Here is a 54,953-nt window from a genome sequence, read left to right on the forward strand (position 1 = left end):
GAACGATTCGTTGGAGATCCACTTGATCTCTACGTTATCGCGGATCCCCGCCTTGCGCGCTTCGTGTTCGATGTTAAAGATATACTCAAACGCCGCGCCCTGGCAGGTACACATACCATGCCCTGTCCCGACGAGGATCTTCTGCTTTTCGCCCGCTTTCGCTTTTTCAAAGATCTTGTTCAGCTCTTCGCTCGCATGCACGGCGTGATCAGCGGTACAAACGGAAACGGTGTTCTCACCGATCTCGCTGCCCTCACCCAGGCCCGGGGTCGCACCGAAGTTCAGTTTCGGCCCCGTGGCGTTTACCAGATAGTCAAAAGTGACATCTTCATTCTCGCCGGCTTTATCCTGGCCGGTATACTCAATCGTCACAAAAGGCTTGTCCGAATTCGCATCCCCCTCGGGATTGATTGAGACCGCTTTCGCTTGTTTATAGGTGATACCTGCTTTCGCATATACCGGTGCCAGATCGAAAGTGACATCATCTTTTGTCATCTCTCCTACGCCAACCCAGATGTTCGACGGAATCCAGTTCCATTTGGAATTCGGTGTCACAACGACGACTTCATGCTCTTTACCCAACCACTTTGCGGCGAATGTTGCCGCCGTATGGCCGGCAACACCGCCGCCGAGTACGACTAATCTTGCCATGCTTACTCCTTCTCATCTCATCGTAAAAACTAACGAAGATTTTAGTGCAAAAAAATACATTCATGACAATTCTACGACCCTGGAGTCACAAAATTATCACTTTGATAAGTTCTGCTTAACTTATTCTCCAACATGTTTCATAAATTTACATTTAATCTTTAAGGAAAATGACGAAGAAATGAATAAAATAATCATTAATTATAATTATTCTAATTTTATCTTATTTTAATTTTGACGATAGTACTATTCATTTTCATCAATTTCATCGTCAAAGGAAAAAAATGACAACTTTTGGAAAACTCACAACCTCCGCACTGCTGGGCCTCGGCCTCCTCACAACCTCCCTTTCAGCGGATGCGGGTAAAGGCCAGCGCCTCTACCAGAAGAAGCTCAAAGAGAGCTGCGGGATGACCGGGGCCGTCTTCGCGGCGAAACATACGCAGATGGAGTGGGAAGAGGCCAAAGAGAACGGCAACCTCGCCGAAATGATGACCGAAGCCTGCCCCGAAGGCAAAAACTTTTTTGAAAGCGACAAGTTCGAAAGCAAATTCAAAGAGCACCTCTACGACTTCGTCCACGACTTTGCAAGCGACAGCGGCAACATCCCTTCTTGCTGATCGCCTGACTCTTTTCCCCGGAGGGTAACGCCCTCCGGGTCCCTCGCGACAACCCGTTTAACACCAAAAGGAAAACCATGCGAAAAACCCTCCTCTCGACTGCGGCACTGACGCTGTTCTCCAGCGCGCTTCTTGCCGATGATGCATCGATGCAGGCAGAGATCGACGCCCTGATGCAAAAAGTGCAAAAACTCGAGAAACAGCAAAAGCGCACCAACAAGAAGCTGAGCCAGGTTAATGCGCAGAGCGCCAACGACAACATCAAGTTCGGCATCGACTTCAGGAACGCCGTTGACGTCATCGACTACCGCAACAACGACGCCGACACCTATGCCACCAACCCCTCCTTGCTCTCCAGCCGTCTCTACCTCACCATGGGCGCGGCGCCGATGAAGGGACTGACCTTCCAGGGCAAACTCGCCGTCTATGCGACCTGGGGCAGCCATCTTTACGTGACCGACCCGGCACTGAAAGACTGGGCGGCCAGTTCGAAAGCCTCCGATACGGTCATGCGCGTCAAGGAAGCCTATTTTGTCTACTCCGACGAGCTGGGCGGACAGCCGATCAGCGTCTCAATCGGCCGGCGCCCCTCCACCAACGGCTTCCTCGCCAACGTCCGGGAAAACGAAACCGACCCCGGTTCTCCGCTCGCGCACATCACCAATATGGAAGTCAACGGCGCCATGGTCCGTCTCGACTGGGGCCGCTTCATTGACGGCGCCTATACCAAATTCGTCTTCGGCCGCGCGCACAGCGGTGAGATGCAGGACGTCTACGGCGACGTATCGGGTGCGCGCACGCCCTATGCCTTGAGCGGCGGCGACGTCAATACGACGCTCGAAGACACCAGCGTCGACTTCCTCGTCATACCGGGGAATGCCTATGATGACGGGCAGTACCAGGTGATGTACCAGTGGGCGCACATCTTCAATACCAAAGGCAGGAAGCTCGACGGGAACATCCCCAAAGCGGCATCCGGGACAGCGGACCTCTTCTCCGTCGGTCTGAAAATCACCGGCATCGGCGAGGAGATCAGCGACTTCCTGGACGAGACGACCCTCTTCGTCTCCGGTGCCTACACGAACTACAACGCCAAGAACGGCTACACGCTTATCGGTTCCGCCGACGGAGGCAGTCGCAGCGGCAGCTCCGTCTGGGCCGGGGTCATCATTCCGGACATGCTTACCGAGCGCGGCAGACTCGGCTTTGAATACAACCGGGGTTCAAAGTACTGGACGCCGATGACCTGGGCGGAAGATACGGCAATAGGCTCGAAAATCGCCGTGCGCGGCAGTGCTTATGAGGCGTACTGGAACTTCGACCTCTTCGGCGTCAAGTACCTGCCGTCGCAGATCCGCTACACCTATGTGCAGCACGACTATACGCCCAATATCAACTGCGCCGGATGGGTGGCGCCCGTCGAAACGGACATTACGGCGACCGACCTGCGTTTTGCCGTCAGCTACCGATACTGACAATACCGTCTAAACGACACCCCTGCCGTTTTTACGGCAGGAGCATAAGGAGTGGAATAAATGAATATGAAAAAACGGTTTAACAACCCGGAGCCGAAAACGCCTTCGGTCAACCTGTCGCGCCGCGAGGCGCTCAAACTGATGGGGATCTCCCCCATCGCCGCCGGGGTCATTGCCTCCGCCGGAAGCAGCAGCCTCACTGAAGCCCGTGCCTCCGGCGCGAAGGGCAAAATCGTCATCGTCGGCGGGGGTGCGGGCGGCATCATGGCGATGGCGCGCCTGCACCGCGCCCTCTCCGACCCCGACATCACCCTGATCGCGCCGAACGAAAAACACCTCTACCAGCCGGGGCAGGTCTTCATGGCCGCGGGCGAATACACCTATGACGACATTGTCAAAGAGAACCGGGAGTTCATCCCCGACGACGTCAACTGGATCAAAGACGAAGTCAAGACCTTCGACCCGGACAACAACAGGGTCATTACCCGCGCGGGCGAGGAGGTCTTCTACGACTACCTCGTCGTCGCGACGGGCCTGCAGTACCATTATGAATGGATCGAGGGTCTGAGCGCGGAGATGATCGGCCAAAACGGCATCTCCAGCGTCTATCTGAACGACCCGGAAAAGGGAACGGCCGACGGCGGTTCGATCACCTGGGAGTGGTTCAACGCCCTCAAAGCCGCGGCGAAAACCGGGAACCCGAAGGTCATCTGTACCCAGCCGGGCACGCCGATCAAGTGCGGCGGCGCGCCGCAGAAGATCCTCTACCTCAGCGACGATTTCCTCAAACGCGACAAGCTCAGCGCGGCGTTCACCTTTGCGACAACGAGCGGCAGCCTCTTCGGCGTGCCGGAAGTAAACAAGACCCTGGTCGAAGAGGTGCAGCCGCGCTACGGCAACATCACGAACAAGTTCGGCCACAACCTCGTCGCCATCGATGCCGCCGGCAAAGTCGCGACCTTCGAACACAAGTACGAGGTCCAAGGCGAGTATGACGAGGACCTCGAAGAGTACGATATGATCACCAAGGTCGACCGCGTGGAGATGCCCTATGACTTCATCCACATCGTCCCGCCGATGAGCGCGCCGGATGCCGTCGCCTCCTCGCCGCTGGGGTGGCAGAAAGGCTCCGCCAAAGGGTGGCTCGAAGTCGACCGCTACACCCTGCAGCACCTGCGCTACCCCAATGTCTTCGGTATCGGGGACGTCTGCGGCATCCCGCTGGGCAAAACGGGCGGGAGTGCCCGCCACCACGGGCCGATCATGGTCGCCAACCTCCTGGCGCAGATGGAAGGCAAGGAACCCAAAGAGAAGTTTGACGGCTATACCGTCTGTCCCCTCAAAACCCAGTATGGTAAAATCATCCTGGCCGAGTTCGACTACGACGGTGCCGCGCCCTCCTTCCCGCTCGCCGTCGGCGAGCAGCGCTGGGCGTGGTGGGCCTTTGACCTGTACATGCTCAAACCGATGTACTGGTACCTGATGATGCGGGGGCTGATGTAGCAGATGCGTAAACTGATGATAAGAGAGGGCGCGATCTTCGCGCTGCTGCTTGTCACATTGTCACTGCTGCTGCACCCGGACCTGCTCAGCGATCCGGGCGTGCGTCTTTCGCAGATGACCGGGAGGGGGAACTACCTCCATCCCCTGGTCTATACCCTGCTTGTCTATTTTGTCGTGCTCCTGCTGCGGGGGGTGATCCGCCTCTTCGCGCGCCTCTTCCACCGCAACGGCAGCGCAGACTAAACGCTTTATCCCGCCAGAATCTTTCCAACGATCTCGTAAACGTTTTTCGAAATGCCCCGGTGCGCCTGCACTCTCTCCAGCGCATCGCGCATCTGGGCACGGCTGTGCGCGTTCAGACGGTTATAGGTCTTGAAGGCACCCGCCAGCCCCGCCGCGATCATCGGGTTGATCGCGTCAAGGGCGATGATCTGCTCCGCGACGAAGGCGTAGCCGCTGCCGTCATAGGCGTGGAAGTGGTAGGGGTTGCGGGCGAAGCTTCCGATCAGGGAGCGCACGAGGTTCGGGACTTTGATGTTGAAGACCTCATCCTCCATCGCCGCGCGCACGTTTGAAAGCGTATCGGGCTGAGGAGAGGAGGCGATAACGCTGAAGTACTTCGTCATCACCAGCATGTCAGCGCTGTAGCGCTCGTAGAAGTCGCGCATCGGCGCCTCCGCCGCCTCCGGAGCCCCGTGGTGCAGCAGCTGCAGCGCAGCCAGGCGATCCGTCATCGTATGGCTCTCTTCGTACTGTGCCATTGCGCTGTCGATGCTCTCGGCGTCCTGCTGCGCCATCAGATACCCGAGAAGCCGGTTTTTCAGCGCGCGCGCCCCGATGCTCTCCGCTTCAAGCCCCATATGTGCCGGACGGTGCAGGAGGGCGTAGAGCCGGCGCATCGTCGCTTCGCAGGCAACGGCGATCTCGCGCTTCAGAGCGTCGGAGGCTTCGAGGATGGCGTGCACGTCGACGGTCTCCTGGCTCTGCATCAGCATCGTCACCGTCGGCAGGGAGAGCAGCTGCGCCTTGAACTGCAGATCGAGGGATTCATCCTCGAGAATATGCCGGAAGCTCTCGAGGAACTGCGGGCTGACCGCCTCCCCGCGCATCATCGCCTCCAGGGTCGATCGCGCGAAGGACTGGGCCGCTTCGTAGCGAACGAACCCGTCGCTATCATAGCGCATCAGGTTCATCACGTCCTCCTGGGGATACTCCATGACCACCGGGGCGCCAAAGTGGCGGTTGAGCGACAGCGCGGGCTCCAAGGCCAGCCCGCCGAAGGTGAAGCTCTCCTCGTCGTGGGTAATGAGCAGTATCCCCCGCGCCAGCAGCGGCTGTGCCCCGGTATCGCCCTCGAGCTGCAGCGGGAGCTCCTCGCCCGCATGCCCAAGCAGCGCGAGACGCAGCGGCATACAGTAAGGCTGCTGCTTCCGGCCGTCCACCGCGTCGGGGACGATCTGCTCGAGCTTCAGTGTCAGCCGGCCCGACGCCGCATCGTAGGAGTGCTCCGCGCAGAGCGAGGGGGTCCGCTCCTGGGAGTACCACCGCGCGAACTGCGCGAGGTCGATAGGGCTGTGCTGCTGCATCGCCCAGAGGAAATCTTCCGTGCGCACGGCCTGGCCGTCGAAGGTCTCGAAGTAGAGATCCATGGCCGCGCGCCACTTCACCTCCCCGAGGATCGTGTGAAGCATGCGGATCACTTCCGAACCTTTTTCGTACACCGTCGCCGTGTAGAAGTTGTTGATCTCGATGTACTGTTCCGGTTTGATGGGGTGTGCGGTCGGACCGGCATCTTCCGGGAACTGCCGCTCGCGCAGCATGTCGACGTCACGGATGCGCTGCACCACTTCCGACTGCATGTCGGCGCTGAAACTCTGGTCCCGGAAGACGGTGAGCCCCTCTTTGAGGGTCAGCTGGAACCAGTCGCGGCAGGTGATGCGGTTCCCCGTCCAGTTGTGGAAATACTCGTGGGCGATGACGCTCTCGATGCCCAGGAAGTCGGCATCCGTCGCCGTCTCCTCGTCGGCAAGGACGTAGTGGGAGTTGAAGATGTTGAGTCCCTTGTTCTCCATCGCCCCCATGTTGAAGCTGTCCACGGCGACGATATTGTAGACGGAGAGGTCGTAGCTGCGGCCGTAGGTCTCCTCGTCCCAGCGCATCGACGCCTTAAGCGAACGCATCGCATGGTCGGCGCGCGGCTCGTTACCCTTGTCGACATAGATGTGCAAAGCGACCTCGTTGCCCTCCGCCGTCGTAAAGCTGTCGCTGATGCGGCCCAGGTCGCCCGCCACCAGGGCAAAGAGGTACGAGGGCTTCGGAAAGGGGTCTTTCCAGAGGGCGTAGTGGCGCCCGTCGGGGAAACTCCCCTCCTCTTCCAGGTTCCCGTTGCTGAGCAGCACCGGGTAGGCGGACTGCTCCGCGATCACCTTGACGGTGAAGACGCTCATATTGTCGGGGCGGTCGATAAAGTAGGTGATGCGGCGGAAGCCGTGGGGTTCGCACTGGGTGCAGTAGATGCCCCCCGAACGGTAAAGCCCCTCCAGGGCCGTATTCTTGTCCGGATAGATCTTCGTGACCACCTGCACCGTCGCCTCGGCACCCGGGTCGAAGATCGTCAGCGTCTCTTCGTTCCGTTCGTAGGCGTCCGTGGGGATCTTGACGTCGTCGACCTTGACGCAGAGCAGCTCCAGGTCATCGCCGTCCAGGAGCAGCGGCGCAGGAGTGTCTCCGCGGCGCTTGATCGCCATGCGGTTAATCACCAGGGTATGCTCTTCGAAAATCTCGAACGTCAATTCCGTACTCAGGATCTGGTATACCGGGGCTTCATACTCTTTCAAATAAATCGTTTTGGGTTGGGACATGCTTTTTCCGTTTCTCGTAAATAGGCTGTGCAATCTTAACGTAGGCAGACCTGAACCCTATTTAAGAACATTACGTTCCATTTTGGGGTAAGATTGAGGATACCAACAGAAACAAATAGCGAAGGGGAGTTCTTGAGAATGAATACGACACACACTTTTGCGCGGCAGCCTATTTTGGATACCGATAAGAACATCTACGGCTATGAGTTTTATTACCGCAACAATGTCGGCGAAAGCGGCTTCGAGAACGCCCGGGCCGCAACCGCCTCCCTGCTCGTGGCGCTGCTCAACCAGATCGGGTTGCAAAAAGCCTCCGAGAACCGCCCGCTCTTTATCAACATCGATTCGTCGGTCCTGCTGACGGACCTCCTGCTGGCGGTCCCGCCGAAGCTGTTTGTTTTCGCCCTCCCCGCCGACGCGCAGCTGGGAACCCGGGAGGCGGAGGTCCTCAGAAAACTGCATCACAGCGGCTACCGCTTCGCCCTTGAGAACATTGACACGCAGCAGGGGCTCACCGGCGTTTACGACGTTCTGCTTCCCTTTATCGACTTCATCAAGATCGACGCCAGCGCCACCGACAACGATCTGCTGCCGAAGATCGTCGATCGCTTCAAAGGGAAACAGCTGGTTGCCGAACGCGTCGAAATCGACGACGTCTTCGATGCCTACAGAGAAAAGGGCTTCCGTTATTTCCAGGGATTCTCCTGCGGCGCCCCCGTCTTGATGGAGTACAACCGTGTCGACCCCAAACACATGGGTGTTGTCAAAATCTACAACATGCTGCTTGACGGCACCCCCATGGCCCAGATCGCCAAAGAGATGCGCAACCACAACGAGCTCTCCATGCAGCTACTGCAGTACCTGCACTCCTACTCCCTCAATAATCCCTTTCCCAACCGCTCCATCGAGGAGATCATTGTCAAAATGGGCACCGAACAGCTCAAACACTGGCTCTCGCTGATCATCTTCGCCAAAAGCGGCCAGACGATCCAGGAGGGCAAAAGCCCCCTTTCGAAACTGATGGAGCAGCGCATCGACGTCATGCACTGTACCATCAGCTGCATGCAGAGCGAGGATGAACAGCTCTTTGACAGCGCACGCCTCATGGCCCTGATCTCCCTGATGGAGCCGGTCCTCGGCCTCCCGCTCAAAGCGGCGCTCTCCGGACTGCCGGTCGACAACCATATCGAAGACGCCCTGCTGCTGCATTCGGGCCGTCTCGGGAAGATCTTCGGCCTGGCCCTGGCCCTGGAAAAAGATGACGCCGCCTCGGTACGCCTGCTGATGGACGAGCTGGGGCTGGAGCCGGAGATTCTCCCGACACTGAAAAACATGATCAAGATGTAAATGCGCCTCTTTCTCGCCCAGGCGGCGACGCTCTACGACTACCCCGGTATCCAAGCGGTTTTCACCCCCTGCATGCGGGGCCGGTGGCGCCCGGAATCCTCCCTGCACGCGACGCTGCTCTTCCTGGGGGACCGCTTCCCCCCCGAACAGGTCATCGAGATTGTCCGCCGCTGCGATCTCCCCATGGCCGATGCCTATGTCAAAGGAATTGAGCGCTTCTCGCACAACCGCATCCTTTATGCCGCGAGCGAGCACCCGACGCTGGTGGAGGGGCACCGGATGCTCAGCAGCGCTTTTGAAATGCAGCCCCACCGGCACTACGTCCCCCACGTCACCCTGATGCGCTACAAAAAGATCGAGACGGCGTGTTTTGAAAAAGAGAAGACGACTGCCGAGGCGGTCATTGCGGGGAAAATAGAAGGGGGGTTAAAACTGATGCGCAGCACGTTGACGCCCGCCGGCGCCGTCTACGACACTCTTTACGCGTTCTGAGCGCAGCGCGCCTCGATCGCCTCGACCGATTTGGCCACCGCGGCGCTGAGGTTTTCGCAGCCGCTCTCCGTCACGAGGATATCGTCCTCGATCCGGATCCCGATGCCGCGGTACTGCTCCGGCAGTGCCGTGTCCGATGCCGGCAGGTAGATCCCGGGTTCAATGGTGAGCACCATTCCCGGTGCCAGGGCGATCTCGTTGCCCGCTTCGTCATGGTACGGTGCCTGGTCATGGACGTCTATCCCCATCCAGTGCCCGATGCCGTGGGGGAAATATTTTTTGTGCGCTTTCGCCTCGATCAGCGCATCCACCTCCCCCTCCAGGATCCCCAGCGCGACCATCTTCTCGCAGAGCATCCATTCGGCGTTTTTCTGCAGTTCGCTCTTGAGAAGCCCCGGCCCGATCTGGGCGATAACGGCGACCTGCACCTCCAGGACCGCCTCGTAAACCTCTTTCTGGGCCTCGCTGAAACGGCCGTCGACGGGGAAGGTGCGGGTGATGTCCGTGGCGTAGTGGCGGTATTCGCACCCCGCGTCGATGAGAACGAGTTCCCCTGCATTGAGTGGCGCATCGTTTTTGATGTAGTGCAGGGTATTGGCGTGGTCCCCGCCGGCGATGATGGTCGTGTAGGCGTCGCTGTAGGCGCCGTTCTTTGTGAACATGTACTCATACTCCGCCTGGAGCGCATACTCCATCATCCCGGGGGTACAGACCGCCATGGCGTGGTGATGCGCCGCCGCCGTGATCTCCAGTCCCGCGCGGATCGTGGCGATCTCATCTTCGCTCTTGAGCAGCCGCATCTGCCGCACCATCTGCGTAACGTCGATCATCTGCGTCACGGGTCGCTTCGTCTCCCGCTTGTGGCGCAGTTTGTCCGCCGCATTCCGGGCGCTTTCAAAGCGCTCGTCCGCCCCGAAAATATCGCCGTAGAGCCGCGGCAGGTTCTCCAGCAGTTCGGGCAACTTCTCCTCGAACGCCTCGACGGAATAGACCTCGTCGAAGTCAAAACGCTCCTTCGCCGCGTCGACACCCGTGCGCTTGCCCGTCCAGAGCTCCATCTCCTCGACTTTCGGCTGGACAAACAGTACGCTCTTATTGGCATCGCCGCCCCTTATAAGTACGAGGGCGGCATTATCCTCTTCAAAACCCGTCAGGTAGAAAAAATCGCTGTTCTGGCGATAGGGGTATTCCGTGTCGTTGGAGCGGGTCTTCAGCGTCGCGGTACCGAGCACGGCAGCGCCCTCTTCCATCTGTGCTAACAGCCCGTCGCGCCTCTGTTTGTAGGTCAATTCGTTCATGCCGTAATTGTAGCCCGTTTCGCTATAATTGCACAACTTTTTCAGGGTAAAAAGCGGGCAGCAGCCCGCTTCTGCCCGGACAATCCACCTACCAGGGACCCAGATGATCGACCTCAAACTGCTTCAGAAAGATTTCGAAAACGTCAGTGCCGCACTGATGCGCAAAAAGGTCAGCCCGGAGCTGATCGGCGAACTCAAAGCGCGCAACGAAGCTCTCAAAACGGCCAAAGCGGCGTTTGAAGAGGTGCAGGCGGCCCAGAACGAAATGAGCCGTCTTTTTCCGCAGTACAAGAAAGAGGGCAAGGATATCAGCGAACTGAAGGCGAAGCTCGATGCGAACAAAGCCCGTATCGGCGAGCTCCAGGAGGCGCAGCGCGACGCGGAGGCGGCCCTGGACGCGCTCGCAATGGGGATCCCGAACATGCCCGATGCCGACGTGCCCGACGGTGCGGATGAAGACGACAACGTCGAGATCGCCAGAGTCCTTGAACCGCGCGACTTCGCCTTCACGCCGAAAGAGCACTGGGAGCTGGCGGAAAGCAACGGCTGGATCGATTTCGAACGCGGCGTCAAGGTCGCCCACAGCCGTTTTGCCGTGATGAATGATATGGGCGCCCGCCTGGAACGCGCCCTCATCAACTTCATGCTCGACTTCAACCGCGAACGCGGCTTTACGGAGATGAGCGTGCCTGAACTCGTCAACAGCCGCGCGCTCGAAGGTACCGGCCAGCTGCCGAAGTTCGAAGAGGACCTTTATAAGACCGAGGAGGAGGATCTCTACCTCGTCCCGACGGCCGAGGTGCCGCTGACGAACCTCTACCAGGACGAGATCATCCCCGAAGAGGCGCTGCCGATCAAAATGACGGGGCACACCGCCTGTTTCCGCAAAGAGGCGGGCTCCGCCGGGCGCGACACCCGCGGCATCATCCGTCAGCACCAGTTTAGAAAGGTCGAACTCGTCTGTATCACCAAGGCCGACGACAGCGACCGTGTCTTCGACGAGATGGTGGCCTGCGCCTCCGACCTGCTCAAAGCCCTCGAACTCCCCCACCGCCTCGTCACCCTCTGCACCGGCGACCTCGGCTTCGGCGCGGCAAAGACGATCGACCTCGAGGTGTGGCTGCCGGGGCAGAGCACCTACCGCGAGATCAGTTCCGTCTCCAACACCCGCGACTTCCAGGCCCGCCGGGCAAAGATCCGCTACAAAGAGGGCAAGAAAAACCTCCTCGCCCACACGCTAAACGGCTCCTCCCTCGCCGTCGGCCGCACGATGGTCGCCATTATGGAGAACTTCCAAAACGAAGACGGCTCCATCGAGATCCCCCAGGTCCTGCACAAGTACCTCTGATCCTAGACGGTTTCCACAACGGGGACCGCTATACCAACTCCTCTCTTCTGCGTAAAAACATCCAGCTCTGAACCACACCCCGGAACAGGAAGAAAAGCATGAAATTGATCCAGAGCGCATAGGTGAAATCAGTCCCCTCCGTCAGGTAAAAAAGCCCGAGGAAAAGCGCCGTGGAGTAGAGGATGGCGTTGCGCAGCGCCCTTGATGCCGTCATCCCGATAAAGACCCCGTCCCAGATAAAGGCGGCGAAGCTCAGCAGTGGCACGGCGGCAACGTAGGGTATAAAGGGCAGCGTGGCCTCAATAATGGCACGCTGGTCCGTATATAGCTGCAGCAGCGCCTCGCCGAAAAGCCCGTAAAAGAGCATATAGAGCAGGCTGAAGCCGATCCCCCAGGCGAAAAGATATCGGATGACGCGGTGGAAATCTTCCCACTCCTTTGCCCCGTAATATCTGCCCACCAGGGACTCTGCCGCGTTGGCAAAGCCGTCCAGGCTGTAGGCGAACCAGACGACGAACTGCAGCAGAAGGATCATTACCGTCAGGGTCTGCTCGCTCTCTTTGGCCGCCTGGGAGTAAAAAAAGGCAAAGACGAAGGTCAGCGCCGTCGTTCGGATGAAGATATCCTTGTTGACATGCAGGAAACGCCCCAGTTCGCTGCGTTTGAGCAGTGCCGCCATGCCGTAGGGGTGCAGCCGTTCTCTGTATTTGAACAGAAATGCCACCGCGAGGAGCAGCCCGGCGTACTGGGCGATGAGCGTGCCGTACGCCGCCCCCTCTATCCCCCAGCCCAGTTCCATGACAAAGTAGTAGCTGAGCACGATATTGACAAGGTTGATACAGAGGGTGATCGCGAGCGGGATTACAGCATTCTGCATCCCGAAGTACCACCCCGTCAGCGCATAGAGCATCAACACCGCCGGCGCCGTCCAGATGCGCAGCTCGAAATAGCGCCGCGCCTCCTCGCTGTACCCCGCCCCGACGTTCATCAGCTCAAACGCCGTCACGGCCAGCGGCTCCCTAAAGAGCAGCAGCAGTCCCGCAAACAGCAGCGTCACGAGCAGCGCGCGGTAGAGCGTCAGGGAGATGCCCCGCGCATCGTGCGCTCCGAAGGCCTGCGCGGTCATGCCCGTCGTTCCCATGCGCAGGAAGTTGAGCGAACCGTAGAGGAAAACGAAGATCATGCTCACCAGCCCCAGTGCGGCCAGCTCGGCGCTCCCCTGGTGCCCCATCAGCATCGTATCGACCGCCGAGACCAGCGGCACGGAGATATTGCTGATAATGTTCGGGATCGCGAGGGAGAGTATCTTTTTGTTCATGGGCTCCGCAGTGTCGGTGGTATGACGGCACTATTGCAATATGGGTGCCAGGACACCCGGCTACTTTTTATGCCGGTGCCGGTATTTGCGCAGCAGGGTATAGCGCTGGTAGAAGAACCAGGTGGCGCGCAGCGGTCCGTAGAGGATGTAGATCGTAAACATCAGGGCGACGCCCTCGATGGGGAAAAGGAAGATCAGCGAAGCCGCCACCAACAGCGCCACCAGGACCCGCTTGACGTGCATCGCGTGCATATCGATCTTTTTGAAACTGGGGTAACGGATGTTGCTGACCATCAGCAGCGCCGTGACAAGGGCACCGGCCAGGATGATCCAGCCGTAGGCGGCATGCCCCCCGTATTTCGTGAACAGCAGCACGAGCACGGCCGAAAACGTCGCCGCGGTCGGAATAGGCACCCCGATGAAGACTGAGGGTTCCGTCTGGGCGGTCATCACGTTGAAACGGGCAAGACGTATCGCGCCGAAGATGACGAAAAGCGCGCTCACCAGCACCCCGAAACGCCCGTACTCGTGCCCGGCATAGAGGTAGATGAGCATCGCCGGTGCGGCACCGAAGGCGATGATATCGGCCAGGGAGTCGAACTCGGCGCCGAAGCGGCTGCAGGTGTTGGTCAGGCGGGCGACACGGCCGTCGAGTCCGTCGAAGATGAGCGAAAGGAGTATCATCCACGCGGCAAACCCGAACCGTCCCTGCGTGGCGGCTATCATGCTGTAGACACCGGCGAAGATACTTGCGGCGGTGAAGAGGTTCGGAAGCAGAAAAGCAAGTGAGCGCGACGGTGCGGCCATGAATTACCTCATATACCCCAGCAGGGTCTGGGTGGCGTAGACCTTCTCACCAGGGTTGACGGCGACCCGCGTCGAAGCCGGCAATGTGAGGCGTGTCACCCCATGGGTCAGTACACCGTAGCGTTCGCCCCGCATGCGGCGCTTCCCGGGAAGATTGGTGTCGATCAGGAGCGCAAAGGGGGTGAGCATCAGGATATGCGTCAGGGTGACGCTCCGACCCTCTTCGTCCTCAAACACGATCGCCCCCCGTTCATTGAGCGTTTCAAAAAGGGGAGAGCGGCGTGCCAGCCGGCTCCCCCGGGTCACCGTCTCGAAAGAGGGTACACCTTCCACAAAAGGGACGGTCAGCAGTGCCGCATCGAACCAGCCTGTTTCGATCTCGACCAAAACGCTGCCGTCGGGAAGGGTATCGATTGCCGTCACCCTTCCGTCGCAGGGCGCGGTCACGCTCCCTTTTTCAAAATAGGCCGCCGTCCGGGCGGGTTTGCGGTATTTCCACAGCAGATACCCCGCGGCGGCAATGAAGAACCACGACATGAGTTCCCAATCGAAAAACGCGCAAAGAAGGGCCGCAGCCGCGGCGATGCCTATTGGCTTCCATCCCTCTTTGACGATCAGGTCTCTCAGGGCGTTCATGACCGCTCCGTGCCGTCCTCAGGCATCGCAGAGGCCTGCGACATATCTTCGGAGACTTCACGGTCGGCTTTGGCCGCCGCCGTTTCGTCCAGCAGGGTTTCCATGCCGTTGGCCGTTTCGAACGCCTGGATAATCTCGCGCACCTCGGCCCCGGTAATGTTCTCGCGTTTGTACAGCAGGGAGACCATATCCTCGATCGCGCCGCGGTAGGTCTCCAGGCGCGCTTTGACGTCCGTATAGTGCTCTTCGAGCGTCTGCTTGATAAAGGCGTCCATATCCTGCGCCATTTTCTCGCTGTATTCGCGGGCCTGACTCATCCCGCCGCCGAGGAAGGTGCTGCGCTGGCGCTCGAGGACCATCAAGCCGGCGACGTCGCTCATGCCGTACATTTGGACCATGGCCTTGATGATATCGGTGGCACGTTCGAGGTCGTTGCTCGCCCCCGTCGAGATCTCGCCGATAAAGACCTCTTCGGCTGCACGGCCGCCCAGCAGGACATCAACCTCGGCGAACAGTTCGTGCTTCTGCGCCAGATACTTGTTCTCCTCGGGCGTATTGAGGGTATACCCCAGCGCTGCAAGGCCGCGCGGAACGATAGAGACCTTGGAGACCTTCTTCGCCCCCTTTGTCGTTTCAGCCAGCAGAGCGTGGCCGCTCTCGTGGTAAGCGACAATCCGCTTCTCTTTCTCGTCGATGCGGCGGCTCTTCTTCGCCAGGCCGGCGATGGCGCGCTCGACCGATTCGCGGATATCGCGCTGGTGGACGCTTTTCTGGCTCTTACGGCCCGCGAGCAGCGCCGCCTCGTTGATGATGTTGGCAAGGTCTGCCCCCGCCAGACCGGCGGTCAGGCGCGCGATCTCTTCGAGGTCGACATCCTCGTCGATCTTGATCCCTTTGACATGCACCTTCAGGATCGCGATACGCCCCTCGTAATCGGGTTTGTCGACAAGCACCTGGCGGTCGAAACGGCCCGGGCGCAGGAGCGCAGGGTCGAGAACCTCCGGGCGGTTCGTCGCGGCAAGGATGATAATCGGTGTGTCGGTGCTGAAACCGTCCATCTCGGCGAGCAGCTGGTTAAGGGTCTGCTCACGCTCGTCGTTGCCGCCCATCATACCGCCGGCGGCACGGCTCTTACCGATGGCGTCGATCTCGTCGATAAAGATGATGGAGGGGGCATCTTTCTTCGCCTGTTCGAAGAGGTCGCGGACCCGCGCGGCACCGACCCCGACGAACATCTCGATAAAGCTCGAGCCCGACACGGAGAAGAACGGCACGTCCGCTTCACCCGCAACAGCCTTGGCCAGAAGGGTCTTACCCGTCCCCGGGCTTCCGACCAGCAGGACCCCCTTCGGGATCTTGGCACCCAGTTCGACATAGCGCTCCGGGTAGCGGAGGAAGTCGACGATCTCGTGGACCTCTTCTTTGGCCTCTTCCGCCCCGGCGACGTCCTCAAACTTCGTTTTGGGCTTTTCGGAGTTCACAAGCTTCTTGGCGTTGCCCATGCCGAGAATGCCGCCGCCCATGTTTTTTTGCATGCGGCCCGCCATGAACATCCAGATGGCGATGATGATCAGGAACGGCAGCAGCCATCCGAACATCTCCGTAAACCAGTTGGATTCGGAGAAGCCGCTGTAGTCGATCTTCTCCTGATCCAACAGCGGTACGAGGGTATCGTCATTGGCGACTTTGCGCGCCGTATAGGTGATCTTCTGACCGTTCTGCTCACCCAAGGCGCGGATGTAGGACTGGCCTATCGCCACTTTGGAGATGCTCTTGCTCTTGATAAGATCCTTGAGCTCGGAGTAGCTGACCTCCTGCGTCTTGCTGACGCTCTGACCCATTACGCCGTTGCCGCCCTGCTCACCGATAAGGGCTTTGAAGATCAGAATGACGACGACCGAAAAGATCGCGAAGGTGATCAGGGGGTTCTGGTTAAAAAAGTTCTTGTTATTGTTCTCTTGATTGTTATCTTGTTGCGCCATAAAATAATTATCCTTTTGGTGTCACGACAAGGGTGACCCATTCCTCTTTTGCGATTCGCTCCGCGACATCCATATCCGCGTAAGCCTCCACAATTTTAGCTTCATATTTATCCAATATGCCTGAAAGAATCAGCCTGCCGCCCGGCCGCAACAGCTTTTTCAGCTCGTCGGCGATGAAGACGAGAACGTCCGCGACGATATTGGCGATGACGACGTCGTACGTCGCCGTCGCCTGGGCCGCCGACCCTTCCCAGATGTGGCGGAGGTCCACGTCGTTGAGTTCGCAGTTCTCCAGGGTGTTGCCGACCGAGACCGGGTCCGTGTCGCAGGCATCGACATTCGCGCCGAGCTTACAGGCGGCGATGGAGAGGATGCCGCTGCCGCAGCCGACATCGATGACGTCATCGCCTGGTTCGACGAAGCGTCCGACCGCTTCGAGACATGACGCCGTCGTGGGGTGGTGCCCCGTCCCGAAGGCCAGTGCCGGGTCGAGGACGATGTTGACCCGTTCAGGATGCGGATCGCTCCAGGTCGGGTGAACGTAAAAAGGTGCCACCTCGACGGGGGTGACGCTCTCCTGATAGGCACGCACCCAGTCCTCGGTCCGTTTCTTCTCCAGGGTCATCTCGACGTCGATGCTGCTCCCCAGTGCCTTCTGCAGCGCTTCGGCAAACTGTTCCAGGCCCCACTGCAGGGTAGAGAGGTCATCTTCGCTGCGGACGATAAAGCCCTCGTCGGTCTCTTCAAAGCCGACCGGGAGAGTATCGGCCAGGAAATCGGCAAAAAGCTCCCGGTGCGACGAAGGGTTGACGGTCAGTTCATAGTAGATCTCATCCATTCCCGTACACCTTCAGCACCTCTTCGAGGTCGATCGTCCCTTCATAGAAGGCCTTCCCGATGATCACTCCGGCGACCTCGTCGGTCACTGCCAGCGCCGCCAGGTCGCTGTCGTCGCGAACCCCGCCGCTGGCGATCGTCGGGATGCCGGAAGCGCGGGCTATATCGAGGGTGAAATCGACATTGACGCCGCTGAGCGTCCCGTCACGGCCGACATCGGTACAGATGATCGCCTCGACACCCGCGTCAGCGAAGGCCTTTGCCAGGTCCGTCGCTTTCATCTCGCTCACTTCGCCCCACCCCTCGACGGCGACGTAACCGTCAATGGAGTCGATGCCGACGACAACAGGGTATTTGGCCGCCATCGCTTTGACGAAATCCGGGTCCTTGACGGCGATGGAGCCGAGGATGACGCGGTCGATGCCCAGGTCAAGGTAGCGTTTGATCGTCGCTTCGTCGCGGATCCCGCCGCCCAGCTCCAGCTTGACGCTGCAGTTCTGGCGGATCTTCTCGATCTGTTCGAGGTTCTTCGGCTCTCCGGCGAAGGCGCCGTTAAGGTCGACGAGGTGGACCCATTCAGCCCCCAGCTCCTCGAAACGCTTGACAAGCTCCCAGGGCTGGGAGGAGTACACCTTCGCACTCTCCATAAGCCCCTTGGTGAGGCGGACCGCCTCACCGTCTTTCAGGTCAATTGCCGGTAATATCGTCATACGTTGCTTCCTCACAGGTTGATAAAATTTTTCAGGATCTGCAGCCCGTTCTTGTGGCTCTTCTCCGGGTGGGGCTGGATACCCATCACGTTGTCGTGGGCGACGGCGCTCGTAAAGCGGTAGCCATACTCCGTCTCCCCGATGATGTCCGCATCTTCGCCGGCCACGGCGTGGAAGGAGTGGACGAAATAGAGGTAGTGCGCCTCGTCAAGCCCTGCGAAAAGGGAATGTTCCCGAGTGAACATGCGGTTCCATCCCATGTGCGGCACCTTCAGCGGATGGTCGAACTTCGCCGTATCGAAGGCGATGACCTTCCCTTTGATCAGCCCCAGCCCCGGGTTCGGGCCGAACTCCTCGCTGCTCTCAAACAACAGCTGCATACCGAGGCAGATGCCGAGCATCGGTTTGCCGCTGCGCGCATAGGCTCTCAGCGCCTCGTCCATGCCCCGCTCGCGCAGGTGCTCCATCGCGTCTCCGTAAGCCCCGACACCGGGCAGGATCAGCCGGTCGTACCCGGCAAGTTTCTCCGGATCGCTTTCGACGGCCACGTCCTCTCCCAGCAGCGCGAAAGCATTTTTCACGCTGGCCAGGTTGCCCATGTTGTAGTCACAGATACCTATCATTCTTCAATCGCTCTTTTCGTAAATTTGATATAGAGGGCCAGTGCCACCAGCAGGATGGAGACCCCGCCGATGATATAGATGGCGTTGACCAGCATCGCCGGCTCGGTCATCGCGAACTTGAAGACAAGCATCAGGGCCTCGATGGAGAGGGCGATGATGATGGAGCCGAGGAAACGTACCATCGTTTTATGCGGGTCGGATGCCCCGCTGTCCTGCCTGTGCCGCCCCAGGACCTCCTCCTCGAAGAGGGTCTTGACAAGGTCAAAGATGGCCAGGGCCAGGGTCAGGAGAATCGTCGACTCGAAGACCTCTTTGATCTCGATATTGCGCACGTCCAGTCCGAAGTGCAGGAAGGTCGTCACCCCCTTGATGAAGAGCAGCAGCGCCACCATGGCCAGCATAAAGGTAAAGGCCGCGTAGCCGTAACGGAAAAGGCGTCCGTAAAAGGAGTGCAGCGCCATCGGGTGCGCGATCTGCAGTACCGCATCCAACGGCATGTCGAGGCAGGCGACATAGAGCAGTGTCCCGTTTTCGTCAAAGATCGGCTGCGAGGCCGTAATGGTAAGGTCCTGGGTGATCAGCGACGGGTACGGGTCGGTGATGGTACAGCGCTTCTCCCGCGCCGCCCGGTAGTAGTAGGCGCGGTCCGAACGGATGCGCCCGAAATCCTCGTCCGTCTGCTTATCCCCGGGCAGAAAGGTCGGGGTGACCTGCACGCCCTTCTGGTCCAGCAGGTAGATTCCCTCCGCATCCCGCAGATCGCCCATGATCTTCTGCATGCGCGCCATGATCGCTTCGGGGGTGATCGACGGCAGGCGGTTGGGCAGGTTCTTGGAGAAGAGGTAGCAAAAGTAGGCCCGCGCTTTCGTGCGGATCTCGGAAAAGTTCTGTATGTCGCGTGCGACCATGGCATTCCCGTCCTCAAATAGTAGTACGTGATTATACCGCACCCCTGATGGCAAAGCGCTAAAGGACGAAGGGGAGCACCCAAAAGGCTCAAGGGTTTGACGCTATAATAGCGCCATGAATCACCCGCGTATCGCCATCGTCCGTCTCAGCGCCCTGGGCGACATCATCAACAGCGCCGTCGTCTTGCAGTTCATCCGCAAACACCGCCCCGAGGCCCGCATCGACTGGATCACCGAGGCGCAGTTCGCCCCCATGCTGCAGGGACACCCGGCGCTAGACCGGGTCCACGGCATTCCCCTCAAACAGCTCAAACGCGAAAAGCGCTTCGGCCTGCTGCGCGACACGATCGTTCAGCTGCGCGCGCTGGGCCCCTACGACGTTATCATCGATATGCAGGGGCTGCTCAAATCGGCCCTCGTCGCCCGCCTGCTCGGCCCGAACGTCCACGGCTTCGATGCCGCTTCGGCCCGGGAGGGCGCCGCGGCGCTCTTTTACCGCACCAAAAGCCGCATCCCCTACGAGGCCAACATCATCCGCCGCAACTGCGACATCGTTGCGGAAGCCCTTGGCTTCGCCGTCAGCGATGCGGAGCTGCTCGCCAAGGCCCCGGCGCTGCCGGTCGGCCCCCGACCGGGCTTCCTGGAAGACGCCCCCTACATCGCCGTGGTCGTCGGGGCGTCCTGGCCTTCGAAATGCTACCCGCCGGCGCAGCTGACCGCCGTCTGCGACGCCCTGCCCCTGCAATGCATCCTCGTCTGGGGTTCCGAAGGGGAGCGCACAGACGCCGAGGCGATCGCGGCCAAAACACCCAACGCCCGTGTGGCACCGAAAATCGACCTGCCCGCGCTGCGCGACCTCATCGGCCACGCGGCGCTGACCATCGGCGGGGACACGGGTCCGACCCACCTTGCCTGGGCGCTGAACCGCCCCTCCGTCGTCCTCTACGGCCCGACGACCCCGCGGATGATGTTCGAGACCCCTCTGAACGTCGCGGTCGAATCGGACTCGGAGGTCGATATCCTCCGTATCGACAAGACCGACATGAGCATCGGGGCGATCCCCCCCGCATCGGTAATCCAGAAAGCGAAAGAGCTGCTATGATCCTCTACTATTTTTTCCGCGCCGTCGAGTTTTGCCTGATGCTCCTGCCCTACGCCCTGCGTAAAGCGTTCTTTACCGGCCTCGCTTCCCTCGCCTACGCGGTCGACCGCCAGCACCGCGCCGTCATCCGCCGCAACCTCGAAATCGCTTTCGGGAAGAACGTCGGAGAAGCCGAAGAGAAGACGATCGCGCGCTACTGTTACCGTAACCTGCTGCTGAATTTCCTGCAGGTCCTCGAGAACCAGCGCATGACCCCGCAGCGGCAGGCGGAGCTGGTCACCTTTGCCAACCGCGACATCGTCGACCGCGCCCGTGAAGCGGGACGCCCCGTCATCTTCGTCTCCGGGCATTTCGGCAACTGGGAGCTCGGAGCGACGGCCATCGCCTCGCAGATCATGCCCACCGTCAGCATCCACAAGCAGCTCAACAACCCCTACTTCGACCGCTACCTGCTCGCATCGCGTTCGCGCCTGCAGATGCACATGGCCGAAAAACACGGCGCCGTCAAGCACCTGACCCGGGCGCTGAAAAAAGGCGAAGCGGTCTCGCTGATGATCGACCAGAACATCCGGCCGCGGGAGAGCATCTTCGTCGACTTTTTCGGCACCCGGGTGACCCAGACCTCCGCGCCCGCCTTCCTGGCGCGCAAATACAACGCGGCGGTGATCCCCGTCTTTATCCATACCGAGGACGAGAAGCACTTTACGGTCCGTTTCGAAGAGGAGGTTCCCGTACCGCATACGGAGAACGCCGAAGAGGATATCCGCGTCGCGACGCAGCGCCAGTCCGATGTGATGGAACGGATTATCCGGGAGGAGCCGAAGTTCTGGTTCTGGTGCCACCGCCGCTGGAAAGGCGGGAGCAAGGGGATCTACGAAGCGTAGTTCTTAGCGGGCACTCCGCTTTTTCCCGACGGCATAGAAGAGCGGCCAGAGCAGGACGGCCGCCGCCATCATCAGAGAACTCAGCAGCTGCCCCATCGTCATCCAGCCACAGCAGATAAAGCCCAGTTGCGGGTCCGGGGCGCGCCAGAACTCCGCCGCGAAACGCATCGCACCGTAGGCAAAGCCGTAAAGCAGGATCAGCTCCCCGCGGAAGCGGCGGTGTTTGCGGTAGAGCCAGATGACGGCAAAAACGACGATGCCCTCCAGTACCGCCTCATAAAGCTGCGACGGGTGGCGCAGCGCCCCGTGGACATAGATCCCCCAGGGCACCTCGGTCACACGGCCGACAAGTTCCTGGTTGAGGAAGTTGCCGATGCGCCCGAAGACGTACCCCATAGGAACGGCGACGGCGACGATGTCCATCAGCAGGCCGAAATGGATGTGGTGGCGTTTGCTGAAGAGAGCCGAAGCGATGAAGAAGCCGATGACCGCCCCGTGATAGCTCATCCCCCGGATGCCGACGAACTCGCCGTTTTTAAACGGGTTGAAGATCTGCCACGGGTGCATCAGGTAGTAGGCCGTGTCGGGATCGTAGAAGAGGATGTACCCCAGCCGTGCCCCGAGGATGACGCCGATCTCGACCCAGATGAAATAGGCGTCCAGCGTCAGCGTGTCGACGGGGACCCCGTCCCGGCGCACGTACCATTTTGCCCCGTAGAGTGCGGCGACCAGGGCCAGGACGTACATCAACCCGTACCAGTGCACCGGCAGGCCGAAAAGCGAAAAGGCGACGGGATTGAAATGTTCGTAGATGTGGTTCCAGTACTCCATGGCGGCTCTTTTATTGGATTGGACGCAAGTATAGCCAACTATATTTACAGATAGTAACTCAGCGAAGTCTTACCGAACTTCTTGCGCTTTTGCAGACTGTAGGAGCCGATCGCGTCGGGCAGCTCGAGCCCGCTCATATGCTCTATGGTGATCAGCTTGACCGATTCGCGGGGCAGCTTCGCGATCAGGCCGAGCATTTTGTCGTAGATATCCTCGTGCCCTTCCCGAATGGAGAAGGGGGGATCGATAAAGAAATAGGCGGGCGCGCTAAGCTGCTTGAGACGTGCCATCGTCTGAGCGATCGTCTCGAAGGTATCGCCGGCGATCACCTCGCAGGCCGCGGGATCGGTCTGGGCGATGTTGCTTCGCAGCACCTTCAGGGCGTCGCGGTCGCGCTCCATGAAAATGATGCGTTTCGCCCCCCGGCTCAGCGCCTCAAGGCCGATGGAACCGCTGCCGGAAAAGAGCTCGACGAGGACACTGTCCATGATCTCGAACTGCAGGGTGTTGAAATAGGACTCCAGCACGATCCCCTTGGAACTGCGCGTCGTCGTTTTGGAAGGCAGCTTCAGCAGCTTGCCCTTGTACTTGCCTCCCACGATCTTCTTTGTCAGCGGTTTCATCCTCGCACCTCGTTCATGTAATATTCAATGCTGTAGCGCAGATCCTCGTCCAGGTCCGGGAGGCTGCGGAGCATCCACTCCAGGTAGCCGGGGTCCCGGCGGGCGACATCTTCGATGAATTTGCCGCCGTATTTGCCGAAGGTGAGCTTGTGCACCAGCGCCTGCTCCGTCGTCAGCGCCATCAGCCGCTCGTTGTCCGCCATCGCTTCCAGGTAGCGGTGCAGCAGCAGCGTGTGCAGGGCGTCGCTGAGCGCATGGTGGGCGTTCAGGGGAATACCCAGTTCGTCGGCAAGGGCCTGCTCTTCGCGGTAGAGCCGCAGTTCGTAGCGCAGGTACTGCAGGGAGAAGTGCTCGATCTCGCCGCCGAGCAGATGCTTGACGCATTTGAGCGTATCGATCATCCCCCCCTGCCAGGTCACCCCCTCCCTGGAGAGCATCTCGAGGTCGAACGCGAGATTGTGACCGACAAGGATCGTCTCGGGCGTGTTAAGGGCTTCGAGCCGTTTCGCCGCGCCGGTCGCATCGAACTCAGGGGCCTCCGCGAGCATCTCGTTGGTCAGGTGATGGACCGCCATCGCCGCCGGCGGCACCTTTTTCGGGGGCCGGACCAGGTCATAGAGCGTCTCGTACCTGCCCTCATCTTCGAGGATTATCCCCACCGAACAGATGCGGTCTTTTTTTTCGACACCGGTCGTCTCGACGTCAAGATAACAGAGCATCAAAACCGTTGCAGGAGCGTATGGTAGTGTTCAAGGGTCCGGAAACTCTTCTCAAAGCGCCAGCGCAGCACAAAGGCGACGACGGCGTCACGCTGGGAAGATTCGAGCTTTTCGGCGCGCCCGAAATAGGCCAGCGAACTGTTCTTGTTCCTGACTTTCGCCTCGCGGTCGTAGGTGATGGCGATGATCTGGACATACTTGCCTTCGTGCGGCGTGCCCAGCGTATCTTCGGCAAGGGAGATCCCGGCGAGGTTCATCGCCTTGAATTCAAAAAGATCCGCGAATTCGGGCACCTTTTCATCGACGCCGAGGGCGTGGTAGAGGGATTCGAGCGCAGCCATGTTCTCCTTGCGTGCGACTTCGTAGCTTGAAATCTTTGCCGTAAGGTTTTTCAGACGATCCAGTGCCGTTGACACGTCTGCGCTCCTTTCCATATCATACGCTCCGGGAGCAAAAGCCCCCGTACCTACGCTAACGCTTTGTTCCGCCCCGGCATTTCCTTCGTTCATCCTCGGCGGAGGGCCCGCACCCCAAGGGTACTTCCTCCGGGCGCGCACCGTCGCGCTTTTAGAACGTCACCTTCGCGAGCGATAACATTAAGATGCTCGACACACAAGCCATCTACTGCATTATCATAGCAGTTTAACCAACCGTGCTTTATAATCAGCAAAAACTTTGGCGCGTTGCGCCTGTGAGGTGATATGGATTATTTCAAGATCAACGGACCGAAAACCCTGGAGGGCAGCGTTGCCGTCTCCGGCGCCAAGAACGCCGCCCTGCCGCTGATCGCGCTGACGATCCTTGCCAAGAACCCTGTCACGATCACGAACCTCCCCCATGTCGTCGACATCAAGACCCTGCTCAAACTGCTGACCAACCTCGGTGCGGCGTTTGAACTCGACGGCAACCGCGTCACCATCGATACCCGCCCCGTGAACCACACGATGGCGACCTATGACATCGTCAAAACGATGCGCGCCTCCATCCTCGTACTGGGCCCGCTGCTCGCGCGCTTCGGCCACTGCGAGGTCTCCCTTCCGGGGGGATGCGCCATCGGGCAGCGTCCCATCGACCTGCACCTCAAAGCGCTGGAGCATATGGGCGCGGAGATCACCATCCATGCCGGCTACGTCCGCGCCGAAGCCCCCGACGGCCTCAAGGGTGCGCACATTCTCTTCGACAAGATCACCGTCACCGGCACGGCCAATATCGTCATGGCGGCCGCTCTGGCCAAAGGGAAAAGTACCATCACGAACGCCGCGCGCGAACCCGAAGTCGTCCAGCTCTGCGAGATCCTGCGCGATGCGGGGGTCGCCATCGAAGGGATCGGCAGTTCCGAACTTGTCATTGAGGGCACCGGGGGCAAACTCGTCGACATCGCCTCCTTCGCCGTCATCCCCGACCGTATCGAAGCGGGAACCTACCTCTGCGCCGCGGCCATTTCACGCTCGCCGTTGACCCTGACAAATGTCCGTCCCGACCACCTCGAAGCGGTCCTGGGCAAACTCGAAGAGATGGGCGTAGGGATCGAAACGACAGAGGACACGATCACCGTCCTGCCTGTGCAGACCCTGAAACCTGTTGACATCACGACCATGGAGTACCCCGCCTTCCCGACGGACATGCAGGCGCAGTTCCTCGCGCTCTGTACCCAGGCCGAAGGGACGTCGACCGTCGAAGAGCGCCTCTTCGAAAACCGCTTCATGCATGTCAGCGAACTGCAGCGCCTCGGCGCCGACATCACACTCAAAGGCAATACCGCCACCGTCAAAGGCCCCTCGGCGCTCTTCGGCGCGGATGTCATGGCCACGGACCTGCGCGCCTCAAGCGCCCTCGTACTGGCGGCGCTGGTGGCAGAGGGTGAGACGAACATCCACCGCATCTACCACCTCGACCGCGGCTATGAGGCGCTCGAAGAGAAATTCAGCCTGATCGGTGCGGACATCGCCCGCCTGAAAGAGTAGTAGGGAAAAGAAAAGGGGAGATCACTTCTCTTCGAAGATGATCATTTCGTAGATGCTTTTTTTCGTCACCAGCGCCTTCTCGGGCGGTACGCTGGTGCTCTGCTTCGCCTGGGCCAGCTGGTAGCGCAGCTCGGCAATCTCCTGCTCCATCGTATCGATCTGCTCCTTGAGGCGCAGCGCCACATCGACGCCGGCAAGGTTGACGCCCATTTCGCGGGTCAGGCGGAGGATCAGCTTGATGCGGTCGATATCGCGCTGGGAGTAGAGACGAATCCGGCCGTCCGAACGCGAAGGGGTGATAAGGTTTTCACGTTCATACTGGCGCAGGGTCTGCGGATGGATGTCGAGGATCTTCGACACGATGCTGATCAGGTAGACCGGTTCGTCGTACGTATGCATGGCTTACTCCTTAGGTAGTTGCGCTTTCATCGCCTCGGTCAACTCTGAATCAAGGTCGTCCACGTTCGGCAGGATGATGTTCGCGACAAGGTAGAGGTCCCCGCGTACGTTGCTTTTTCGGTTCATTACCCCCATCTCTTTCACACGGAAACGCTGCCCGTTCTTCGTGTTCTGCGGTACTTTGAGGGTAATCTCCTTCTCCAGCGTCTTGACGCTCACCTTATCGCCGAAAAGCGCCGCGTAGAGCGGGACGTCGAAGGTTTTGATCAGCGTGTCGCCGTCGCGCTCGTATTCCGGGTTGGTGGCGATGTTGATCTTGAGGTAGAGATCGCCTGCGCTGCCGCCCTGTTTGCGCCCTTTGCCGCGGACGCGGAGCTTCTCGCCCGATTTGACCCCCGCGGGGATCTTGATGTCGAAGCTCTCCCCCTCCACGTTTACCTGGTGCTTGCCGCCGAGGATAGCCGTCTGGAACGGCACGGTGATGGAGGTCTCCAGGTCGAGGTTGACCGGCTGCTGGTAACCGCCGCCCCCGAAACCGCCAAAGCCTCCGAAACCGCCTGCACCCCCGGCTCCGCCGCCGAAACCGCCGAAGCCTCCCCCGCCGCCGAACATCTGGCGCAGGATCTCGTCGAGGTCGACATTGCCGCCCTGGGCGCGCGCAAAGTCCTGGAAGTTCTGGCCGCCGAACATCTGGTCGCCGAAACGGTCGTACTGCGCCTTCTTCTCTTTGTCGCTCAGTACTTCGTACGCCGCGTTGATCTCTTTGAACTTCTCCTCCGCTTCGGGGGACTTGTTCACATCGGGATGGTACTGGCGCGCCATCTTCCGGTAGGCTTTTTTGATTTCCGATTCGGTCGCGTTTTCATTGACGCCAAGGGTCTCGTACAGACTTTTACTCATTGACAGTTACCTAATTGTATATTTTCTTTTTAAGAGGGAGTATAGCACATAAGTTGAGTCCATGTCAATCAAGGTTTGAATTATGGCGCTTTAGGTAATTTTTAAGTTTACGGTAGTATAATTTCGGCCCTCGGGGTGTGGCGCAGACTGGTAGCGTGCTTCGTTCGGGACGAAGAGGCCGCAGGTTCGAATCCTGTCACCCCGACCATCGAGAGACTTTCTTCCTAAAACATTTCCAGAAAAAATCCATCAAAACAACATCGAAAAATCAAGCATTTTTACGTACTAAATACAGCATATAATCCTCCTTTATTGTCAAGTCAGATACGATCATTAGCGTGTCAGGCGGATCACCTCGGCATGGCATATCCCGAAAGCGGCAGCCTTTCGCATTTTCTTCTTTCGGGTTCGGTTTCTTCTTTGTGCGAGCAAAGAAGAAAGGGAACAAAAATTACCATGATGTATATGAGGGATTAGGTTTACGAGAGCATATGCGGCCAGAGCCGCAGAGGGTTTAGTGTAGGAAGTGGCGGACACCCGTGAAATAGAGCGCCATGCCGTACTCGTCTGCCGCGGCGATGACTTCGTCGTCGCGGATGGAGCCGCCCGGTTCGATGACCGTCTTGACGCCTGCGGCCGCCGCTGCGTCGATGGAGTCGCGGAACGGGAAGAAGGCTTCGGATGCCAGCGCGGCACCGGTGACGTCCAGGCCCATCGCCTCAGCTTTTTTCAGCGCACACTGCGACGCGTCAACGCGCGAGGTCATCCCCATACCGACGGCGACCATTGCCGCGTCCTTGACGTAGACGACACAGTTCGACTTTGTCAGCGACGCGACTTTCCAGGCGATCTCCGCATCTTTCATCGCCACCGCATCCGCGCTCAGTTTGCTTTTGCGCTCGGCGTTGCTGATCTCATCCGCTGCCACCTTGTCGGCATCCTGGAAGACAAACCCGCCGTCGATGTGTTTGAAGTCAACGGCATCGTTGGCGAGGACGATCTTGTCGCTGCCGTATTCGAAAAGCTTGATGCGCTTCTTCGCCGCAAACACCTCCTGAGCTTCCGCCGTGATACGGCCGGCAATGATCACCTCAAGGAAGATTTCGTTCATCTTCTCCGCCAGCGCCTTGTCGACGACACCGTTAACGGCGACGACGCCACCAAAGGCGGAAACGGGGTCGCATTTGAGCGCTTCGGTATAGGCGTCAAGCAGGCTGTCGCGGATGGCGAAGCCGCACGGGTTGCCGTGCTTAACGATACAGACGGCATTTTCGTCGCCGAAGGCCGCGGCGATCTTGACCGCGCCGCTAATGTCTGTCAGGTTGTTGAAGCTCGCCTCGCCTTTGAGGGTCGTAAAGTTCTTGCTGAAATGCTCCTCGAACTCGTACAGCGCACCCTTCTGGTGCGGGTTCTCGCCGTAGCGCGTATTCATCACCTTCTTGCCGACGACGAACTGCTTCGCCCCCATACCGTCGTTGAAACGCTTGTTCATATAGTTGGCGATCATGCTGTCGTAGGCCGCCGTGTGCTCGTAGGCTTTGATCATCAGGCTGCGGCGGAACTCGACGCTGTTCTCATCATTCTCGATGGCGTTAAGGACCAGCGAATAGTCGGAGGGGTCGGTGACGATCATGACGCTGTCGAAGTTTTTCGCGGCGGAGCGGACCATCGCCGGCCCCCCGATATCGATGTTCTCGATGATCTCTTCGAAGTCGTCCGTACGCTCGATGGTCGCCTTGAAAGGGTAGAGGTTGACGCAGACGAGGTCGATCGGCTCGACGCCCAGCTCTGCCGCCTGGTCCAGGTGCGACTGCTTGTCGCGGCGATGCAGGATGCCGCCGTGGATGTAGGGGTTGAGGGTTTTGACGCGCCCCTCGAAACACTCCGGGAATTTGGTGACCTCATCGATCTCGATGGCCGCGATACCGGCCTCTTTCAGCATCTTGAACGTCCCGCCCGTTGAGATGATCTCATAGCCGTTTTTCACCAGGGACGCCGCGAATTCGACGATATTGCTTTTATCGCTGACGCTCAGCAGTGCTCTTTTCATTCCGTTTCGCCTTTTTTCGGGCTTGCAGCCCATGTATTTCATTGACGGAATTTTAACAGAGGAGCGGTTAGGATTGGATCAAATTCTGATCACGCCCCATGTTTTTGGCGTATATCCAGGAACTGCCAAAGATTATCGACAAAGAGCTCTACCAGTTTCGGATCGAAATGCTTGCCGCTCTCTTCGGTGAGATAGGCCAGCGCCTTGTTCACCTGCCACTCCTCCTTATAGCTGCGTTTGCTCAGCAGCACGTCAAACACGTCCGCCACGGCGACGATGCGCCCGAAGATATGGATATCTTCCCCCTTCAGCCCTTTCGGGTAGCCGCTCCCGTCGAACTTTTCGTGGTGCTGGGCGGCGATGATCGCTGCGGCCCTCAGCACGGGCCGCTTGGTGCGGCTGAGGATGTGGGCCCCCCACTGCGTATGGTGTTCCACCGCCTCGCGCTCTTTGGCCTCTAACGGCAGAGGTTTGTTCAGGATCCGCTCGGGAACAATGACGTTGCCGATATCATGCATCGCCGATGCCATCTTCAGCATCTCGACGGCTTCCGGGCGGAGTCCGTAGAGCTCGCCGAGCAGCGCACTGTACCCCGCGACTCTTTTGAGATGTCCCTTGTCCTGCGAACGGAGCTCCCCGACATACGCCAGGGTGTAGATCAGATCCTCCTCCGTCTCTTCAGCATGCCGTTCCCGATGTTTTCTCAACTCCAGGTGCGTCCGGACCCGCGCATAGAGTTCCGAATGATTGAAGGGTTTGACGATGCAGTCCGCACCGCCGGCTTCAAAACTGCGTTTAATCTCCTGAGCCCCCGGGATCATCCCGGTAAAAATGACGGGGATCTCCTGGGTCTTGGCTTCCGATTTCAGCCGCTTGCAGATCCCGTAGCCATCGATACTCTTCGCCGTCGCGTCAAGCAGGATCAGGTCGATATTCAGCGCGCCCGCTATCGCCATTGCCGCGTCTTCGTTCTCTGCCCCCAAAACGCTGCACCCCTCTTTGGCGAACAGTTCCCTGACGGTGACGATGTGCTTCGGAGACTCGTCAACGACCAGGATTTTTGCCGGAAAAATTTTCATATTTACTCTTTTTAAAAACAATAAACAATATGGTAGCACCGATATATTAATTTTTTATAAATATAATTGTTATATAGCATTTTTATCACATTTGATACGCCTCGGGGAGATCGGCGGTGCGCTATAATGCCGCATGCGAACCAGACGCCTGCTGCTCTTACTGCTGTTCCTCGTCGCCCTCAGCGGCGAAGCGCTGCACACCCTCAGTGCGCACCATGACGGGAGTCACTGTCCCGTCTGTACCGTCGCCGCCCACGCGGCAGCACCCGATATCGTCAAACCGTTCGAGCCGTTTATCCTCTTCCATGACACTGAAGAGCCTTGCCCGGCCGCCGAAGCCCACAGCAGCTTTGCCCTCCATTTCGTTCCGGCCCGGGCCCCTCCCCGCTTCGTTTAATCCCTACAAAAAAACCATAGCACTATGCAGCACCCATCACAAATCCAACCCGGGTGCACTGATTAAACGGAGTCTATATAATGCAAAAAACTTTTATCTCCCTGCCCCTTTTCTGCGCACTGCTCTTCGCGGATGCCGCCACGATCCTCCCGGTCGAAAAGCGCACCTTCGAACAGTCCAAGTTTATTCCGGACATCTCTCTGATCCTCGATGCATCCTACGTCACCCGCAACAAGACAGATGACGAGATCGCCCACTACGAGATCCCCGGTGTCGCCCACGGCATCATGGGGGCCCACGCCCACGACGGGCACTCCCACGCCACCTACAACGCCTACAACGGCTTTAATCTCAACTACGGCGAACTGGTGCTTTCGAGCTCCGTCGACCCCTACTTCACCCTTGACGGCACCTTCCACTTCAGCGAAAACGGCGTCGAGATCGAAGAGGCCTATTTCACCTCGACCGCTCTCCCCTACGGCCTGCGTCTGCGCGGGGGGAAACTGCTCTCCAACTTCGGCCGTCTCAACTCTCAGCACCACCACTACTGGGATTTCGGGGACATGCCGCTCGTCTATCAGGCCTTCCTCGGTGATCACGGCATCAATGAGAAGGGGGTCCAACTGCAGTGGGTCGCTCCGACGGAGACCTACCTGATGTTCGGAGGCGAGGTACTCCAGGGCGAGAACGAGATGATGTTCGGCACCGCCAGCATCGCCGACCCGACCGCGACCGACCCCGATGCCGCGCCGCTGGCCGAATCGGCCGATGCGCCCGCCCTCTTTGTCGCCTATGCAAAAACCGCCGTTGATATCGGCGAGACGACCGTTATGCCCGGCATCTCCTACGCACGCGGCACCTCGCGGCTTGACCACTTCGAGGATGAAACGCCCCACGCCTTTTCGGGTATGAGTTCGCTCTACGGTGCCGACCTGACCGTCAAACACTACTTCGACTCCTACAGCTTCCTGACCTGGCAGAGCGAGTGGATGATGCGCGACATGAAGGGCACCCAGTATGCGCAGCCCGATGCCAATACGACGACCTCGGTCTCCCTGCGCAAAGAGCAGGCAGGCTACTACACCCAGCTCGTCTATGCCTACAACATGAACTGGCGCACCGGCGTCCGCTACGACAATATCTATCAAAACGATGTCACGAAGAACGGTACAGCCCAGGAGATGGAGAACAGCTTTGAGCGGATCAGCGCCATGGTGGAGTACCACCCCAGCGAGTTCAGCCGTTTCCGTCTTCAGTATAATCACAACATGGCCCTCTATAACGAGGATGGCGACCGCCAAAGCGTCGATACGATTATGCTGCAGGCCAATATTGCCATCGGGGCGCACGCGGCCCACGACTTTTAGGCCGTTGACGCTGCGACAGGGGTGGTCTCCCGGCCGCAGTGTCAATACCGGGTCTCCCCTGCCGAGAGACCCATCCTCCGAGGGGAGTTCCTTCGGGCGCGTGCCCTCGGCGCTTAGTATGAGGCGACATTTAATTACTAAGGTTTGACATGCAAAAACTGCTTTTTATCCTTCTACTGCCCGCCGCGCTCCTTGCCCACCTCAATATCGCCGTCACCTACCCCTACATCGGCGCACTGACACGGGCGGTCGGCGGTGACCACGTCACGACCGTCGTGCTGGCCAAGGGGAACTGGGATCCCCACTTCGTCGTTCCCCGCCCCTCCCTCATCGCCAAGATGCGCCGGGCCGATGCACTGATCATGAACGGCGGGCAGCTGGAGATCGGCTGGCTTCCGCCGCTGATCCGGCGCGGAAACAACCCCAAGGTCAACCCCTCTGCGCCGACCTTTCTGAACCTGGCACAGGGGATCGAGCTAATCAACAAACCGAGCGAGGTCGACCGGGCCAACGGGGATATCCACCCTGCCGGCAATCCCCATTTTCACCTCGATCCGCACAACATCCCGCTCTTGGCAAAGCAGATCGCGCTGTTTCTGGCATCAATCGATGCGGAGCACAAAAGCATTTATGAAAAGAACCTGGAAAATTTCAATGCGGAATGGGGGAAAAATCTCGAGCGCTGGACACGGGTCATGGCGCCGAAACAGGGGATGAAAGTCGTGCAGTTCCACGACAACCTCGCCTACTTCAACAAGGCCTTCGGCCTCATAAACATCGCCACGATCGAGCCGCTGCCGGGCATCCCGCCCTCCCCGCGTCATACCCTCGACGTGATCGGGAAAATCCGCGCCGAGCATCCCTGCTGCATTCTGCACGACGTCTACCACTCCACCAAGACCGCGGAATACATCCGGGACAAGACCGGGATCAGGGTCATCCTGATGCCCCACGATATCGGGGCGCTGGAGTCTGTCGACTCCCTCACCGCCCTGTTTGACTATCTGACAAAGGCCCTCACCGATGATTGATATTTTCCTGCCGCCGCTGCTGCTCGTCTTCGTGCTCGTCATGATTCACGCCTGGTTCGGCAAAGGGGTGCTCGAGCGCGGCATCATCTTCACCGACCTCGCCATCGCACAGTTCGCGGCGCTGGGCAGCGCCGTCAGCCTCGGCTTTTTTCACGGGGAGTATCTCTATGTGCTCACCCTCGGAAGCGCCCTGTTCAGCGCTGTGCTCATCGCGTTCGCATCGCACAGGAACCTGCACCTGGAGGCGTTTATCGGGATTCTTTACGTCCTGGGTGCCAGCGGCGTTATGATGGTCCTGGCCAACTCCGCCGAGGGGATGGAGCACTTCAAGGCGCTGCTGGCGAGCGATATCCTTTTCACGCCGATGAAGCACGTGCTCTACAGCAGCGGCGTCTATGCCCTGCTGGGGCTTCTGATATGGCAGCTCTACCCGCGTCTTAACGGGTTCATGCAGGAGCTGCTCTTCTTTGTCATGCTTGCCGTCACCGTCACCTCATCCGTCCAGCTTGCCGGCGTGCTCGTCGTCTTTACGCTGCTGATCGCACCGGTCTTTATGGCATCCATGCAGAAGCGTTTCCCGCCGCTGGGCTTCGCCTTTGTCTTCGGCTGGGCATTCAGCGCCGCGGCGATCGCCGCATCCTACACCTTCGACCTGCCGACGGGCTACACCATCGTTTTTCTCGGTGCCCTCAGTGTCCTGCTCGGCACGCTGATGCTCAGCCGTACGAAAGCCTGAGCTACTTGTCGAGGTTGTTCTCGTCCCAGCAGGCGTCGACCTGCCGGTCGATGGCGAGATCGGCACTGGTCTGCTCGTTGACGTCGCCGACGATGTCCCAGGTACTGATTGCCATAAAAGCAAACGCCGCCACCAGCACCGCCGTCACAAAATAGATGTTCATATACTCTTTCTTGAAAAGCTTCACGGGACTCCTTTCCACTCCAATTGTCCCCATTTTATAGCATAAGGGTTAATAATATGAAAAGCCGTGATAGAAGGCGTCTTCTTTTAGGCTTATCTAAGGCGGGTATAATGTCGCCATCACATGCAAAGGATAATTTATGGAGCTCAAAGACCAGATCAGAAACGATATTAAAGAAGCGATGAAAGCCAAGGAGGTCCAGCGCCGCGACGCGCTGAGACTGCTCAACAGTGCCATGAAACAGATCGAGGTGGACGAACGCAAGGAGCTCAGCGACGACGATGTCATCGCCATCATCCAAAAACAGATCAAGCAGCGCAACGACGCGGCGGCCCAGTACAAGGACGCCGGACGCGACGAGCTGTACGACAAAGAGATGGCCGAGATCGCCGTGTTCGAAACCTACCTTCCGGCACAGCTCGACGACGCCGAGCTTGAAAGCGCCGTCAAGGCGATCATCGAAAAAACCGGTGCCAGCACGATGAAAGATATGGGCAAGGTCATGGGAATGGCCAGCAAAGAGCTCGCAGGCCAGGCCGACGGCAAACGCATCAGCAGCTGCGTTAAAACACTCCTTTCATAAATTTTCCCGCTCCGTCATTTCCCGGACGGAGCGGTCCCAACCCTCTCTTCACGACACCTTTCTGCCGTCCAGAGTTCCGAGCACTGTCCGATAGTATGTTCACCAAGGAAAAGTCATGACAACGAAAATCATAAAAGAGCTGAGACGCTACCTGCAGATCCTGATCGGCGGTATGGTACTGGCGGCGGGGGTCACCCTCTTCCTTGTGCCCAACCATATCACCTCCGGGGGCACCCCCGGGATGGCCATCCTGGTCAACTATTTTACGGGCATCTCCATCGGGACGATCATGCTCTCCATCAACATCCCGATGGTGCTCATGAGCATGAAGTTCATCGGCCGGGGATATGCATTTCGGACCGTGTTCGCCATCGTCGTCATCGCCATGTCGGCGGATATGTTTCTGGAGATGCTGAAGCTCCCCGCCCTGACACAGGAACCGCTGCTGGGCGCCGTCTTCGGCGGGATGCTTATCGGCCTGGGGGTGGGGCTGATCGTCAAAGCCAGCGCATCGCCCGGCGGCCCCTCCATCATCGCCGGCATGATCGCCCACAGGACCCACTGGAAGGAGGGGGATCTCATCATCGCGCTCGATGCCCTGATCGTCTTCTCGGCCGGATTCGTCTTCCCGAAACTCGACAGCATGCTCTGGAGCCTGGTCGGCGTCTACATCAGCGCCAGGGGCATCAACCTGATCCTCTCCGGCCGCCCCTCCAAAAAAGTGCTGCATATCTCTTCGGAGAACGCCGAAACCCTCAAAGCCCACCTCCTGCACAAACTGGGGCACGAAGGCGGGGTCATTCTCGAAGGGACGACGCTCCACACGGGGGACGAACGGCGGCTGCTGATGCTCATCGTGGATAACAATAAAGTCCAGAGCGTCCGGCAGATCGTCCAGGCGTATGACCCTTCGGGTGTCGTCGTTGTGATGGAAGCATCGGAGTTGATGGGCGGGGGGCATTGACGGCGACCATGCCCGTCAGCGGCATGATGCATTGAGACGTTAGCAGGATCTTTTCTATCCGGCTCTTACCGGAATTTGAGGGGGATTATTTCGGGCACCCCTCGCCCGTTTTCAGGCAGCGCAACGCACTTTCGACATCGTCCTGGCGCATCAGCGACTCCCCGACAAGAAAGGCGTCGACGCCCGCTTTGCCGAGATCTTCGAGCTGGCCGTATTCATAGATGCCGCTCTCGGCGACGATGATCTTGTTGTTCGGGATGAGCGGGATAAGCTTGTAGCTCAGTTCCATATCCATCTCGAAGGTCTCGAGGTTGCGGTGGTTGATGCCGATGATGTCGGCGCCGGCGAAGATCGCCTTGGTCAGGTCCGCCTTGTCGTGGATCTCGACCAACGCCTCCATCCCCAGGTGACGAGTGTAGTCAAGCAGCTCTTTCAGCTCTTTGCGCGAGAGCGCCTTGGCAATCAGCAGGACGAAATCCGCGCCGTAGACGAGGGCTTCGACCAGCTGGTACTTGCTGACGATGAAATCCTTGCGCAGGAGCGGAATGGCCGCGTACCGGCGGATCTCCGCGAGGTAGTCCAGGCTGCCTTGGAAATAGTGCGGTTCGGTGAGCACGGAGATGGCATTCGCACCCCCGCGCTCATAGGCCTGCGCGATGGCCACCGGGTCAAAGTCTTCGCGGATCACGCCCTTTGACGGGCTCGCTTTTTTCACTTCGGAGATGATGCGGTAGGGCTCCGCTTCCGTCGCTTGCAGATGCGGGATGACCGGCCGCGGCGCACGAGCATTGAAGGCGAGGGAACGCCCCAGCCAATCCATGCTATACTCCTTTTCGCGGCGGGCGAGGTCCTCTTTGGTCTTCGCGATAATCTCATCCAGAATCATTGCTTTCCTTGTGTTGTTTTACGTAAACGTTTCATGCATTCCTCAATGGCTTTGACATGTTTGTCCAGCTCGGGGTCACGCTCGCCCCCCATCGCTTTAAGGGCTTCTTTCATCGTGGCGTCGGCCTTGCGGCACTGGCCGAGTTTGTAGTAGCCCCAGGCAAGCGAATCGAGGTAGAAAGGCGAACCCGGTTCCTGCCGCAGGGCCGCCTCGACATACTTGATCCCCTCCGCGGGATCGACGTCGTTGTCGATGAGCAGGTATCCCAGGTAGTTGAGCATCAGGGAGTCTTTTTCGCTCTTGACCGCCGTCTTCAGTTTGTCGACGATCTCCGCGACCAGCTTCGGATCCGTTTTGTCCTCGGCCGCTTCAAAAGCGAAAATGGCGCTCTGTCCCAGGTAGGTCGCATCGCCGCTCTGCTCGTAAAGCTTCTGTGCCAGTTCGGAGGCGGCGGTGTACTCCTTGGCGTTGATATAGAGCTTCAGCAGCATGGCATCATCCGAATGGTGCTGTTCCAGGAACTGTTTGAGATGCACCATGTCGTTTTGATAGCTGTAGATGCGGGCGATCGCATCGGCGACATCCTGGGTGGGATAGTTGCTGTAAAGCCGCAGATAGGTCCCCAGCATCCCCTCGACGTTGTTCTGCTCGCTGTAGAGCCCGGCAAGCCGTTTGCAGATGCGCTGGGAACAACCGTGGAGACGGATGTGGGTTTCAAGCTGGGCGATGGCGTCTTTTTGGCGGTCGAGATTGACGTAGAGGATAACCGCCATACGGTCGAGGACCGCCTCGTCGTAATCGAGGTCGTAGGCGCTCTCCAGGTAGCGCAGCGCCGTGTTGTACTGCTTTTGGCGCGCGTAGATCTCCGAGACCCCGATGTAATCCTGCTTTGCCTTCGTCTTCTCCAACAGTACCAGCGCCGCCTGTTCGGCCGCTTTGACCTCACCCTTGCCGAGCAGTCCCCGGATCCGGTAACGCTCTATCTGGGCATTGAATCCCTCTTGTTCCTCGAACATCTGGGCATTTTCTAGCACATCGTCATACTGTTTCGCATGCAGCAGGTTTTCAAAAAAGTGGTCCCGGTAGGGAAGCCGCGGCGCCTTCTCGTAGAGCACCGCATAGAGCTGCGCCGCCGTCGCGTACTGCCCGTGCGCCTCCGCGTCAAGGGCAAACAGGGCGTAGGCGTCCTCTTCCTCGAACGCCTTCGTCTGCGGCGACAGTGTCGGTTCTTTCAGGCTGCAGCCTGCGAAAAAGAGCAGCAAAAGGGCCGTGCAGGTAATACGTTTAAACATCGACGATCCCCGGACACTCCCGCTTGAGCTCATCGACGCGGGTCTTGTAATACTCCCAGAAGGGAAAGGTACGGCACTGGGCGGGGCGGGCCGTGTAGACGCGGCAGCCGTTCGTCTCCCGGTCGAAAAAGACGCAGTCGTGCGACATGCCGACGATCCGTTCCTTGAGCGAAAACTTGTAACCGCGCTTTTCAAGGTAGGTACGACGGAAGTCCGGCTCCTCCATTTCCAGGGCCGCGGCCAGTGCCTGGATCTCGTCGGGGGAGACGAAGATATTGCCGCTTTCACCGGTGCAGCAGCGTCCGCCGCAGCCGGCGCAGGCGGAGGGGTCGAACGCGTAGGGGTAGCCGTCTTCTTTTATCATAGGGTGCATTTTATACTGTGCGTCCTTGCATCGCGGTAGACCTGCAGGCTCTTGGCGGAGAACTCATCTTCGTCAAAGGCGAAAATCGGCGGCCGGACGCGCATGAGCGAACGGGAGTTTTTCCGGGCGTGCAGCATCACCAGGGTCGCGTTGCGATCCGGTTTCGAATGAACGAATTGTACATCAACCACTCTTAATTTGGCGCGTTCGCAGGCGGCGCAGAGGTGGGCGAACTGCTGGGGGTCGTAGCAAAGCAGCAGGTGCCCCTGGGGGCGCAGGAGTTTTGCCGCATGGGAGATGAACGCGTCGATGGGCAGGTGCAGGTTGTAGCGCGCCGTGTGCACCATCTCATTCTCCGAACGCGAGGCCCCCTCGTGGTAGAAGGGGGGATTGGAAACGATGTACTCAAACCCTTCCGGGTCCTTGAAGGCGAGAAAATCCGTGTGGTGGACCCGGTAGTCGATCCCGTTCACCTCCGCATTCTTCGAAGCGTACTGCACGAAAGCGTCCTGTTTCTCCACCGCCTCGAGCCGCACTTTCGGGTTGTCGCGGGCCACCAGCAGCCCGACGACGCCGCAGCCCGCCCCCACGTCGAGCATACGGCCCCGCGGCGCGAAAGAGGAGATGAAGTCATACAGGAAGATCGAGTCGCTGTTGTAACAGTACCCCTCCTGCGGCTGGTAAAGCAGCATTTAGTCCCCCCGTCGATATAATTTCCGTCATTATACAGTGCCGCGGCGTTCTCGCCCAAAAGAAAGGATTCGCATGATCATCATCCCCGCCCGTCTTGCCTCCACCCGCTTCCCGCAAAAAGTTCTGGCGGATATCGGCGGACTGCCGATGGTCGTCCGCACGGCACGTCAGGTGGCCCACCTCGACGATGTCGTCGTCGCCGCGGACGATGAGAGCATCATCGAGGTGTGCAAAGCCCACGGCGTCAAAGCGATGCTCACGTCGACGACGCACAAAAGCGGCACCGACCGCATCAACGAATGCGCCCAGCTGCTCGACATCCCCGATGACGAACTCGTCATCAATATCCAGGCCGACGAGCCCTTTATCGAGCCGGAGGTCCTGACCCTGCTGATCGACCGCCTGACTGCCCTCAAGGCGGAGGGGCGCCCCTTTGTCATGGGCAGCTGCTACAACGCCGTCAACGCCGAAGCCGCCGACGACCCGAACCTCGTCAAGGTCGTCGTGAACGCGAAGCATGACGCCATCTACTTCTCCCGTTCAATGATCCCCTACAACCGGGGCGGCGGGGCCACCTACTTCGGCCATATCGGCATCTACGGCTTCACAAAGAGGAGCCTCCACGCCTTCTGCGCCCTCGACGACGCGCCGATCGAGGACATCGAAAAGCTCGAACAGCTCCGCGCCGTCCACCACGGGCTTCCCATCAGCATGGTCAAGGTCGCCAGCACCGGCTTCGGCATCGACACGCCGGAGGATCTGGAACGGGCCAAAGAGATCTTTGGGGTCCAATAAAACGGATCCGTCACGGATTAAAAGCCCTGAAACGCCAGCGTACTGCATGGGCATATGCCATGGAGAGTGTTCAAAAAGTAATGTCGGTTATTGAAAAAGTAAAAAAGAGGTCTCCGGCCGAAGCCGGAAAAGTAGAAGCTCGTTAGATGTTGTCGCGGATACCGAGATCGGCAACGAGTTTGTCGTATGCTACGCGGTTTGTGCGTTTGAAGTAACGCATCAGACGGCGGCGCTGACCGACGAGCTTGAGCAGACCGAGGCGTGACGCGTGGTCTTTCTTGAAAGTTTTGAGGTGTTCAGTCAGTTCAGCGATACGTGTGCTGAGCAGTGCGATCTGCACTTCTGAAGAACCGGTGTCGTTTTCGTTACGTCCGAATTTTTTAACAATCTCTTGTTTTTTCGCCGCATCCAAAGCCATAATAGCCTCCTGAGGGTATAATAAATTTTTCGTTCACAATCGAACAAGGGCGAAATTATAGCGAATGTTTTCTGTTTTGGCAATCTTCCCGGACGGCTCGCCGGCGCTTTTTACTAAACTTCTCCTCTATAGTCGTTTTTTTTGAGCTACGCTTTAGGGTAATCGGATATAATTTCTCTTAATTAAACCAGATCTCCTGCACCATGGGATCGGAAAGTGACGCCATGCTCATCACCCGTGCCAGCGAATACGCCCTGCTCTCGCTCATCGTCCTGGCCAAGGCCGAGAAGCCCCTCGATGCCGATACCCTCTCGAAGGAACTCGATATCTCCAAAAGCTTTCTCGCGAAGATCCTCCAGTCGATGGCACGCAACGGTATTCTCAACTCCTTCAAGGGCGCCAACGGCGGATTCGCCCTGGCCAAGGATATGCACGACATCACCGTCAGGGACATTACCTGCGCCGCCGAGGGGAAGAACCCCTCCGTTTTCGACTGCTCCAAATCCCAAAAAGATTGCCCCTCCGATAAAGCGACCACCTGCCAGATCTGGCCCGTCGTCAACCGGCTCCAGGACAAGATCGACACTTTCCTCGAGAAACTCACCCTCGCCGACCTGATCGAACAGTAACCCAAGAAAGGCCATTGTGACCATTTACCATCTCTCCCATATCGACCTCGACGGCTACAGCTGCCAGCTTGTCATGCAGCACACGCCCCATACCATGCACTTTTACAACGCCAACTACGGCGAAGAGGTCCCCGAACGCCTGCGCCAGATCGTCGAGGCGATCACACACGAATCCGAAGCGATGATCCTCGTCACCGACCTGAATCTGACCCCCGACGAGTCCCGCTGGCTCGACGGCAAAGTCAAGCGCTTCAACGAATCGGGCAAAAAGATCACCCTGCAGCTGCTCGACCACCACGGCAGCGGCAAAGAGAGCGCGGCCCGCTACGGCTGGTACCTGCTCGATACCGACCGCAGCGCAACAAAGATCACCTACGAATTCGCCAAGGAACAGGGGTGGCTGCAGGAGGAGCCTGTGTGGATGGAAGCCTATGTCGCCGTCGTCAACGCCGTCGACCTCTGGCTGCAGCATGAAACGGAGAATTTCGAATACGGCAAGGTGCTCATGCGCCTTGTCAGCGAGACCCGCGAACTGGGACGCACCCTCTTCGCGGAGCAGGACCGCGCCTACAAACTGAGCCTGCTGACCGAAGCCGCGGCGATGATCGCGCTGCCCGACGCCCCGATCGTGCTGGACGAGAAGATCCATCTGATGAAGAAGGGGTTTTTCCGCGAGAATGAGAACAACACCCTCGACAACCTGGTGACGAAGTACATCGTCTCCCTGATGGGGGCGAAGCGCAAAGAGATGACGATCTATTACAAGGGCTACCGCGGCTTTCTGAGCTATGCCGTCGGCAACACCTCCATTATCGGCAACGGCTTCCTCGTCGCCTACCCGGAGTATGACTTCATTGTCGACATCAGCCCCCGCGGGACGATGAGCCTGCGCGCCAACAACCAGGTCGATGTCTCCCTCATCGCCAAGGAGTGGGCGGGCGGCGGTGGACACCCCAACGCCTCCGGCGGACGTATCCAGGGCTTCAAAGAGCAGTTCCGCTATGACAAAGTCAAAACGCAGATCGAGTCCCTGATCGCCAAACGCGAATCCGTCTCCGGGAAACTGCCGCAGAAAAGCGAATAGGGCCCTAGCGGTTTTTCGCGAAATAGCGCTCTACACCCTCCGCCAGGCCCCTGGCAAAATAATCCTGATACGTATTGCTGTGAATCCGTACCGCCTCTTTAGGGTGAGTGATAAAGCCTATTTCGACGAGGACCGCCGGCATCTGTGCACCGACCAGAACCCAGAACGGTCCCTCTCTGACCCCTGCATCCTTTACCTCTTTGTAACGGGCCCGCAGCGAAGAGAGCACGCTAGACTGCAGGTCGATTGCCAGTTTATGCGATGCGACGATCTTCTCGGAGTTGAGGACGTTCAGGAAGGTGCTTTTCCCGTAGAAATCCATATCCTCGACTTCCGCCTTGTTCTCCAGGGCCGCGGCGTTCGTCGCCCGTTTGGAACGTGACGGGGAGAGAAAGTAGGTCTCGATGCCGTACGCTTTGCGCGCCTTGCTTTTGGGCACGGCGTTGGCATGCAGGGAGATGAAAAGGTCCGCTTTCTTCTTGTTGGCGTAGCCCGTACGGTTGCGCAGCTTGATAAACTTGTCCTTGCTGCGGGTCATGTAGACGGTGTAGCCGCGTTCGCGCAAACGTGAGGCCATCTTTGCCGCCAGGGAAAGGACGATCTCCTTTTCCTTGTAACGGTTGTGCCCGACGGCCCCGCCGTCCTTGCCTCCGTGGCCCGGGTCGATCACGATCACCCGCTCTTTGTTGCGGGCCTGGCCCGGGCTTGTCACGGGCACGTGCTTTGGCGACGTCACCCCGGAGAGCCCGGCACGTACCGTCAACGTCTTCTCCGCTTTGGCAAAGCGTACCGGAAGTGCCTTAGAACTTTCCAAAACCAGGCGGATGGTCTGCGGTTTGTACTGGGTCAGGCTGATACGCTTGAGGTCACGGTGGGTCAGCGTATGAGACTCGTCCAGCACCGCATGGATATCGAGGACATAGCGGTAGCCGTGCTTGCCGCTCTTTTTCAGCTTGAAGAAGTTGACATCTTTGTTCGAAAGCGTCTTTTCAAAACGGAATACCAGGTTACCGCTGTCCCATTCGACCTCTTCCAGGCGGTTCTGCCCTTTGATGCTCGGCGCTTTCGCTCTGCCTTTGGATGCCGGTTCCGGCTTTGCGACCGGCTCCGCGACCGGGGCCGGTTTGACGTCCGCTGCAGGCGCCGGCAGCGTTTTGAGCTTGTTGCGGTAGTCGCTGACGTCGATATGCAGTTTGTTTCCGCTGGCAACGATCCCCTCCAGTGCACGCCGTTTTTTAGCGGCGTCCCCTTCAACCGTGGCGTCCATATAGGCGGACTTGAACGTATCATATGCCTGGAAAATTTCGGATTGTTTATTGGATTGAAGCACCGTCTCCGCCTGGGAGAGGTTCATACCGCTGAGGGTATTCGCGGTCAGCATAAGAGCCGTGACGATTGCGCGGAGCCGCTTCAACGTCATTGCGACCTATTCGCCTTCGGTCAGCTTTTTCATCAGGTCGGCGACACTGATGAGTTCGGTGATCCGGTAGCCGTTCGTACCGGAGAAGAAGAGGCCCAGTTCCGTATTCCCCTCATACGCGTCGCTGAGGCGGTCGGCGATGCAGAAACCGACCGCTTTCGCCTCAACCCCGCGTTCGCAGGGGGCGACACAGTTCGAGATACACTTGATCGCCGGTCCCGTGCGGGTTTCGACGAGGCTGCTCAGGTTCGTACGCACCCCTCTGGCCGGGTAACCGACCGGGGATTTCATGAGGTGGATATCCTCCTCTCTTGCTTCGAGGAGGACCTTCTTGAAGTTCGGGTGGGCGTCGCACTCGTAGGTCCCGATAAACCGGGTCCCCATCTGTACCCCTTTGGCACCGAGCGCCATCATCTCCTCGATGTCCTTTTTGTCCCAGATACCGCCGGCGGCAATGACCGGGATTTCGCCCCAGCTGGCCGCCTCTTCGACGACCGGAGCGACCAGGTTCTCGAGCTGATGCTCCTCCATGGAGCACTGCTCATAGGTAAAGCCCTGGTGGCCGCCGCTCTTGGGGCCTTCAAGGATTACGGCGTCGGGGAGGCGGTTGTAACGCTTCTCCCAGCGCTTGCAGATGATCTTGAGCGCCTTCGGCGAGGAGACGATCGGTACCAGGGCCACATCGGGATACCCCTCGGTGAATTCCGGCATGTTCGTCGGCAGTCCCGCCCCGGTGATGATGATGTCGATTCCCGCTTCGCAGGCGTCCCGTACGACACGGCCGTAGTCGTTGATGGCGTAGAGAATGTTCGCCGCCAGCGGCGCGTCGCCGCAGATCTTGCGTGCATTGTTGACGATAGCCGTGAGTCCCTCTTTGGAGTAGAAGTTCTCCACGTCCAGCGGGCGTCCGGAGACGAGTTTGTGCGCATGCTCTTTCTGCTCGTAATACCCGGTCCCGACGGCGCTGATGACGCCGAGGCCGCCCTCTTTGGAAACGGTGCCGGCCAGACGGTCCCAGCTGATGCCGACGCCCATACCGCCCTGAACGATCGGTTTTTCAATGGTGTATTTGCCGATTTTCAGCGGTTCGAAGCTCATCTATTTCACCTTTACGCGTGCAAACTTGCGCTTGCCCACCTGAAGGATGTACTCCCCGGCTTCGAGCTGAAGCTGTTCGTCATCCACTTTTTGCTGGTCCATTTTAACGGCTCCTTGCTTAAGGTCGCGCCGGGCCTGCGATGTAGATGCCTCAAGCCCGCAATCCTGTAGCGCTTTGGCGATCCAGACCGGTCCGTCGAGCTCGAATTCGGGCATGTCGCTCGGCAGTTCGCTCTTGGCGTGGACCCGGTCGAACTCCGCCTTCGCCGCTTCGGCATCCGTTGCGCTGTGGAAGCGTTCGACTATTTCCATCGCCAGCGCCTCTTTGACCTTTTTCGGATGGGCCTTGCCCTCCTCGACGTCGACTTTGAGCTGCGCGATCTCGGCGAGGCTCTTGTGGCTGAGCAGTTCGTAGTAGCGCCACATCAGGTCATCGGAGATGCTCAGCATTTTGCCGAACATCTCCCCCGGGGAGTCGGCGACGCCGATATAGTTGTTGAGACTCTTGCTCATCTTCTGAACGCCGTCGAGGCCTTCGAGGATCGGCATCATCAGCACCGCCTGCTCTTTGCCCTTCTCGTAGGCGCGCTGCAGGTGGCGACCCATGAGGAGGTTGAACTTCTGGTCCGTTCCCCCGATCTCGATATCGCTGTCAAGGTGCACGCTGTCGAAGCCCTGAAGCAGCGGATAGATGAACTCGCTGATGGAGATGGGCGTACCGCTCTTGTAGCGCTTTTCGAAATCGTCGCGCTCAAGCATCCGCGCGACGTTCATCAGGGTGGTGAGCTCCAGCATCCCCGCCGCGCCGATGGGGTTGATCCAGTCGGCGTTGAAGAGGACCTCCGTCTTCTCGGGGTCGAGGATCTTGAAGACCTGCTCCTTGTAGCTCTTGGCATTTTCGGCGATCTGCTCCGGGAGCAGTTTTTTACGCGTCTCGCTCTTGCCGGTCGGGTCCCCGATCTGCGCCGTAAAGTCGCCGATGATGAACTGGACGCGTCCGCCGATGCGCTGGAAAGCGGCCAGCTTGTTGAGCAGGACCGTATGGCCCAGGTGCAGGTCCGGTGCCGTCGGGTCGAACCCGGCTTTGACGCTGAAAGTTTTCCCCTCTTCCAGGGCCGCTTTTACCAGCGTCTCGATACGCTCCTCGTCGATGATCTCCGCCGTACCGCGGCGGATCTCAGCCAATGCTTCTGTTACTGTCATTCTTTCCCTTCACCTCTCACACGGACCGATACGCGTCGTCCGTTCGAATAAACTGTATGATATGAATTTTTTGTTCAATTTTAGCGCGGAGGCGGTTAATATCCGCTTCCGAACTCTGGAACTCCAGCTCGCACAGCTGCTGGTGTTCCTGGCGCTCCTTGCCCAGTTCAATGCTGACGATTTCCGCCCCCAGCTTCGCCAGGAACGTGAGGAAATCCGCCAGTGCCCCTTTGGCGTTCTGCATGCTGACGATCATGTGGTAGTGGAAGATGCTCTCCTGCTTCCAGCGCACGAAAAGCATCGGCTCCTCATCCTCGATCAGCGTCGCGGCGTGCTGGCACATCTTGTGGTGGATGTGCGCCTTGCCGTTGCTGACAAACCCGACGATCTCGTCCCCGGCCTTGGGGTGGCAACAGAAATCGAAAACGACATCCGAGATCGTGTGGTTCGAGAAGAGCTCGATCGAGCCGAAACGGTAGAGTTTGAGCTTGAAGCGGTGCGACGCCAGGAACGCGCCGAACTTTTTGTGCGAGCGCAGATCCTTCAGGTAGTGGTGCAGCACCTCTCTGAGGTAGTCCACGTCCCGGGCGATCATCCAGGCGTTCTGCAGACGGTTGTGTTCGCGCAGCCACTCGCGGATGCGAGTCACGTTGAGCTGCATGACGCCGCGCATGATCAGCAGACCGCTCCGGCTGTCGATGTCGCGGATGCGGTGGCGGCAGTTGATGCGGATGTGCTGTTTTGCCCGGGAGGTCTTGACCGCATCCATCCAGCTGCAGCGCAGCAGCTTCTCCTCTGCGGTCATGATCCGGACGATATCGCCGTTATGCAGCTCGGCCAGCAGGCTCTTGCTCTCCTTGTTCACCAGGCACGACTCCGCCCGGTCGCCGATCTCGGTATGGACGGCGTAGGCGAAATCGAGCGCCGTCGCCCCGCGCGGAAGGGTATAGGGTTTGCCTTTGGGAGAGAAGACGCTGATGTCCTCGCTGTAGAGATCGGTCTTCGCCAGTTCGTAGAAATCCTCAATCGACTCCTCCTGGTACTGCAGATTCTGCAGCCAATCGAGGTTGATATTGTTGCCGCCGCTCTTGTACTTCCAGTGGGCCGCGACCCCCAGCTCCGCCGTCTTGTGCATCTCGAAGGTACGGATCTGCACCTCGATGATGGAGGTGTCGTCGAAGACCGTCGTATGCAGGGTCTGATAGCCGTTCTCTTTCGGGATTGCGATGTAGTCCTTGAAGCGCGAGGTCAGCGGCTGGAAATGCAGGTGCACGAGCCCGAGGACGCTGTAACACTGGGTCGGGTCGTTGACGAGCACCCTGATCGCCAGCAGGTCGAGTACCTCGTCGATGCTGATCCCCTTGCGCTGCATCTTGAGGTAGATGGAGTAGTCGTGTTTGATCCTGCTAAGGATCTCGTAGCTGCCCGGAATGATCCCCTGACGCTCCATCAGCTTCGCGATCTTCTGGCGGAAGCCGTTGAGGCGTAGCTCGATGTCGTGATAGTTCACCTTCAGATAATCGTCGATGCGCTTCTTCTCCTCCGCAAACACGTAGGAGAAGCTCAGGTCTTCGAGGAAGTTCTTGATATAGGAGATACCGAGGCGGTGGGCGATCGGGGCGTAGACGACGAGGGTCTCTTCGGCAATGCGGCGCTGTTTGGCCGGCGGCAGCGAGTCGAGGGTCAGCATGTTGTGCAGCCGGTCACAGAGCTTGACGACCAGGACACGGATATCTTTGATGGAGGCCAGCAGCATCTTTCTAAACGTCAGCGCCGAAACGACGAGCTTCTCATCCGAGTGGGACGGGATCAGCTCCTTGTCACGGATCAGGTCGATCTTGGTCAGGCCGTGCACCAGGTGGGCGACATCGGAGCCGTAGCGCAGTTCCACCGCTTCGATGGTGTTGGGCGTATCCTCGACGACGTCATGCAGCAACGCGGCGATGACCATGGCCCGGTCGCCGGTAATGGAGGCCACCAGCGCGGCGACGAGGATTGGGTGGACAACGTAGGGTTCGCCGCTTTTGCGCGTCTGGTGCGCATGGGCATCTTTGGAGAAGAGCAGTGCATCCTCGATCTGTTCATCGAAGGGGATATTTTCGTGCAGCAGGGCCGTCGCACTTTCAATATCCCGGATGGCGCGGATCTGGTTGATATCAAAATTGTTTGCCATGGCTGCTCTTTGCGGTCAGATGTGGGAGCGCCCGTCGGGCGCAGGGAGGGGGGTCAGGCTTTCTGCTTGAAGCCCTTGATAAGGACGAGGCCTTCCGCGATCTCCATCAGTGCGAGGTCAGTCGACTTGGTGGTCTTCAGGTCAAGGTTGAGCTTGCTCTGGGCACCGTTCTCGAGCTCTTTCGCACGCTGTGCAACGGCAATCGCGAGCTGGTAGCGGTCGATGCCGGCAGTGTTGAGGGCCTTGGCAGTGATCTCTTCAAGACGAAGGTTTGTCATGGTGTTTTCCTTTGGTAAGTTGCTTACTGCTGTACGATGGAGCAGTTGGTGTAATCGCCGCCGATGATCTCAAGCAGGTTCCCCGGCTTGAACATGTCGCAGACGATAATCGGCAGTTTGTTGTCCTTGGCCAGCGCGATGGACGTATCGTCCATGACCTTGATGTGGTCGTGCAGCGCCTGATCATACGAAAGGACGTCCAGTTTGACGGCATCAGCGAATTTGTTCGGGTCCCTGTCGTAGACGCCGTCGACCTTCGTCGCCTTGATTATGACGTCAGCCCCGATTTCGACCGCCCGCAGCGTCGCGGCGGTATCGGTCGTAAAGAAGGGGTTCCCCGTGCCCGCCGCGAAGATCACGACGCGTCCCTTTTCCAGATGACGGACGGCACGGCGCTGGATGTAGGGCTCGGCGATCTGTTCCATTTTGATCGCCGTCTGCACCCGCACTTTCAATCCGGCGTGTTCGCACGCCTCCTGCATCGCCACGGCGTTGATCACCGTCGCGAGCATCCCCATGTAGTCCCCGGCCGTACGGCGGATGATCCCGTCCTGCGCCGCCGTCACGCCGCGGATGATATTGCCGCCGCCGATGACGAGACCGACCTGGATCCCCGCGTCGACGAGGCTCTTGATCTCCTGGGAGATGTAGTTGAGGATCTGGGTGTCGATCCCGTGACCGGCTTCACCGGCCAGTGCTTCACCTGAAAACTTAACCAACACCCGTTTTTGACCCATCAAACACGCTCCTCTCTCACACCAGCGGCGCCTGTTACGCGCAAAAAGTGTCTTTATAAAATCCCGCAATTATATTTTACAGTCGCTTTAAAGGAGCTTTAAGAAAAGCAAACCCCCGCCGCACGGGGGGATAAAAGTTTCATTAGGAAGCAGCAGGGACGCCGTTAAAACCACAATTCGTCGCCGTGGCGCAGCAGATCGACGTAGTTTGCCCGTTCCAGGGCCGAAGGGTTGGGGGCCTTGGCGTAGCTGATGGCGCCGCGCATCTGATCGAACGATTCATACTCGTGCTCCGTCATCCAGCGTTCGGCTGCCTCAAGCATCACGGCGGCATGGGCTTCCCCACGTTCATGGAAGACCGTCGCGGCCGCCACCGTATTCGCCCCGGCCATAACGGCCTTGACGATATCGCTCCCTTCGGTCACCCCGCCCCCGGCGCAGAACTGCAAAGCGCTCTGGCCGTAACAGACGGCGACGGCGCGCAGGGCTGCGGCAAAATCGGCCGGGGAGCTTTTGGAGAGTGTGCGTGTCCACTCCAGCGCCTCCAGGTCGATATCGCTCTGGTAGAAGCGGTTAAAGAGCACGGCGGCCGTCGCCCCCGCCTCCTCCGCCGCCTTGAGAAAATGGGGCAGCGCGGTAAACGCTGGCGCCAGTTTGACGGCGAACGGCAGGGTCGTCTCCCGCCGGACGGAGGCGATCGCCTCAAGGTAATGTGCTTCGACCTGCTCCGCGGACGTCCATGCCCTGTTCGCCGGGTAATAGAGGTTCAGCTCCAGTGCGTCCGCGCCCGCGTCTTCGAGCATCTTGGCATAGGTCGTCCATCCGCCGGTACTGACCCCGTTGAGGCTCGTGATCACGGGGATGTCCAGGGCCGTTTTCAGCGCGCGGAGCCGCCCCAGGTAGTTTTCCATCTCGTAATTCTCAAACGCTCCCTCGGGAAAAAAGCTCAGCGCTTCGGAGAAGGCATCCCTGCCGTGAAAGAGCATATGATCGACCTCATGCAGCTCCGCGTTGATCTGCTCTTCGAAAAGCGAATGCATCACAATGGCCGACGCGCCGTGCTCTTCCAGGGCGCGGCAGCGGTCGGTATGCTGGCTCATCGGCGACGCCGAAACAATCAGGGGGCTTTTGAGGGTCAGTCCGAGGTATTCGATACTCATTTGCATACGATCTCCTTGCTAAAGGTCAGGTTCCCGCTGTCGGCGAGGTCGCGGTAGCGTATCCAGTCCCGCTGTGCCTTCTGCGTTGCCGCGTCCAGGAAGCCTTCTGCGCGTTCCGCATTCATCTTCAGCACCATCTTGAAACGGGCTTCGTTGTACATATAGCTCTTGACCGGCGCCTTGGGCTCCTTGTAATCGAGGGAGAAGGGGTTCTCGTCGCTGCCGATCTTCTCGGGGTTGTAGCGCATCAGCGGCCACAGCCCGCTCTCCACGGCGAGCTTCTGCTGCTGCATGCCGTAGCGCAGGTCATACCCGTGGGCGATACAGTGGCTGTAAGCGATGATGATGGAGACTCCTTCGTAGGCTTCGGCCTCCACGAAGGCCTTGAGCGTCTGCGCGTCGTTGGCGCCCATCGCCACCCGGGCGACGTAGACGTTGCCGTAGCTGAGCGCATGCAGCGCCAGGTCCTTCGCGTCGGCGGGTTTCCCCCCGGCCGAGAACTTCGCCACCGCCCCGACCGGCGTCGCCTTGGAGGTCTGGCCGCCCGTATTGGAGTAGACCTGGGTATCCATGACAAGGATATTGATGTTGCGTCCCGAAGCGAGTACGTGGTCCAGGCCGCCGTAGCCGATATCGTAGGCCCAGCCGTCGCCCCCCATTGCCCAGACGGATTTCCGGATCAGGTAGGAGCTCACCCCCTCCAGCAGCCGCGCCTCCTCCCGGTCGATGCCGGCGAGTTTCGCCTCGAGGGCCTTGACGTTCGCACGCTGGCGGGCGATCTCTGCTTCCGTTTTCTGCGCATTGCCTATCAGCGCATCGGCAAGGTCAGCCCCGACCTCATTGCGCAGGGCTTCGAGCAGCTCCCGGGCGAAAAGCGACTGTTTGTCGATGCTCGCGCGCATCCCCAGACCGAACTCCGCGTTGTCCTCGAAGAGGGAGTTGGACCAGGCCGTCCCCTGCCCCTGCGCGTTCTTCGCCCAGGGGGTCGTCGGAAGGTTCCCGCCGTAGATGGAGGAGCAGCCCGTCGCGTTGGCAACGATCATCCGGTCGCCGAAGAGCTGGGAAGCGAGTTTGACATAGGGGGTCTCCCCGCAGCCCGGACAGGCACCCGAGAACTCGAAGAGCGGCTGCAGTAGCTGCGCCTCTTTGACCTTGGTGCGATCAAGCCGGCTGCGGTCGACCTCGGGCAGGGAGAGAAAGTAGTCCCACTCCGCCACCGCCGCGTCGTGGATCGGCTCGATCGGCGCCATGTTGATCGCTTTTTTGGAGAGATCGGACTTGTTCTTGGCCGGGCACATCTCGACACAGAGCGAACACCCTGTACAATCCTCGACGGAGACTTTGATGGTGAACTGTTCGTTCGGTTCGAAGGTTTTCGACTTCACCTTGACGGCGCTGAAGCCTTCAGGGGCGTCGGAGAGCAGTGCTTCATCGAAGACCTTGGCACGGATAACGGCGTGGGGACATACCTCCATGCATTTGCCGCACTGGATACAGACATCCGGGTCCCAGACCGGGGCATCCAGGGCGATCTCGCGTTTCTCATACTTGGTCGTTCCCAGCGGCCAGGTGCCGTCTGCGGGGATGGCGCTGACCGGGACGCTGTCGCCTTCGAAGGCCTCCAGCTTCGCCGTGACGTTCTCTAAGAACGGGTCGGCGACGTCGAGTTTGTAGACGGGCAGCAGGTCCGCCCCGGAGCCGACCGCGTCAGGCACGGCGATCTCGTGCAGGTTCTCGATCGCCTTGTCAACCCCGCAAAAGTTCATCCGCACGATCATCTCGCCCTTTTTGCCGTAGGTCTTCTCGATGCTCTCCTTGATCTTCGCGATCGCCTGTTCCGGCGGGATGACACCGGCGATATGAAAGAAGCAGGTCTGCATGATCGTATTGATCCGCCGCCCCAGGCCGCACCCCTTGGCGACTTCGTAGGCGTTGACGGTGTAGAGCTTCAGCCCCTTCTCGATGATCCGTTCCTGGGCGATCCGCGGCAGGCGCGTCCACACCTCGTCGGCGTCGTAGGGTGCATTGATGAGCACCTTCGCCCCCGGCTTCGCCTGTTTGAGGATATCGTACTTGAGAATAAAGACGAACTGGTGCACCCCGACGAAATCCGCCGTGTCAATGAGGTAGGTCGATTGGATCGGTTCCGGGGAGAAGCGCAGGTGCGAGGTCGTCATGGAGCCGGATTTCTTCGAATCGTAGACGAAGTAGCCCTGCACATGCCGCCCCTCCTCCCCGATGATCTTGATGGAGTTCTTGTTCGCACCGACGGTCCCGTCGCTGCCCAGGCCGTAAAAGAGCGCCTGCGTCACCCCCTCGCCCGGCGTCTCGAAGGGAGCGATATCGAGGGAGAGGTGGGTCACGTCGTCGGTGATACCGACGGTGAAGCGCGGTTTCGGCTCCGCCTTTTTCAATTCGTCGAAGACCGCCTTGACCATGGCCGGCGTGAACTCCTTGGACGAGAGCCCGTAGCGCCCGCCGATCATGCGGGGCATGGACTTGCACCGTCCCTGGGCGAAGGCTTCGGCGTAGGCGTGCATCACGTCCGCGGAGAGCGGTTCCGCGTAGGCGCCCGGCTCCTTCGTGCGGTCAAGGACGGCGATTGCCTCGACGCTTTTGGGAATCGCTTCGAGCAGGCGCTCGGCATCGAAAGGACGGAAAAGGCGGACGATCAGCACCCCCGTTTCATACCCGAGTGTATTGAGCGCATCCACCGTCTCTCTCACCGTCTTCGCACCCGAAGTCATCAGCACGATCAACTTTTTCGGGTTGGGGCAGCCGTGGTATTCGTAAAGGCGGTACTGCCGCCCTGTCAATGCCGCAAAACGGTCCATCTGCTCCTGGACGATGCCGGGGAAGGCGTCATAATAGCGGTTGACGCTCTCGCGCCCCTGGAAGTAGACGTCGGGGTTCTGGCTCGTCCCCCGCAGGACCGGGGCTTCTGGGTCCAGGGCACGGGCCTTGTGGGCGTTGACCAGCTCGGTCGGGATCATCGCTTTGAGCACCGTATCGTCGAGGGTTTCGACGTTCATCAGCTCGTGCGACGTCCTGAAACCGTCAAAGAAGTGCAGCACGGGTAGCCGACCCTCCAAAGATGCCGCCTGGGCGATCAGAGCAAAATCCTGCGCCTCTTGGGCATCGCACGAGGCAAGCATCGCAAACCCCGTCGGGCGGCACTGCATGACGTCAGTATGGTCCCCAAAGATGGAGAGCGCCTGCGCCGCCAGCGAACGGGCCGCGACGTGGAAAACGGTCGGGGTGAGCTCCCCGGCGATCTTGTGCATGTTCGGGATCATCAGCAGCAGCCCCTGCGAGGCCGTGAAGGTCGTTGTCAGCGCCCCGGCCTGCAGTGCACCGTGAACCGCGCCGCTCGCGCCCCCCTCGCTCTGCATCTCCATAACGTCCGGCACCGTACCGAAGATGTTTTTCTCCCCGTTCTCCGCGTACTCGTCGGAATGCTCCCCCATGGGGGATGAGGGGGTGATGGGATAGATGGCGATCACCTCGTTGGTTTTGAATGCAACACGCGCAACCGCTTCGTTGGCGTCCATGACGATCCGTGACATACCCGGCTCCTTATAGTGATTCATTGACTCATTTGGAGTCATTGTACTCCGACGCACTATAGACAACGATTAAAAAAAACGGTTTGCAACCGAATGGAGATATTCGGGGTGCGAAACCCCGGAAAAAAGCGCTGCGGCGTTCAGTCGATCAGGTTGATAGTGGAGAGCAGTTCGCTGTCGATCGTGTAGGAGTGGGAGACGACGTCGTCGATCTCCATAAGGCCGTAGGCACCGTCGCGGTAGTAGACGACCTTGTTGGCATCGCGGGAGTGCAGGAGGTGGTCGATGGCATGAATAACGAACTCAAAGGCCATCAGCCTGTCGGTCACCGTCGGATTCCCCCCGCGCTGGATATGCCCGAGGATGCTCACCCTTGTTTCCAGGCCGATGGTCGACTCCAGCCACTCGGCGATCTCGGCAGTCTTCCCCGTTCCCTCGGCGACCACGGCCAGAATGTAACCGCGCCCCCCGGCCACCTCTTCAAGCAGTTTCTTCTCCGCCACTTTGATGTTGAAATCGGCTTCGGGAATGATGCAGATCTCCGCCCCGCTGGAGATGGCCGAAACCACGGCGAGGTAGCCGCACTCCCGGCCCATCACCTCGACGACGAAGGCGCGGTTGAAGGTCGACGCCGTGTCGCGGATCTTATCCAGGGCGTCGCGGATAACGTTGAGCGCCGTATCGACACCGAGACAGTAGTCCGTGCCGTAGATGTCGTTATCGATCGTCGTCGGGATCCCTACGAAATTGAGAGGAAACTCCTCGCTGAAACGCTGCATCGCGCGGAAAGAGCCGTCCCCGCCCAGCACGACAAGGCCTGTAATATCGTACTTTTTGAGGTTCTCGAAGGCCTGTTTGCGGTATTCGTATTCGAAAAAGCGTTTGGAGCGTGAAGAGCGGATAATGGCGCCGCCGCGGTGCAGGATCCCGGCAACGTCGCTGTGGGAGGCTTCAGTGATCTCGCCGTCGATCATTCCCTCCAGGCCGTGGTGGATGAAGTAGTGCTTCTGCCCGCGCTTGAAGGCGTAATCGACGAACTTCTTGATCGCGGGGTTCATTCCGGGCGCATCGCCGCCCGAACACATGATGGCCAGTGCCATGTGCGCTCCTTTTTATTCGTCGACGGTGACGACGTCGCTCCGGATATCGTTGAACAGCAGGGTCTTGTGGTTCATGCGGCGCTGATAGTAGAACTGGTTTCGCTTCATGTTCTTGAGCTCGGAGGTGTTGTAGTAGTTCGCGTTGGAACAGCGTCCGAGGAAGAGGAAGGTAAAGAGCAGCTTGAGCTGGGCGTTCTCGAAGATCTCGTGGGGCTGCGACAGGAAAGTGAGCCCGTATTTTTTCATGTTGATCATGTTGAAAATGTACATAAGGAAGTCTTCGAACTTCGTGTAAAAGCCGCCGAGCTGCGCAATCTCATGGAAAAAATAGTAGTAGTTGTCCAGCAGCTCCTGCTTGGAGATGGTCTGCGAGAGACGGCTTTTGACATCCCGCTTGTTTGAGAAATAGGTCGGGTTCACGGCGAGGTAGATGTGCTTGCCGGCCTTGACCGCTTCGTCGAACGCCGCGTCGAAGGCATCGCTCTCTTCAAACTGCATGTAGAAGAAGTGCTCGTCTTTGTAGCGCGCCTCAACCTCATCGATGGCAGGATCCGAGAAGTCCATGTAGAGCGTCGAAATACCGCTGGCGATCACGAACTCGCGGATCTTCGAGGCGAGGTTTGTCTTGCCTGATCCCTCCTCGCCGAGAATCAGCGTATTCTTGTCAAGAATATCGTCGGAGAGTTTCAGTGACGCGATGCTGCTGTTGCAGTGACCGATAATGCTTTTCATCCGCGCTCCTCAGTGCTCACCGACAAACTTTGCCATGTCCATCAGGCGCTCGGTGTAACCCCACTCGTTGTCGTACCATGCCAGGACCTTGACGACCGT

Annotated in this window: 55 protein-coding genes and 1 tRNA gene (2 of these 56 running past the window's edge); 20 read left to right on the top strand and 36 right to left on the bottom strand. The window is 59.1% G+C overall.

Going from position 1 to position 54,953, the window contains the following annotated elements:
- A protein-coding gene (locus tag ACM66T_RS10535; RefSeq protein ID WP_231018949.1) for an NAD(P)/FAD-dependent oxidoreductase crosses the window boundary here: on the bottom strand, positions 1 to 651 show its 5' portion. 819 nt of this gene lie to the left of the window's left edge; the window shows 651 of its 1,470 coding nt (coding positions 1-651); it begins with the start codon at positions 649 to 651; its stop codon lies off the left edge, out of view.
- Positions 652 to 932: 281 nt separating this feature from the next.
- Between ACM66T_RS10535 and ACM66T_RS10540 the strand changes: the two genes are divergently transcribed.
- From ACM66T_RS10540 to ACM66T_RS10555, 4 genes are all read left to right on the top strand, one after another.
- The gene (locus ACM66T_RS10540) at positions 933 to 1,268 is read left to right on the top strand and encodes a cytochrome C (RefSeq protein WP_416768542.1); all 336 of its coding nucleotides are present in this window, start codon (positions 933 to 935) and stop codon (positions 1,266 to 1,268) included.
- Between the two features lie 77 nt (positions 1,269 to 1,345).
- Positions 1,346 to 2,743 (top strand): DUF3373 family protein, encoded by a 1,398-nt coding sequence (locus ACM66T_RS10545; RefSeq protein WP_231018951.1) that lies wholly within the window; start codon positions 1,346 to 1,348, stop codon positions 2,741 to 2,743.
- Between the two features lie 66 nt (positions 2,744 to 2,809).
- Positions 2,810 to 4,246 carry an NAD(P)/FAD-dependent oxidoreductase gene (locus ACM66T_RS10550; protein ID WP_231018953.1) on the top strand — a complete coding sequence of 479 codons (1,437 nt, stop codon included), beginning with the start codon at positions 2,810 to 2,812 and terminating at the stop codon, positions 4,244 to 4,246.
- 3 nt (positions 4,247 to 4,249) lie between these two features.
- Entirely contained in the window at positions 4,250 to 4,489 is a 240-nt protein-coding gene (locus ACM66T_RS10555) for a hypothetical protein (protein ID WP_231018955.1), read from the top strand.
- 5 nt (positions 4,490 to 4,494) lie between these two features.
- On the opposite strand, the gene pepN is transcribed toward ACM66T_RS10555, so the two are convergent.
- Positions 4,495 to 7,107 (bottom strand): aminopeptidase N, encoded by a 2,613-nt coding sequence (gene pepN / locus ACM66T_RS10560; protein WP_231018956.1) that lies wholly within the window; start codon positions 7,105 to 7,107, stop codon positions 4,495 to 4,497.
- Positions 7,108 to 7,245: 138 nt separating this feature from the next.
- On the opposite strand from pepN, the gene ACM66T_RS10565 reads away from it, so the two are divergent.
- Positions 7,246 to 8,454 carry an EAL and HDOD domain-containing protein gene (locus ACM66T_RS10565; protein ID WP_231018957.1) on the top strand — a complete coding sequence of 403 codons (1,209 nt, stop codon included), beginning with the start codon at positions 7,246 to 7,248 and terminating at the stop codon, positions 8,452 to 8,454.
- Entirely contained in the window at positions 8,455 to 8,946 is a 492-nt protein-coding gene (locus ACM66T_RS10570; RefSeq protein ID WP_231018958.1) for a 2'-5' RNA ligase family protein, read from the top strand.
- Here the strand turns inward: ACM66T_RS10570 and ACM66T_RS10575 are convergent.
- Complete coding sequence (locus ACM66T_RS10575) at positions 8,934 to 10,244, bottom strand: aminopeptidase P N-terminal domain-containing protein (protein ID WP_416768543.1); 1,311 nt, start codon at positions 10,242 to 10,244, stop codon at positions 8,934 to 8,936. The two genes, ACM66T_RS10570 and ACM66T_RS10575, sit on opposite strands and share 13 nt — an antisense overlap.
- 103 nt (positions 10,245 to 10,347) lie before the next feature.
- Between ACM66T_RS10575 and serS the strand changes: the two genes are divergently transcribed.
- The gene (gene serS / locus ACM66T_RS10580; RefSeq protein ID WP_416768544.1) at positions 10,348 to 11,592 is read left to right on the top strand and encodes a serine--tRNA ligase; all 1,245 of its coding nucleotides are present in this window, start codon (positions 10,348 to 10,350) and stop codon (positions 11,590 to 11,592) included.
- A 28-nt stretch (positions 11,593 to 11,620) separates the two neighbouring features.
- On the opposite strand, the gene ACM66T_RS10585 is transcribed toward serS, so the two are convergent.
- Genes ACM66T_RS10585 through ACM66T_RS10620 form a run of 8 tightly spaced genes read right to left on the bottom strand, consistent with a single transcriptional unit; the run spans position 11,621 to position 19,413 of the window.
- On the bottom strand, positions 11,621 to 12,910 hold the full coding sequence (locus ACM66T_RS10585) for an MATE family efflux transporter (protein WP_231018961.1): 1,290 nt from the start codon (positions 12,908 to 12,910) through the stop codon (positions 11,621 to 11,623).
- A 60-nt stretch (positions 12,911 to 12,970) separates the two neighbouring features.
- Entirely contained in the window at positions 12,971 to 13,717 is a 747-nt protein-coding gene (pssA, locus tag ACM66T_RS10590) for a CDP-diacylglycerol--serine O-phosphatidyltransferase (protein ID WP_231018962.1), read from the bottom strand.
- 3 nt (positions 13,718 to 13,720) lie between these two features.
- The gene (locus ACM66T_RS10595; RefSeq protein WP_231018963.1) at positions 13,721 to 14,353 is read right to left on the bottom strand and encodes a hypothetical protein; all 633 of its coding nucleotides are present in this window, start codon (positions 14,351 to 14,353) and stop codon (positions 13,721 to 13,723) included.
- Positions 14,350 to 16,335, bottom strand: coding sequence for an ATP-dependent zinc metalloprotease FtsH (ftsH, locus tag ACM66T_RS10600; protein ID WP_231018964.1), 1,986 nt, complete (start codon positions 16,333 to 16,335; stop codon positions 14,350 to 14,352). Before ftsH ends, ACM66T_RS10595 begins: the two co-directional genes overlap by 4 nt.
- Positions 16,336 to 16,342: 7 nt before the next feature.
- Positions 16,343 to 17,173, bottom strand: coding sequence for a 50S ribosomal protein L11 methyltransferase (locus tag ACM66T_RS10605; RefSeq protein WP_231018965.1), 831 nt, complete (start codon positions 17,171 to 17,173; stop codon positions 16,343 to 16,345).
- On the bottom strand, positions 17,166 to 17,882 hold the full coding sequence (gene hisA, locus ACM66T_RS10610) for a 1-(5-phosphoribosyl)-5-[(5-phosphoribosylamino)methylideneamino]imidazole-4-carboxamide isomerase (protein WP_231018966.1): 717 nt from the start codon (positions 17,880 to 17,882) through the stop codon (positions 17,166 to 17,168). Before hisA ends, ACM66T_RS10605 begins: the two co-directional genes overlap by 8 nt.
- Positions 17,883 to 17,893: 11 nt before the next feature.
- Entirely contained in the window at positions 17,894 to 18,505 is a 612-nt protein-coding gene (hisH, locus tag ACM66T_RS10615; protein WP_231018967.1) for an imidazole glycerol phosphate synthase subunit HisH, read from the bottom strand.
- On the bottom strand, positions 18,502 to 19,413 hold the full coding sequence (locus ACM66T_RS10620) for a PDC sensor domain-containing protein (RefSeq protein WP_416768545.1): 912 nt from the start codon (positions 19,411 to 19,413) through the stop codon (positions 18,502 to 18,504). The genes hisH and ACM66T_RS10620 overlap by 4 nt, the downstream gene beginning before the upstream one ends.
- 115 nt (positions 19,414 to 19,528) lie before the next feature.
- Here ACM66T_RS10620 and waaC point away from each other — a divergent pair, with 115 nt between their 5' ends.
- Positions 19,529 to 20,515: a lipopolysaccharide heptosyltransferase I gene (gene waaC / locus ACM66T_RS10625; protein WP_416768546.1), complete on the top strand. Its 987-nt coding sequence runs from the start codon at positions 19,529 to 19,531 to the stop codon at positions 20,513 to 20,515.
- Positions 20,512 to 21,399: a lipid A biosynthesis lauroyl acyltransferase gene (locus ACM66T_RS10630; RefSeq protein ID WP_416768547.1), complete on the top strand. Its 888-nt coding sequence runs from the start codon at positions 20,512 to 20,514 to the stop codon at positions 21,397 to 21,399. Before waaC ends, ACM66T_RS10630 begins: the two co-directional genes overlap by 4 nt.
- Before the next feature lie 3 nt (positions 21,400 to 21,402).
- Here the strand turns inward: ACM66T_RS10630 and lgt are convergent, their stop codons facing one another.
- Genes lgt through ACM66T_RS10650 form a run of 4 tightly spaced genes read right to left on the bottom strand, consistent with a single transcriptional unit; the run spans position 21,403 to position 23,988 of the window.
- On the bottom strand, positions 21,403 to 22,230 hold the full coding sequence (lgt, locus tag ACM66T_RS10635) for a prolipoprotein diacylglyceryl transferase (RefSeq protein WP_231018972.1): 828 nt from the start codon (positions 22,228 to 22,230) through the stop codon (positions 21,403 to 21,405).
- Between the two features lie 44 nt (positions 22,231 to 22,274).
- Entirely contained in the window at positions 22,275 to 22,853 is a 579-nt protein-coding gene (gene rsmD, locus ACM66T_RS10640) for a 16S rRNA (guanine(966)-N(2))-methyltransferase RsmD (RefSeq protein WP_231018973.1), read from the bottom strand.
- Entirely contained in the window at positions 22,850 to 23,572 is a 723-nt protein-coding gene (locus ACM66T_RS10645; RefSeq protein ID WP_231018974.1) for an exonuclease domain-containing protein, read from the bottom strand. The genes rsmD and ACM66T_RS10645 overlap by 4 nt, the downstream gene beginning before the upstream one ends.
- Positions 23,572 to 23,988 carry a hypothetical protein gene (locus ACM66T_RS10650; RefSeq protein ID WP_231018975.1) on the bottom strand — a complete coding sequence of 139 codons (417 nt, stop codon included), beginning with the start codon at positions 23,986 to 23,988 and terminating at the stop codon, positions 23,572 to 23,574. The genes ACM66T_RS10645 and ACM66T_RS10650 overlap by 1 nt, the downstream gene beginning before the upstream one ends.
- Before the next feature lie 285 nt (positions 23,989 to 24,273).
- Between ACM66T_RS10650 and murA the strand changes: the two genes are divergently transcribed.
- Positions 24,274 to 25,536 carry a UDP-N-acetylglucosamine 1-carboxyvinyltransferase gene (gene murA, locus ACM66T_RS10655; protein WP_416768548.1) on the top strand — a complete coding sequence of 421 codons (1,263 nt, stop codon included), beginning with the start codon at positions 24,274 to 24,276 and terminating at the stop codon, positions 25,534 to 25,536.
- Positions 25,537 to 25,557: 21 nt separating this feature from the next.
- On the opposite strand, the gene ACM66T_RS10660 is transcribed toward murA, so the two are convergent.
- Positions 25,558 to 25,935 (bottom strand): heat shock protein transcriptional repressor HspR, encoded by a 378-nt coding sequence (locus ACM66T_RS10660; protein ID WP_231018977.1) that lies wholly within the window; start codon positions 25,933 to 25,935, stop codon positions 25,558 to 25,560.
- Positions 25,936 to 25,938: 3 nt separating this feature from the next.
- Positions 25,939 to 26,835 carry a DnaJ C-terminal domain-containing protein gene (locus tag ACM66T_RS10665; protein ID WP_231018978.1) on the bottom strand — a complete coding sequence of 299 codons (897 nt, stop codon included), beginning with the start codon at positions 26,833 to 26,835 and terminating at the stop codon, positions 25,939 to 25,941.
- A gap of 131 nt (positions 26,836 to 26,966) precedes the next feature.
- Here ACM66T_RS10665 and ACM66T_RS10670 point away from each other — a divergent pair.
- Positions 26,967 to 27,043, top strand: a tRNA-Pro gene (locus ACM66T_RS10670).
- Between the two features lie 306 nt (positions 27,044 to 27,349).
- On the opposite strand, the gene purH is transcribed toward ACM66T_RS10670, so the two are convergent.
- Positions 27,350 to 28,885 carry a bifunctional phosphoribosylaminoimidazolecarboxamide formyltransferase/IMP cyclohydrolase gene (purH, locus tag ACM66T_RS10675; RefSeq protein WP_231018980.1) on the bottom strand — a complete coding sequence of 512 codons (1,536 nt, stop codon included), beginning with the start codon at positions 28,883 to 28,885 and terminating at the stop codon, positions 27,350 to 27,352.
- Positions 28,886 to 28,974: 89 nt separating this feature from the next.
- A complete protein-coding gene (locus ACM66T_RS10680) occupies positions 28,975 to 29,964 on the bottom strand; it encodes an HD domain-containing phosphohydrolase (RefSeq protein WP_231018981.1) in 990 nt (329 codons plus the stop codon).
- A 133-nt stretch (positions 29,965 to 30,097) separates the two neighbouring features.
- Between ACM66T_RS10680 and ACM66T_RS10685 the strand changes: the two genes are divergently transcribed.
- The 4 genes from ACM66T_RS10685 (at position 30,098) to ACM66T_RS10700 (ending at position 33,495) form a co-directional block, all read left to right on the top strand.
- A complete protein-coding gene (locus ACM66T_RS10685) occupies positions 30,098 to 30,361 on the top strand; it encodes a hypothetical protein (RefSeq protein ID WP_231018982.1) in 264 nt (87 codons plus the stop codon).
- An 80-nt stretch (positions 30,362 to 30,441) separates the two neighbouring features.
- Positions 30,442 to 31,728, top strand: coding sequence for a hypothetical protein (locus tag ACM66T_RS10690; RefSeq protein ID WP_231018983.1), 1,287 nt, complete (start codon positions 30,442 to 30,444; stop codon positions 31,726 to 31,728).
- Between the two features lie 149 nt (positions 31,729 to 31,877).
- Entirely contained in the window at positions 31,878 to 32,759 is an 882-nt protein-coding gene (locus ACM66T_RS10695; protein ID WP_231018984.1) for a metal ABC transporter substrate-binding protein, read from the top strand.
- Positions 32,752 to 33,495: a metal ABC transporter permease gene (locus ACM66T_RS10700; protein ID WP_231018985.1), complete on the top strand. Its 744-nt coding sequence runs from the start codon at positions 32,752 to 32,754 to the stop codon at positions 33,493 to 33,495. Before ACM66T_RS10695 ends, ACM66T_RS10700 begins: the two co-directional genes overlap by 8 nt.
- 1 nt (position 33,496) lies before the next feature.
- On the opposite strand, the gene ACM66T_RS10705 is transcribed toward ACM66T_RS10700, so the two are convergent.
- Positions 33,497 to 33,682, bottom strand: a complete 186-nt coding sequence (locus ACM66T_RS10705) for a hypothetical protein (protein ID WP_231018987.1) — start codon at positions 33,680 to 33,682, stop codon at positions 33,497 to 33,499.
- A 136-nt stretch (positions 33,683 to 33,818) separates the two neighbouring features.
- Here ACM66T_RS10705 and ACM66T_RS10710 point away from each other — a divergent pair, with 136 nt between their 5' ends.
- Positions 33,819 to 34,262, top strand: a complete 444-nt coding sequence (locus tag ACM66T_RS10710) for a GatB/YqeY domain-containing protein (RefSeq protein WP_231018989.1) — start codon at positions 33,819 to 33,821, stop codon at positions 34,260 to 34,262.
- A gap of 115 nt (positions 34,263 to 34,377) precedes the next feature.
- The gene (locus tag ACM66T_RS10715) at positions 34,378 to 35,226 is read left to right on the top strand and encodes a YitT family protein (protein ID WP_231018990.1); all 849 of its coding nucleotides are present in this window, start codon (positions 34,378 to 34,380) and stop codon (positions 35,224 to 35,226) included.
- An 85-nt stretch (positions 35,227 to 35,311) separates the two neighbouring features.
- Here ACM66T_RS10715 and trpC read toward each other — a convergent pair whose 3' ends face one another.
- Genes trpC through ACM66T_RS10735 form a run of 4 tightly spaced genes read right to left on the bottom strand, consistent with a single transcriptional unit; the run spans position 35,312 to position 38,460 of the window.
- Positions 35,312 to 36,112, bottom strand: a complete 801-nt coding sequence (trpC, locus tag ACM66T_RS10720) for an indole-3-glycerol phosphate synthase TrpC (protein ID WP_231018991.1) — start codon at positions 36,110 to 36,112, stop codon at positions 35,312 to 35,314.
- Positions 36,109 to 37,404 (bottom strand): hypothetical protein, encoded by a 1,296-nt coding sequence (locus ACM66T_RS10725; protein ID WP_231018992.1) that lies wholly within the window; start codon positions 37,402 to 37,404, stop codon positions 36,109 to 36,111. The genes trpC and ACM66T_RS10725 overlap by 4 nt, the downstream gene beginning before the upstream one ends.
- Positions 37,397 to 37,768 carry a YkgJ family cysteine cluster protein gene (locus tag ACM66T_RS10730; protein WP_349636715.1) on the bottom strand — a complete coding sequence of 124 codons (372 nt, stop codon included), beginning with the start codon at positions 37,766 to 37,768 and terminating at the stop codon, positions 37,397 to 37,399. Before ACM66T_RS10730 ends, ACM66T_RS10725 begins: the two co-directional genes overlap by 8 nt.
- Positions 37,765 to 38,460 (bottom strand): tRNA1(Val) (adenine(37)-N6)-methyltransferase, encoded by a 696-nt coding sequence (locus ACM66T_RS10735; RefSeq protein ID WP_231018994.1) that lies wholly within the window; start codon positions 38,458 to 38,460, stop codon positions 37,765 to 37,767. The genes ACM66T_RS10730 and ACM66T_RS10735 overlap by 4 nt, the downstream gene beginning before the upstream one ends.
- A gap of 73 nt (positions 38,461 to 38,533) precedes the next feature.
- On the opposite strand from ACM66T_RS10735, the gene kdsB reads away from it, so the two are divergent.
- Positions 38,534 to 39,256, top strand: a complete 723-nt coding sequence (kdsB, locus tag ACM66T_RS10740) for a 3-deoxy-manno-octulosonate cytidylyltransferase (protein ID WP_231018995.1) — start codon at positions 38,534 to 38,536, stop codon at positions 39,254 to 39,256.
- A 142-nt stretch (positions 39,257 to 39,398) separates the two neighbouring features.
- Here the strand turns inward: kdsB and rpsO are convergent, their stop codons facing one another.
- Positions 39,399 to 39,674 carry a 30S ribosomal protein S15 gene (gene rpsO / locus ACM66T_RS10745; protein ID WP_231018996.1) on the bottom strand — a complete coding sequence of 92 codons (276 nt, stop codon included), beginning with the start codon at positions 39,672 to 39,674 and terminating at the stop codon, positions 39,399 to 39,401.
- 224 nt (positions 39,675 to 39,898) lie between these two features.
- On the opposite strand from rpsO, the gene ACM66T_RS10750 reads away from it, so the two are divergent.
- A complete protein-coding gene (locus tag ACM66T_RS10750; protein ID WP_231021237.1) occupies positions 39,899 to 40,303 on the top strand; it encodes an RrF2 family transcriptional regulator in 405 nt (134 codons plus the stop codon).
- A gap of 16 nt (positions 40,304 to 40,319) precedes the next feature.
- Complete coding sequence (locus ACM66T_RS10755) at positions 40,320 to 41,387, top strand: DHH family phosphoesterase (protein ID WP_416768549.1); 1,068 nt, start codon at positions 40,320 to 40,322, stop codon at positions 41,385 to 41,387.
- A gap of 4 nt (positions 41,388 to 41,391) precedes the next feature.
- Here ACM66T_RS10755 and ACM66T_RS10760 read toward each other — a convergent pair whose 3' ends face one another.
- The 11 genes from ACM66T_RS10760 to gap all read right to left on the bottom strand — a co-directional run.
- Positions 41,392 to 42,807, bottom strand: a complete 1,416-nt coding sequence (locus tag ACM66T_RS10760) for an N-acetylmuramoyl-L-alanine amidase family protein (protein WP_231018998.1) — start codon at positions 42,805 to 42,807, stop codon at positions 41,392 to 41,394.
- Positions 42,808 to 42,813: 6 nt separating this feature from the next.
- Positions 42,814 to 43,905 (bottom strand): nitronate monooxygenase, encoded by a 1,092-nt coding sequence (locus ACM66T_RS10765; protein WP_231018999.1) that lies wholly within the window; start codon positions 43,903 to 43,905, stop codon positions 42,814 to 42,816.
- The gene (gene tyrS, locus ACM66T_RS10770; RefSeq protein WP_231019000.1) at positions 43,906 to 45,108 is read right to left on the bottom strand and encodes a tyrosine--tRNA ligase; all 1,203 of its coding nucleotides are present in this window, start codon (positions 45,106 to 45,108) and stop codon (positions 43,906 to 43,908) included.
- Between the two features lie 16 nt (positions 45,109 to 45,124).
- On the bottom strand, positions 45,125 to 47,281 hold the full coding sequence (locus tag ACM66T_RS10775) for a RelA/SpoT family protein (RefSeq protein ID WP_231019001.1): 2,157 nt from the start codon (positions 47,279 to 47,281) through the stop codon (positions 45,125 to 45,127).
- 53 nt (positions 47,282 to 47,334) lie between these two features.
- On the bottom strand, positions 47,335 to 47,559 hold the full coding sequence (locus ACM66T_RS10780; protein ID WP_231019002.1) for a DNA-directed RNA polymerase subunit omega: 225 nt from the start codon (positions 47,557 to 47,559) through the stop codon (positions 47,335 to 47,337).
- A gap of 23 nt (positions 47,560 to 47,582) precedes the next feature.
- A complete protein-coding gene (pyrH, locus tag ACM66T_RS10785; RefSeq protein WP_416768550.1) occupies positions 47,583 to 48,296 on the bottom strand; it encodes a UMP kinase in 714 nt (237 codons plus the stop codon).
- Between the two features lie 164 nt (positions 48,297 to 48,460).
- Positions 48,461 to 49,462 (bottom strand): dihydroorotate dehydrogenase-like protein, encoded by a 1,002-nt coding sequence (locus tag ACM66T_RS10790; protein ID WP_416768551.1) that lies wholly within the window; start codon positions 49,460 to 49,462, stop codon positions 48,461 to 48,463.
- Entirely contained in the window at positions 49,453 to 53,022 is a 3,570-nt protein-coding gene (gene nifJ, locus ACM66T_RS10795) for a pyruvate:ferredoxin (flavodoxin) oxidoreductase (RefSeq protein ID WP_231019006.1), read from the bottom strand. The genes ACM66T_RS10790 and nifJ overlap by 10 nt, the downstream gene beginning before the upstream one ends.
- Before the next feature lie 140 nt (positions 53,023 to 53,162).
- Entirely contained in the window at positions 53,163 to 54,122 is a 960-nt protein-coding gene (locus ACM66T_RS10800; RefSeq protein ID WP_231019007.1) for a 6-phosphofructokinase, read from the bottom strand.
- Between the two features lie 12 nt (positions 54,123 to 54,134).
- Positions 54,135 to 54,854 (bottom strand): ATP-binding protein, encoded by a 720-nt coding sequence (locus tag ACM66T_RS10805; protein ID WP_231019009.1) that lies wholly within the window; start codon positions 54,852 to 54,854, stop codon positions 54,135 to 54,137.
- A gap of 9 nt (positions 54,855 to 54,863) precedes the next feature.
- On the bottom strand, positions 54,864 to 54,953 hold the 3' portion of the coding sequence (gene gap / locus ACM66T_RS10810) for a type I glyceraldehyde-3-phosphate dehydrogenase (protein WP_231019011.1). 906 nt of this gene lie beyond the right edge of the window; the window shows 90 of its 996 coding nt (coding positions 907-996); the start codon falls outside the window, past its right edge — the gene reads right to left on this strand; the stop codon is at positions 54,864 to 54,866.

This window comes from Sulfurimonas sp. ST-25 (genome assembly GCF_048079205.1).
GTDB classification, from domain to species: Bacteria; Campylobacterota; Campylobacteria; order Campylobacterales; family Sulfurimonadaceae; genus Thiomicrolovo; species Thiomicrolovo sulfuroxydans.

What these genes read in the sequence shown, in the direction of transcription:
- ACM66T_RS10540 (WP_416768542.1), top strand. Translation starts at nt 933, where the DNA reads ATGACAACTTTTGGAAAACTCACAACCTCCGCACTGCTGGGCCTCGGC.
- ACM66T_RS10545 (WP_231018951.1), top strand. Translation starts at nt 1,346, where the DNA reads ATGCGAAAAACCCTCCTCTCGACTGCGGCACTGACGCTGTTCTCCAGC.
- ACM66T_RS10550 (WP_231018953.1), top strand. Translation starts at nt 2,810, where the DNA reads ATGAAAAAACGGTTTAACAACCCGGAGCCGAAAACGCCTTCGGTCAAC.
- ACM66T_RS10555 (WP_231018955.1), top strand. Translation starts at nt 4,250, where the DNA reads ATGCGTAAACTGATGATAAGAGAGGGCGCGATCTTCGCGCTGCTGCTT.
- pepN (WP_231018956.1), bottom strand. Translation starts at nt 7,107, where the DNA reads ATGTCCCAACCCAAAACGATTTATTTGAAAGAGTATGAAGCCCCGGTA.
- ACM66T_RS10565 (WP_231018957.1), top strand. Translation starts at nt 7,246, where the DNA reads ATGAATACGACACACACTTTTGCGCGGCAGCCTATTTTGGATACCGAT.
- ACM66T_RS10570 (WP_231018958.1), top strand. Translation starts at nt 8,455, where the DNA reads ATGCGCCTCTTTCTCGCCCAGGCGGCGACGCTCTACGACTACCCCGGT.
- ACM66T_RS10575 (WP_416768543.1), bottom strand. Translation starts at nt 10,244, where the DNA reads ATGAACGAATTGACCTACAAACAGAGGCGCGACGGGCTGTTAGCACAG.
- serS (WP_416768544.1), top strand. Translation starts at nt 10,348, where the DNA reads ATGATCGACCTCAAACTGCTTCAGAAAGATTTCGAAAACGTCAGTGCC.
- ACM66T_RS10585 (WP_231018961.1), bottom strand. Translation starts at nt 12,910, where the DNA reads ATGAACAAAAAGATACTCTCCCTCGCGATCCCGAACATTATCAGCAAT.
- pssA (WP_231018962.1), bottom strand. Translation starts at nt 13,717, where the DNA reads ATGGCCGCACCGTCGCGCTCACTTGCTTTTCTGCTTCCGAACCTCTTC.
- ACM66T_RS10595 (WP_231018963.1), bottom strand. Translation starts at nt 14,353, where the DNA reads ATGAACGCCCTGAGAGACCTGATCGTCAAAGAGGGATGGAAGCCAATA.
- ftsH (WP_231018964.1), bottom strand. Translation starts at nt 16,335, where the DNA reads ATGGCGCAACAAGATAACAATCAAGAGAACAATAACAAGAACTTTTTT.
- ACM66T_RS10605 (WP_231018965.1), bottom strand. Translation starts at nt 17,173, where the DNA reads ATGGATGAGATCTACTATGAACTGACCGTCAACCCTTCGTCGCACCGG.
- hisA (WP_231018966.1), bottom strand. Translation starts at nt 17,882, where the DNA reads ATGACGATATTACCGGCAATTGACCTGAAAGACGGTGAGGCGGTCCGC.
- hisH (WP_231018967.1), bottom strand. Translation starts at nt 18,505, where the DNA reads ATGATAGGTATCTGTGACTACAACATGGGCAACCTGGCCAGCGTGAAA.
- ACM66T_RS10620 (WP_416768545.1), bottom strand. Translation starts at nt 19,413, where the DNA reads ATGGTCGCACGCGACATACAGAACTTTTCCGAGATCCGCACGAAAGCG.
- waaC (WP_416768546.1), top strand. Translation starts at nt 19,529, where the DNA reads ATGAATCACCCGCGTATCGCCATCGTCCGTCTCAGCGCCCTGGGCGAC.
- ACM66T_RS10630 (WP_416768547.1), top strand. Translation starts at nt 20,512, where the DNA reads ATGATCCTCTACTATTTTTTCCGCGCCGTCGAGTTTTGCCTGATGCTC.
- lgt (WP_231018972.1), bottom strand. Translation starts at nt 22,230, where the DNA reads ATGGAGTACTGGAACCACATCTACGAACATTTCAATCCCGTCGCCTTT.
- rsmD (WP_231018973.1), bottom strand. Translation starts at nt 22,853, where the DNA reads ATGAAACCGCTGACAAAGAAGATCGTGGGAGGCAAGTACAAGGGCAAG.
- ACM66T_RS10645 (WP_231018974.1), bottom strand. Translation starts at nt 23,572, where the DNA reads ATGCTCTGTTATCTTGACGTCGAGACGACCGGTGTCGAAAAAAAAGAC.
- murA (WP_416768548.1), top strand. Translation starts at nt 24,274, where the DNA reads ATGGATTATTTCAAGATCAACGGACCGAAAACCCTGGAGGGCAGCGTT.
- ACM66T_RS10660 (WP_231018977.1), bottom strand. Translation starts at nt 25,935, where the DNA reads ATGCATACGTACGACGAACCGGTCTACCTGATCAGCATCGTGTCGAAG.
- ACM66T_RS10665 (WP_231018978.1), bottom strand. Translation starts at nt 26,835, where the DNA reads ATGAGTAAAAGTCTGTACGAGACCCTTGGCGTCAATGAAAACGCGACC.
- purH (WP_231018980.1), bottom strand. Translation starts at nt 28,885, where the DNA reads ATGAAAAGAGCACTGCTGAGCGTCAGCGATAAAAGCAATATCGTCGAA.
- ACM66T_RS10680 (WP_231018981.1), bottom strand. Translation starts at nt 29,964, where the DNA reads ATGAAAATTTTTCCGGCAAAAATCCTGGTCGTTGACGAGTCTCCGAAG.
- ACM66T_RS10685 (WP_231018982.1), top strand. Translation starts at nt 30,098, where the DNA reads ATGCGAACCAGACGCCTGCTGCTCTTACTGCTGTTCCTCGTCGCCCTC.
- ACM66T_RS10690 (WP_231018983.1), top strand. Translation starts at nt 30,442, where the DNA reads ATGCAAAAAACTTTTATCTCCCTGCCCCTTTTCTGCGCACTGCTCTTC.
- ACM66T_RS10695 (WP_231018984.1), top strand. Translation starts at nt 31,878, where the DNA reads ATGCAAAAACTGCTTTTTATCCTTCTACTGCCCGCCGCGCTCCTTGCC.
- ACM66T_RS10700 (WP_231018985.1), top strand. Translation starts at nt 32,752, where the DNA reads ATGATTGATATTTTCCTGCCGCCGCTGCTGCTCGTCTTCGTGCTCGTC.
- ACM66T_RS10710 (WP_231018989.1), top strand. Translation starts at nt 33,819, where the DNA reads ATGGAGCTCAAAGACCAGATCAGAAACGATATTAAAGAAGCGATGAAA.
- ACM66T_RS10715 (WP_231018990.1), top strand. Translation starts at nt 34,378, where the DNA reads ATGACAACGAAAATCATAAAAGAGCTGAGACGCTACCTGCAGATCCTG.
- trpC (WP_231018991.1), bottom strand. Translation starts at nt 36,112, where the DNA reads ATGATTCTGGATGAGATTATCGCGAAGACCAAAGAGGACCTCGCCCGC.
- ACM66T_RS10725 (WP_231018992.1), bottom strand. Translation starts at nt 37,404, where the DNA reads ATGTTTAAACGTATTACCTGCACGGCCCTTTTGCTGCTCTTTTTCGCA.
- ACM66T_RS10730 (WP_349636715.1), bottom strand. Translation starts at nt 37,768, where the DNA reads ATGATAAAAGAAGACGGCTACCCCTACGCGTTCGACCCCTCCGCCTGC.
- ACM66T_RS10735 (WP_231018994.1), bottom strand. Translation starts at nt 38,460, where the DNA reads ATGCTGCTTTACCAGCCGCAGGAGGGGTACTGTTACAACAGCGACTCG.
- kdsB (WP_231018995.1), top strand. Translation starts at nt 38,534, where the DNA reads ATGATCATCATCCCCGCCCGTCTTGCCTCCACCCGCTTCCCGCAAAAA.
- rpsO (WP_231018996.1), bottom strand. Translation starts at nt 39,674, where the DNA reads ATGGCTTTGGATGCGGCGAAAAAACAAGAGATTGTTAAAAAATTCGGA.
- ACM66T_RS10750 (WP_231021237.1), top strand. Translation starts at nt 39,899, where the DNA reads ATGCTCATCACCCGTGCCAGCGAATACGCCCTGCTCTCGCTCATCGTC.
- ACM66T_RS10760 (WP_231018998.1), bottom strand. Translation starts at nt 42,807, where the DNA reads ATGACGTTGAAGCGGCTCCGCGCAATCGTCACGGCTCTTATGCTGACC.
- ACM66T_RS10765 (WP_231018999.1), bottom strand. Translation starts at nt 43,905, where the DNA reads ATGAGCTTCGAACCGCTGAAAATCGGCAAATACACCATTGAAAAACCG.
- tyrS (WP_231019000.1), bottom strand. Translation starts at nt 45,108, where the DNA reads ATGACAGTAACAGAAGCATTGGCTGAGATCCGCCGCGGTACGGCGGAG.
- ACM66T_RS10775 (WP_231019001.1), bottom strand. Translation starts at nt 47,281, where the DNA reads ATGGCAAACAATTTTGATATCAACCAGATCCGCGCCATCCGGGATATT.
- ACM66T_RS10780 (WP_231019002.1), bottom strand. Translation starts at nt 47,559, where the DNA reads ATGACAAACCTTCGTCTTGAAGAGATCACTGCCAAGGCCCTCAACACT.
- pyrH (WP_416768550.1), bottom strand. Translation starts at nt 48,296, where the DNA reads ATGGGTCAAAAACGGGTGTTGGTTAAGTTTTCAGGTGAAGCACTGGCC.
- ACM66T_RS10790 (WP_416768551.1), bottom strand. Translation starts at nt 49,462, where the DNA reads ATGCAAATGAGTATCGAATACCTCGGACTGACCCTCAAAAGCCCCCTG.
- nifJ (WP_231019006.1), bottom strand. Translation starts at nt 53,022, where the DNA reads ATGTCACGGATCGTCATGGACGCCAACGAAGCGGTTGCGCGTGTTGCA.
- ACM66T_RS10800 (WP_231019007.1), bottom strand. Translation starts at nt 54,122, where the DNA reads ATGGCACTGGCCATCATGTGTTCGGGCGGCGATGCGCCCGGAATGAAC.
- ACM66T_RS10805 (WP_231019009.1), bottom strand. Translation starts at nt 54,854, where the DNA reads ATGAAAAGCATTATCGGTCACTGCAACAGCAGCATCGCGTCACTGAAA.